This is a genomic window from Blautia acetica (assembly GCF_038739805.1).
Lineage (GTDB): Bacteria > Bacillota > Clostridia > Lachnospirales > Lachnospiraceae > Blautia.
The window spans coordinates 57503-115173 of the sequence record NZ_JBBEWO010000006.1 but is presented as its reverse complement, the minus strand read 5'-3'; the positions used below and the strand labels follow the sequence as shown (position 1 = coordinate 115173).

The 57671-nt window shown below is 44.8% G+C and carries 48 protein-coding genes (1 of these 48 cut by a window edge); 5 read left to right on the top strand and 43 right to left on the bottom strand.

The features are described 5' to 3' along the window. Positions 1-701, top strand: the 3' portion of a protein-coding gene (locus WBS51_RS06090) for an AraC family transcriptional regulator (protein ID WP_173749056.1). 163 nt of this gene lie to the left of the window's left edge; the window shows 701 of its 864 coding nt (coding positions 164-864); its start codon lies off the left edge, out of view; the stop codon is at positions 699-701. A gap of 53 nt (positions 702-754) precedes the next feature. Further along, positions 755-1804, top strand: coding sequence for a threonine aldolase family protein (locus tag WBS51_RS06085; RefSeq protein ID WP_173749055.1), 1050 nt, complete (start codon positions 755-757; stop codon positions 1802-1804). An 18-nt stretch (positions 1805-1822) separates the two neighbouring features. Here the strand turns inward: WBS51_RS06085 and WBS51_RS06080 are convergent, their stop codons facing one another. From WBS51_RS06080 to tig, 9 genes are all read right to left on the bottom strand, one after another. Next, positions 1823-8146: a carboxypeptidase-like regulatory domain-containing protein gene (locus WBS51_RS06080; protein ID WP_294459371.1), complete on the bottom strand. Its 6324-nt coding sequence runs from the start codon at positions 8144-8146 to the stop codon at positions 1823-1825. After that, on the bottom strand, positions 8143-8421 hold the full coding sequence (locus tag WBS51_RS06075; protein ID WP_294459373.1) for a hypothetical protein: 279 nt from the start codon (positions 8419-8421) through the stop codon (positions 8143-8145). The genes WBS51_RS06080 and WBS51_RS06075 overlap by 4 nt, the downstream gene beginning before the upstream one ends. A 121-nt stretch (positions 8422-8542) precedes the next feature. Beyond that, on the bottom strand, positions 8543-10339 hold the full coding sequence (locus WBS51_RS06070) for a serine/threonine protein kinase (RefSeq protein WP_173749052.1): 1797 nt from the start codon (positions 10337-10339) through the stop codon (positions 8543-8545). Positions 10340-10349: 10 nt separating this feature from the next. Next, positions 10350-11117, bottom strand: a complete 768-nt coding sequence (locus WBS51_RS06065) for a PP2C family protein-serine/threonine phosphatase (protein WP_173749051.1) — start codon at positions 11115-11117, stop codon at positions 10350-10352. 291 nt (positions 11118-11408) lie between these two features. Continuing rightward, positions 11409-13313, bottom strand: a complete 1905-nt coding sequence (gene glgB / locus WBS51_RS06060; protein ID WP_173749050.1) for a 1,4-alpha-glucan branching protein GlgB — start codon at positions 13311-13313, stop codon at positions 11409-11411. 28 nt (positions 13314-13341) lie between these two features. Next, positions 13342-14706, bottom strand: a complete 1365-nt coding sequence (locus tag WBS51_RS06055; RefSeq protein WP_173749085.1) for an alpha-amylase family glycosyl hydrolase — start codon at positions 14704-14706, stop codon at positions 13342-13344. A gap of 13 nt (positions 14707-14719) precedes the next feature. Beyond that, positions 14720-15301, bottom strand: coding sequence for a TetR/AcrR family transcriptional regulator (locus tag WBS51_RS06050; RefSeq protein WP_173749049.1), 582 nt, complete (start codon positions 15299-15301; stop codon positions 14720-14722). 142 nt (positions 15302-15443) lie between these two features. Continuing rightward, entirely contained in the window at positions 15444-17546 is a 2103-nt protein-coding gene (locus WBS51_RS06045) for a penicillin-binding transpeptidase domain-containing protein (protein ID WP_173749048.1), read from the bottom strand. Positions 17547-17549: 3 nt separating this feature from the next. Continuing rightward, entirely contained in the window at positions 17550-18695 is a 1146-nt protein-coding gene (gene tig / locus WBS51_RS06040; protein WP_294459381.1) for a trigger factor, read from the bottom strand. 159 nt (positions 18696-18854) lie between these two features. Here tig and WBS51_RS06035 point away from each other — a divergent pair, with 159 nt between their 5' ends. Beyond that, positions 18855-19313 (top strand): hypothetical protein, encoded by a 459-nt coding sequence (locus WBS51_RS06035; protein WP_173749046.1) that lies wholly within the window; start codon positions 18855-18857, stop codon positions 19311-19313. Positions 19314-19369: 56 nt separating this feature from the next. On the opposite strand, the gene WBS51_RS06030 is transcribed toward WBS51_RS06035, so the two are convergent. The 10 genes from WBS51_RS06030 to WBS51_RS05985 all read right to left on the bottom strand — a co-directional run bounded on the left by WBS51_RS06030 (position 19370) and on the right by WBS51_RS05985 (position 29366). Continuing rightward, on the bottom strand, positions 19370-19822 hold the full coding sequence (locus WBS51_RS06030) for a YwiB family protein (protein WP_173749045.1): 453 nt from the start codon (positions 19820-19822) through the stop codon (positions 19370-19372). Positions 19823-19824: 2 nt separating this feature from the next. Beyond that, entirely contained in the window at positions 19825-20646 is an 822-nt protein-coding gene (murI, locus tag WBS51_RS06025) for a glutamate racemase (protein WP_173749044.1), read from the bottom strand. Between the two features lie 63 nt (positions 20647-20709). Beyond that, positions 20710-21408, bottom strand: coding sequence for a stage II sporulation protein R (gene spoIIR / locus WBS51_RS06020; protein WP_173749043.1), 699 nt, complete (start codon positions 21406-21408; stop codon positions 20710-20712). 26 nt (positions 21409-21434) lie between these two features. Beyond that, positions 21435-23093: a GerAB/ArcD/ProY family transporter gene (locus WBS51_RS06015; RefSeq protein WP_173749042.1), complete on the bottom strand. Its 1659-nt coding sequence runs from the start codon at positions 23091-23093 to the stop codon at positions 21435-21437. A gap of 1 nt (position 23094) precedes the next feature. Continuing rightward, positions 23095-24588, bottom strand: a complete 1494-nt coding sequence (locus tag WBS51_RS06010; RefSeq protein ID WP_173749041.1) for a spore germination protein — start codon at positions 24586-24588, stop codon at positions 23095-23097. Between the two features lie 122 nt (positions 24589-24710). Then, the gene (locus tag WBS51_RS06005; RefSeq protein ID WP_173749040.1) at positions 24711-25370 is read right to left on the bottom strand and encodes a GntR family transcriptional regulator; all 660 of its coding nucleotides are present in this window, start codon (positions 25368-25370) and stop codon (positions 24711-24713) included. Position 25371: 1 nt separating this feature from the next. Continuing rightward, positions 25372-26244: a 4-(cytidine 5'-diphospho)-2-C-methyl-D-erythritol kinase gene (gene ispE, locus WBS51_RS06000; protein WP_173749039.1), complete on the bottom strand. Its 873-nt coding sequence runs from the start codon at positions 26242-26244 to the stop codon at positions 25372-25374. Positions 26245-26475: 231 nt separating this feature from the next. Continuing rightward, a complete protein-coding gene (locus tag WBS51_RS05995) occupies positions 26476-27396 on the bottom strand; it encodes an RpnC/YadD family protein (RefSeq protein ID WP_173749038.1) in 921 nt (306 codons plus the stop codon). Positions 27397-27672: 276 nt separating this feature from the next. Further along, complete coding sequence (locus tag WBS51_RS05990) at positions 27673-28407, bottom strand: LytR/AlgR family response regulator transcription factor (RefSeq protein ID WP_173749037.1); 735 nt, start codon at positions 28405-28407, stop codon at positions 27673-27675. After that, on the bottom strand, positions 28404-29366 hold the full coding sequence (locus tag WBS51_RS05985; protein WP_302702767.1) for a sensor histidine kinase: 963 nt from the start codon (positions 29364-29366) through the stop codon (positions 28404-28406). The genes WBS51_RS05990 and WBS51_RS05985 overlap by 4 nt, the downstream gene beginning before the upstream one ends. Before the next feature lie 549 nt (positions 29367-29915). Between WBS51_RS05985 and WBS51_RS05980 the strand changes: the two genes are divergently transcribed. Then, positions 29916-30410, top strand: a complete 495-nt coding sequence (locus tag WBS51_RS05980) for a hypothetical protein (protein WP_294459388.1) — start codon at positions 29916-29918, stop codon at positions 30408-30410. A gap of 52 nt (positions 30411-30462) precedes the next feature. Here the strand turns inward: WBS51_RS05980 and WBS51_RS05975 are convergent, their stop codons facing one another. Beyond that, the gene (locus WBS51_RS05975) at positions 30463-31995 is read right to left on the bottom strand and encodes a DUF3794 and LysM peptidoglycan-binding domain-containing protein (protein WP_294459390.1); all 1533 of its coding nucleotides are present in this window, start codon (positions 31993-31995) and stop codon (positions 30463-30465) included. A gap of 42 nt (positions 31996-32037) precedes the next feature. After that, positions 32038-32448 carry a protease complex subunit PrcB family protein gene (locus WBS51_RS05970; RefSeq protein ID WP_173749033.1) on the bottom strand — a complete coding sequence of 137 codons (411 nt, stop codon included), beginning with the start codon at positions 32446-32448 and terminating at the stop codon, positions 32038-32040. Between the two features lie 192 nt (positions 32449-32640). Between WBS51_RS05970 and WBS51_RS05965 the strand changes: the two genes are divergently transcribed. Further along, positions 32641-33384 (top strand): lysophospholipid acyltransferase family protein, encoded by a 744-nt coding sequence (locus WBS51_RS05965; protein WP_291682402.1) that lies wholly within the window; start codon positions 32641-32643, stop codon positions 33382-33384. A gap of 93 nt (positions 33385-33477) precedes the next feature. On the opposite strand, the gene WBS51_RS05960 is transcribed toward WBS51_RS05965, so the two are convergent. The 22 genes from WBS51_RS05960 to WBS51_RS05855 form a co-directional block, all read right to left on the bottom strand. After that, the gene (locus WBS51_RS05960; protein WP_291682400.1) at positions 33478-34878 is read right to left on the bottom strand and encodes an alanine/glycine:cation symporter family protein; all 1401 of its coding nucleotides are present in this window, start codon (positions 34876-34878) and stop codon (positions 33478-33480) included. Positions 34879-35107: 229 nt separating this feature from the next. Then, the gene (locus WBS51_RS05955) at positions 35108-36484 is read right to left on the bottom strand and encodes a UDP-N-acetylmuramoyl-tripeptide--D-alanyl-D-alanine ligase (RefSeq protein WP_294459400.1); all 1377 of its coding nucleotides are present in this window, start codon (positions 36482-36484) and stop codon (positions 35108-35110) included. A 13-nt stretch (positions 36485-36497) separates the two neighbouring features. Beyond that, the gene (locus tag WBS51_RS05950; protein WP_294459402.1) at positions 36498-37526 is read right to left on the bottom strand and encodes a D-alanine--D-alanine ligase family protein; all 1029 of its coding nucleotides are present in this window, start codon (positions 37524-37526) and stop codon (positions 36498-36500) included. A 46-nt stretch (positions 37527-37572) separates the two neighbouring features. Beyond that, entirely contained in the window at positions 37573-38976 is a 1404-nt protein-coding gene (locus WBS51_RS05945; protein WP_173749028.1) for a L,D-transpeptidase family protein, read from the bottom strand. A 199-nt stretch (positions 38977-39175) separates the two neighbouring features. Next, complete coding sequence (locus WBS51_RS05940; RefSeq protein WP_173749027.1) at positions 39176-40468, bottom strand: aminotransferase class I/II-fold pyridoxal phosphate-dependent enzyme; 1293 nt, start codon at positions 40466-40468, stop codon at positions 39176-39178. Between the two features lie 190 nt (positions 40469-40658). Further along, positions 40659-43250: a cation-translocating P-type ATPase gene (locus tag WBS51_RS05935; protein WP_294459404.1), complete on the bottom strand. Its 2592-nt coding sequence runs from the start codon at positions 43248-43250 to the stop codon at positions 40659-40661. Positions 43251-43328: 78 nt separating this feature from the next. Next, positions 43329-44060, bottom strand: a complete 732-nt coding sequence (locus WBS51_RS05930) for an aminotransferase class IV (RefSeq protein WP_173749025.1) — start codon at positions 44058-44060, stop codon at positions 43329-43331. Further along, positions 44061-45419 carry an aminodeoxychorismate synthase component I gene (gene pabB / locus WBS51_RS05925; protein ID WP_294459406.1) on the bottom strand — a complete coding sequence of 453 codons (1359 nt, stop codon included), beginning with the start codon at positions 45417-45419 and terminating at the stop codon, positions 44061-44063. Beyond that, positions 45400-46014 (bottom strand): anthranilate synthase component II, encoded by a 615-nt coding sequence (locus WBS51_RS05920; protein ID WP_294459407.1) that lies wholly within the window; start codon positions 46012-46014, stop codon positions 45400-45402. The genes pabB and WBS51_RS05920 overlap by 20 nt, the downstream gene beginning before the upstream one ends. Positions 46015-46168: 154 nt before the next feature. Beyond that, a complete protein-coding gene (locus WBS51_RS05915) occupies positions 46169-46924 on the bottom strand; it encodes a hypothetical protein (RefSeq protein ID WP_294459409.1) in 756 nt (251 codons plus the stop codon). After that, positions 46908-47858, bottom strand: coding sequence for a hypothetical protein (locus WBS51_RS05910; RefSeq protein WP_294459410.1), 951 nt, complete (start codon positions 47856-47858; stop codon positions 46908-46910). The genes WBS51_RS05915 and WBS51_RS05910 overlap by 17 nt, the downstream gene beginning before the upstream one ends. Before the next feature lie 63 nt (positions 47859-47921). Next, the gene (locus WBS51_RS05905) at positions 47922-48407 is read right to left on the bottom strand and encodes a hypothetical protein (protein ID WP_294459412.1); all 486 of its coding nucleotides are present in this window, start codon (positions 48405-48407) and stop codon (positions 47922-47924) included. 18 nt (positions 48408-48425) lie between these two features. Beyond that, entirely contained in the window at positions 48426-49214 is a 789-nt protein-coding gene (locus WBS51_RS05900) for an ABC transporter ATP-binding protein (protein WP_294459414.1), read from the bottom strand. Beyond that, complete coding sequence (locus WBS51_RS05895; protein ID WP_294459416.1) at positions 49204-50229, bottom strand: FecCD family ABC transporter permease; 1026 nt, start codon at positions 50227-50229, stop codon at positions 49204-49206. The genes WBS51_RS05900 and WBS51_RS05895 overlap by 11 nt, the downstream gene beginning before the upstream one ends. Position 50230: 1 nt before the next feature. Beyond that, the gene (gene isdE, locus WBS51_RS05890; protein ID WP_294459418.1) at positions 50231-51319 is read right to left on the bottom strand and encodes a heme ABC transporter substrate-binding protein IsdE; all 1089 of its coding nucleotides are present in this window, start codon (positions 51317-51319) and stop codon (positions 50231-50233) included. After that, positions 51303-52379 carry a heme-binding Shp domain-containing protein gene (locus WBS51_RS05885; protein WP_294459420.1) on the bottom strand — a complete coding sequence of 359 codons (1077 nt, stop codon included), beginning with the start codon at positions 52377-52379 and terminating at the stop codon, positions 51303-51305. Before WBS51_RS05885 ends, isdE begins: the two co-directional genes overlap by 17 nt. Positions 52380-52612: 233 nt before the next feature. Then, a complete protein-coding gene (locus tag WBS51_RS05880) occupies positions 52613-53443 on the bottom strand; it encodes a helix-turn-helix domain-containing protein (protein WP_294459422.1) in 831 nt (276 codons plus the stop codon). Positions 53444-53447: 4 nt separating this feature from the next. Further along, entirely contained in the window at positions 53448-54044 is a 597-nt protein-coding gene (locus WBS51_RS05875; RefSeq protein ID WP_294459424.1) for an iron dependent repressor, metal binding and dimerization domain protein, read from the bottom strand. Between the two features lie 61 nt (positions 54045-54105). After that, positions 54106-54999: a carbohydrate ABC transporter permease gene (locus tag WBS51_RS05870; protein WP_294459427.1), complete on the bottom strand. Its 894-nt coding sequence runs from the start codon at positions 54997-54999 to the stop codon at positions 54106-54108. 71 nt (positions 55000-55070) lie between these two features. Next, positions 55071-56315 carry an ABC transporter substrate-binding protein gene (locus WBS51_RS05865; RefSeq protein WP_294459430.1) on the bottom strand — a complete coding sequence of 415 codons (1245 nt, stop codon included), beginning with the start codon at positions 56313-56315 and terminating at the stop codon, positions 55071-55073. A 206-nt stretch (positions 56316-56521) separates the two neighbouring features. Next, complete coding sequence (locus WBS51_RS05860) at positions 56522-56767, bottom strand: hypothetical protein (protein ID WP_294459432.1); 246 nt, start codon at positions 56765-56767, stop codon at positions 56522-56524. Between the two features lie 65 nt (positions 56768-56832). Continuing rightward, entirely contained in the window at positions 56833-57168 is a 336-nt protein-coding gene (locus tag WBS51_RS05855) for a PDDEXK nuclease domain-containing protein (RefSeq protein ID WP_294459434.1), read from the bottom strand. Between the last annotated feature and the right edge of the window lie 503 nt (positions 57169-57671).

Genomic DNA, 57671 nt, shown 5'->3' with positions numbered 1-57671 from the left:
GGCTGCTTCCTGGTGATGTAGTGCTGATACCCGCAGGGGAAATTCATAAGCCCGTGCTGAACAGCGCACAGATTTATGAACGCATTATTTTATACCTTTCGCCGGAATTTCTCACCTCTGCCGGCAAAGGGGAGGCGGACTTAAACCGCTGTTTTCATCAGGTAAACGGACATCCCGCAAACGTCATGCGGATTCTTCCCGCCTGGCAAAATGACCTGACCTCTGTGTGCGCCCGACTGGAAGAGGAACTGGCGGCTCCCCCTCTATTCGCCGGACAACTCCGCAGAGAATATCTGGCTGCAGAGCTTCTGATTCTGCTGAACAGAGCCTCCCTGAATCACTGTAGCATTTATCCTGAAAACACCTGCAAAAATGAAAAAATCACATGGATTCTGGATTATATTAACAGCCATCTGGCCTCTCCTTTATCCATTGATGACCTTGCTTCCCGTTTCTTTATCAGCCGCTATCATCTCATGCATTTGTTTAAAGCCTCTACGGGGTACACCATAGGAAATTATATCAGCACCAAACGGCTGCTTTATGCCCGCTCTCTGATTCGCAGCGGCATCTCGGTCACAGACGCCTGCTATGCCAGCGGATTTCAAAACTACTCTACTTTTGCCCGGGCTTACAAGAAGCAGTTTCAGGTAAGTGCGAAAAAGTATCTTTCCGACTGTACTTTTTCTGTCCATAAGTGATTTTCTGTGTTAGAATAAGGATAAAGTTTCACGCAGGAAGAGAGGATTTTATTATGTATAGTTTTCAGAATGATTACAGTGAAGGCGCACACCCAAATATTCTCCGGGCCTTAGAGACGATTAATTATCACCAGAACCATTCCTACGGTCTGGACGCACACTCCGATGCTGCCCGTGACCTAATTCAGGAAGCGTTGGAAGATTACAGCACCGATATTCACTTTATTGCCGGAGGAACTTTGACTAACCTGACCTTTATTTCCCACATTCTGCGCCCTTATGAAGCCGTTATCAGTGCAGAAACCGGTCACATCAATACCCATGAGACAGGCGCCATCGAGGCAACAGGACATAAGGTTTATCCCGTTCTCACAAAAGACGGAAAGCTGACCCCTGATTTAATCCGTCCGGTTCTGGATTTACATGAAAACGAGCACTGGGTAGAACCGCGTCTGGTTTATGTGTCCAACCCCACCGAAGTAGGGACTGTGTATACCAAAGACGAACTGGAAGAATTATACGCTTTCTGCAAACGCCATCAGCTTTATTTCTATATTGACGGCGCACGTCTTGCTGCGGCCCTGGCTGCAGAAGAAATCACTCATCTGACTTTCCCTGACATGCCCAAACTCTGCGATGCCTTCTATATAGGCGGGACAAAAGTCGGAGCCATGTTCGGAGAAGCTCTTGTATTGGTAAACGAAGATTTTAAAGAACATTTCCGGTTTAATATGAAACAGCACGGCGCCATTCTTGCAAAGGGCTGGATGATTGGCGTACAGTTTGAGGAATTATTCAAAGACAGTCTTTATATCCGCCTTGGACAGAGAAGCATTGCGCAAATGCATCCAATAAAAGCCGCTTTTGAAAAAGCGGGGATTCCTCTTCTGTGCGAAGCGCCTACAAACCAGATTTTTCCTGTCTTCCCTGACGAACTGGCAGAACAAATCAGCAAAAAATATCTGACGACCTTCCAGTGCAAACCGGATAAGTCACACACCTGCCTGCGCTTCTGCACTTCCTGGGCCACCAGCGAAGAGGCCGTCAAGGATTTTGTGAAGGATTTTGAAGAAATGGTAAAGATGTATCGTCCAAATAAATGAGAAGATAAGGAGACTGCTTCATGCGGTCTCTTTTTTCTTTCTCCTTGCAAGAAATCCAATGACACCTGCTATCATTACTACAGTTGCAATAGAACCGTAGAACAGCGGTTTGTTCATATAATACTGAATCAGCAGGTTTGGAGTCACCAAAATTTTCATAACTACCGACTGTGCCTTGTCCTTTTCTTTGGTTTCTCCCAGCTGGTTGCCCGCTTCGTCTTCCGAGGTAATTTCAATCTCCTGCCAGCTGTTTGCGCTGGGAACAGTGGTTTTGATAATACCGTTTACCTCTCTTAATTCATCTGCGCTATATACAGTTCTCTCGCCGTCAATGCAGACATTAACTCTGGCAAGAGCCAGATTATCTTTGACATCTGCTGTCATATGCTTCTCTGCCTGGCGGTACTGCCCGCCATCTTCCACGCCGGATACCACAACCGTAGGTGCCGTCTTATCTACCGTAAATTCGATTGGAAGATTTTTATTGCTCTTCTTCACACTGGTATTGTTCATAGTATTGTTGGCCCGGTCACGGGTATTGAAGATAACGTTGTAATTACCTTCCTGTGAAAAATTGGCTGCTGAAAGGATATAATGGTTTTCTTTCCATTGTGTATCGCTTCCGGTACTTTTTACGGTATAATCCTGATTTTCCTTCAAAATTGTCAGTTTCCCGTCCCTATCAACGGTAATCTTGCCGGACTCAATGGTGTCTATATTGTATTCCATTACACCAAGTTCCTGTTCTTTCCTAATGTAAGTGTGATTTTTTGTGCTGAGCCAGCCGCCTTTGTCTTCCCGGGTCGCATCATCTAAGACATAAACAGAGCCGTAGCGGTTGACAGAGAACAGCACTGATTTTTCGGTTTCATTTCCCGCCTTATCCACAGATTTCGCAGTGAGTGTATAGAGGTCATCCATCTTTTCTTCTCTTGCAAAATCGTTCATTTTAATACTCTGTCCGTTTTCAACGGCACTGACAACCTTTCCAATATCTACCTTGCCGTTATTAGCTCCTGTTACGGTGATTGTTACATTCCCGGCATCGTAGTTTGCATCTGTAGCCTTCACTCCCGGCGCAACTACATCGTTATTGGCCGATTTATCTTTGATATCTGTAATCTCAACCTCCGGTTTTGTTAAATCCACTGTAAAACAGTCCGGTGTGTAATCTGCTGCCTGATTTCCTGCCATATCCGTATAATCTATGTCAAAGGTATAATCGCCGTCGGCTGCATAGCGTACAGTTGCCGTATGTATATCTCCGCTGTCTGAAAAGCCGCTGATGGACGGCGGGGAAATTCCACATCCCTGTAATGCGGCTGTTACTGCTGTGCGGACATCTGCAGGATTAAAATTATGTTCTCGAACCGTCACAGTCGCAGTGCGGGTTTCCTTAAAGTATCTGCCATTTCTTGCACTGCTATTGTCATAGGAAACCGTAAGCACCGGATTGGTCTTATCAATGGTAAACGCATCTGTCTTTCCGTATTCTCCGCCGTTTCCTGCCAAATCCGTACAGCCAAGAGTAAAGGTATAATCACCATCGGCAGGGAAAGATACCTGGCAGGTGCTTGCAGCGCTGTCGGAAATCCCCATATCACTGCTGCTGCTCCAGCCGCTGATGTTTGCCTCTGTTCCATCTGTATTGGTAATATTGAATCTTACATTGTTTGCATCAAAGTTTCTGTCCGTGACCGTAACAGTCGCAGTTCTGGTATCTTTATAATATTTGCCGTTGGAGGGATTATTCAAATCCCATGCAACAGAAACCGTTGGATTCGTTACGTCAATTTTCAGTTCTGTAATATCACTGTTTCCCTTGTTGCCGGAGAAATCCTGTGCAAAAGCCTGTACCTTTACATCATTGCTGTTATACTCACTTGCAGGAACTGTAATCACCTGACTAAAGGTTTTGTTGCCCTGTATCCTGTTTCTGCTGTTGTCCAGAAGCTCAATTGTTTCACTGGTATTTACATTGCCTGCAGCGCTGACGGTATACCAGACTTTTTCCAGACCAGAATAAGTATCTCCCACTGTTGGGTCTTCTACGTCAATCTGAAGGGTCACGTCTTCATGAAAGATACCATTCTGCGACTGGCTCAGATTCGTAATGGCAACGACCGGACCCGGTTTAGTGCCGTCCGCAATCATACCATCGGAACTAAAGAACTGGTAGTTGCCTGCATAGTCCGTTACCTTAGTGTACACAATAAACTGCTCATCCGGATTTACGGAAAATCCTGCATAATCCGGTCTGTCTTCCGATGCAGAAGACCAGCCATTGTAAGCTTCCAGTTCGTCTCTGGTCATCTGGTCCTGTACCCTTGTGTACTGTACAGGAGCAACCGGGGACGTATGGTCTGCACCAGTTACCTCTGTATCTACCGCAGACGGACTGAAGAGACCAAAAGTAATTTTCTCCAGTAAGCTTTCCCAGAATCCCAAGCCTTTGATTTTCACAGTACCGGTCGGATTCGTCTTGTCTACGGTAAAGCAGCCCGGCCCATAGGAAACAGCATTTCCGGCAAGGTCTGTATAGACGATGCTGTGGATATAGTTGGCATCAGAACGAAAAACATACATACTGGTGTAAGTATCTACATTCTTGTTCCATACATCCAGGCTGTTCGTTTTCTCCAATGCTGTATAATCCGGTATTTCTTCGCCCTCACCTACTTTATCTGCCGTAACCTTTACCTCAATAGGCACGTCTTTATCTGCATAGGCAAAGTTATGTTCTTTGATTTCTACCTTGGCTGTCATTGGTTTTCCACTGTAGAAACGGCTTTGTTCACTTTCTGCCACGCCTGCTGTGCCATCCGCATTGCCATATGCAACACTAAGTTCCGGCGCAGTTTTATCAATAACAAAATACGTACTGTTGTCCTGTTCTTCCTCCCAATCACCCTTGTCTGCGCAGTGAACGTCAAAATCGTATTTGTTATCCCCATGAAAACGGATTCTCATTTCAATGATTCTGTCATCTGTATATTGGGCTGCATTCTGTCCTTCCTGAGAGTCTTTTACAGACTCAACGGTAATGCCCTCAATTGCCCCCATCGAAGAAAGCGTATACTGTGCAGACTTCTGTTCCCCTTCTCTTTGCAGGTCAAACCAAAGTTCTTTGATGCTATTTACATCTACATTTCTTTCTCTTACTGCTACAAGGACTGTCCTGTCCCGGTTATAATACGGAGCATAATCCTCTGTAGCTTTTGTTTCATATTTCACGGATACTTCCGGTTTCGTCATGTCAATTTTCAGATGCTGAAAGGCCTGATATTCATTCCCCGAGTTGTCCACGGCTGTTACACCCACCCATATGTCATTAGAGTTCCATTTTTTACTAATGGTGATATTTCTCTGAAGCACTTCATTTTGAAGTTCTTCCAGCGTATATTTCTTTCCTTTCTCTGCATTGTACAAAGAAACTCTTTCTGCTTTTTCCAGATTTTCTCTGCCTACAGCCACCTGATAGTAAATTTCCCTCAGACCTGAAACAGTTTTATCGGCCGGATGGTTATTATCCGTAACAGATACATGCAGTTTTACATCATCATTGTAAACTTCTCTGTAAACCTGTCCTCCCTCGTAATCTAACCCTAAGTCTACATAAGGCTCATTATTATCCAGAATAATTCCCAATGATGTATAAATTTTGCTGTTTTTTACATTATCATATGGTTTTACCAATACTACATAATGATTGGCAGCAAAGTCTTCTCCTGTGTCTTTTCTGTCAATGATAATCTCTGTAAGGTCGCCGGACGGATTCGCAGGCTGCCATACATATTCCCCACTGTCCTTTAAAGTTTCAATATACTGCAAAAGCCGGCTTTTCGTTATCTCCTCTTCCGTTAGATTGTCTGCATCGGAAACCTTGTCTGTACCATTTACCATGTCTTTTTTCAGAGGCAGCACCATGTAAGTCCACTCTTTTAATCCGGAAGTATCCGTTTCTGTTACCTTTACCTTCACCTTGTATTCTGTCTTTCCAAACAAACCAAAAGATATCTTATTTACAAAATCTCCCAACGGAGTTTCAGAACCTTCCGCCTCACTGATAAACACCTCTGGAATGGTATTATCCAGATATATGTGATAAGAAAACTCCTTTGAGTATACACCCTGCTGATTTTTAAGCCGCAAGGTCAGAGAAATTTCCTCTGATTCCTCAACATCTGCTCTGTCAAATACATATCCTTCTCCAGTCAGTGACACAGACGGGCTGAGTGCTGTCTCTCCGACTTTCGTTAAAAGAACCTCGTCATACAATTTTTCTGTGCAAGTGTTCAGCTCTAATTTTCCTTTATCTGCCTTTACCCAGAGTTCTTTTTTGTCATTCATGTATATGGTCGGATTTTCCTTAAAATTTTCAAAATTGATGTAAGAAAAAATATCATTAATTTCTTCCTCTTTCACTGTCAAGGTACCTTTTTCAATACGAAAATCATAATTTTCAGCCTGAATCCCATCCATCTTCGCTGTATCTATAGACAATACTTTCTCATAAGTATCCGGCTTCGCTGTATTCCCATCGGCCTGTTCCTCGGTCAGTGCCGTCTCGCTGGAAGGATCCCGATATCCTTTTTCGATGATACCTTCTATCCCTTCCCCTGTTCCGGTCTGCACATCCACCCAATCATCGGAATGAAAGATATAATCCGGTCCGTTGCCGATTCCGTTATGATATGCATGTCCGAAAGACCTTTCCGCATCGCTGACCTTCACAGTAACAGGTCTTTTCAGTATAACAGCCTTTGCAGATATTTGAATTTCTTTATCTGCCAAAACATAGTTTCCATTATCATTCTGAAGTTTCAACTGATTTTGATTGAATGTTATTTGTGTTTCCCTTCCATCCGTCACATTTCCGTCAAATTCACCTGACAGGATCCCCTTAATATCCGCTGCAGCGGCTAAGTCTACGCTTACCGTATCTCCGCCAATTACTCCTAAGTCAAAATTCATGCGTTCTAATGTAATTATATCCTTGGTGTCTGCATTTACAAATACATCCTTATTATCATCGTAGATTTTAGAATAAACCATATAGGACTTTTCTTTATCCGTGTCAATATTCAATTCTTTCGGCTTAACTTCTACATATAAATACGGATATATTTTTTCTCCATCTGCAGTTCTTTTAAAGACAATATCACACTTCCCGGTATTCTTTGCTGTAATAGTGAATTCTGTATATCCGGCTTTGCCGGACTGCTCCTGTTTTACAATATTAACCTTATCAGAAACATTAGAAAAAACTTCATTTGCTGCGCTATTTTCTTCCGAAACCCAGATAGTCTTTTGCTCTCCATAGGTAAGTGTCAATGGCCTTTCTTTATGAGAAGTAATCTTGCCGGTTTCATCTTCGTACTCTAAGCCGCTGATTTCGTAATTGTAGCTTTCGGTTTTAGCTCCACTTTCTGCATAATATCCTGCATGTCCTTTATAAGCAGCTGTTATCAGGTATTCTCCTGAAAAATCAAAGTTCTTTTTTGCTAATTGCAACTGCGCTTTACCGTTTTCAAGAGGTTTTGTATAGGCCTCTTCAGCGATGTCATCCTTTACGCCCATTTGCTTAATTTTAAATTCCACATCTCCGCCTGTAGGTGTTGACTCCCCGGCAAGTGCTTTAACAGTCACATCAATATTTAATTTATTTTTAAAAATCCCTGCCTTATTGATTTCCATCTTTTCCATTTCTGTGCCGCATTCCCCGACTGTAATCTCTGTTTCCGTCATTGGTACGTCACCATAAACAGATGTGATTGTTGGTGTAATCGTTGTTTTTCCGGCTTTTACACCTGTTACAATTCCATTTTCAACCGTAGCCGTTGCCGCATCACCGGATTGCCATAAAACAGACTGAATTTCACCTTCTGACAAGTCACATCTATAAGATACCTCTGTCCTCTCTCCTACTACGATATCGCTATTTGCAATACCGACACTTCCGGCAGTTAAGCACAATACTGCGTCAGCGTTTGTGACTTCCGTACCACTTACCGTTACAGAACTCTCATATCTTTCAAAGCCATTTCTGCTTACAGTCAAATTGTATGTACCATTTGGCACCTCACGCACAGAATATGCACCGCTTTTATCTGTAACCTGGGGTGCAAAATCTCCCAACTGCACGGCTGCACCAGAAACAGCAGTGCCACCGGACAGAATCTGTCCGCTTACAGTATACGCCTCTGTCACTCCATTTTGTTCAGAAACCTTGCTACTGTACTCCTGTGCGGCGCTAATCCGCACCGGTTCTGCTATCATCCCGGCTGTCATTGCAAAAATCAGCGCCAAAGCCATCAGCCTTTCTCTTCGTTTTCCTTTCATGCTCTCTTAACTCCTTTTCCTTTATTCACTACGTCACTGCCTTCATCTGTATGAATAAGCAAAATACACTTTTGAATCCTGAACATACCAAAACGCTCATCCGTTTCCTGTATCTGCATTCCTGCCAGCGGCTCGGTAGGACAACCGGGCGGCTCTACGATTTCCTCTATCCTGGCCTTTCGCACACTTCCCGGTTTCCTGCTTTTTCCCAGATAACCGGAACAGCTTATGGTTTGGGCATTTCTTTCATGTACTTCCTGCACCGTTTTTTTCACCGAACGCCCAGTCCGGACATTGAAAATGTTTCTAATATCAAATTGAAAGAAAAATATGATACTCAGCGCAAAACAGAAAATACAGATAGCCAAACACACAGAAAACAAACCGTGAAACAGATTAATCTGCTGCTGTATCTTCTCCACCTCCCTGTTCTGCTGTGGCAATATTAGATGTGTTAAATGTAGCTTCCACGATTTCTCCGGCTGCCGCAATATGGTTCAGCAGTTCCTCTTTCATTTCCTGTTCATAATCCGCATTGGCCGCGCCCTTTACAATTTCCATATCCTTTAAAATTGCAACTGCTTTATTCAATTGGATTTCCATTTGTTTTCGGGTAACCCCTGCTTTCTCAAAATCTGTGGCTTTGGAAACAAGGCAGGCAGCCAGTTCTTTATAAGACAACAAAATATTCACATGGTTATCCCCGGAAGCGGTATCTGTTTCCAAAATTTTCACCAAATCCTTCCAGTAGTCAGCGTATGATACCATAGAATCTCCTGCCTGATTCTGCACACCCAGGCTGTCGTAATACTCTGCAATCTTGTAGAGATTCTGCGCTCTGGTAATATTCTTTTCATTTAATTTCTCCGTAGGTTCTGCTTCTGCAGCAATGCCCAGCCATTTCCGCGATGCCGCCTTATTTCCTGTGCCGTCATAGGAATAAAAATAGGCAATTCCCAAATCATAGGCAAGCTTACTATACGCAGCGCCGTTTTCCTTCAGATATTCCTCATTGCTCCGTCTTCTGTCTCCGGTAATACCCAGAGCTTTCCGAATCATCTGTTCTTCCGTATCAGAAAACACACAAACTGCCCGGCCGGAACTGCTGCCGCTCTCTTCATTCTTCTGCCAAAGGAAGAAATGCAAAAGTTCTTCATACGCCTTTCCTTCCATAGGGTTCAACGCAATAGCCCTCTGATAATATCCGATACATTCTTCCGGATTTGTAGTGGCCAGCGTTTCGGCTTCCTTTAAATATGCATCATAGGTATTTGCTGTCACATTCTTTTCTGCCAGATAAAATCCCATGGCTCCTGCTCCTGCCAGAACAGCCAGCGCAAACACACACCAAAAACTCCTCCATTTTAAAGTCTGTTTTCTTTTATATGCAGCATCCAGTTCCTTATAATGTTCCAGGGCATAAAGCAATTCCCCACAGGACTGATATCGGTCTTCCGGATTCTTCTGGGTACATTTCAAAATAATTTCTTCCAGGCCAGAGGACAAATCCTGATTCCAGTACCGTATGGGATACATTTCATATGGCGGCTCACCGGGATTGTGCCCGGTAAGCAGATGATAAAGCGTAGCGCCCAGACAGTATATGTCTGTGCGGGCATCTGTCTGCCCCTGTCCGCCGTACTGTTCCGGCGCCGCATAACCCTGCGTTCCCAGACAGGTGGTATCCGCCACACTGGTTTCCTTAAATTCCCTGGCTGTTCCGAAATCAATGAGCATAACCTTCCCATCCGGCTTCAACATAATATTCGAGGGCTTCATATCTCTGTAGATAACAGGCTGTATTCTGGAATGCAGGTAAGCCAGCACATCACAAAGCTGTTTTGCCCATTCAATAACGTCTTCCTGATTCTGAGCTCCGTATTCCTGAATCACACTTTCCAGATGGCGCCCTTCAATATAGTCCATAACAATCAGAAAGGTTCCGTCCCCGTCAATGACATCAATAATACTGGGGAGGTTTGGGTGATGCAGCTTTTTCAGCAGGTCTGTCTCTACCGTCAGCCCCTGCTTAACCACATCAAAGTTTTTCACCCCATCCTTACGAACCTCTTTAATGGCCCACTGCTTATTTGCCCGTTCATTCATGGCCAGATAAACGACACTCATGCCGCCCTGACCGATTTTATTCAGTATTTTGTATTTTCCATCTACTAATGAACCTATTTCAAGCATGGTCATCCCCCTAATATGCCCGAATCAAAACCACAGAAATGTTGTCATCTTCTCTTCTTGCTTTGTTTAATTCTGTGAAGTACACCGCTTTTTCTTTCATCTTCTCTTCTGTGGCCATGGACGCCGGATTTAGCCTTTCATAGAATTCCTCCGGATGAATCACACGGCGAAATCCATCTGAACACATCATGAACACGGAATTCCGCTCAAACTCACCCACATAAAAATCAGGCTCTATGACACTGCTCGCTCCCACACACTGCAGCAGCACATTTCTCTTCGGATGATTTCTGGCCTCTTCCAAAGTCATCCTCCCCAAATCCATTTCCCTCTGTACAAAAGTCTGGTCAACGGTCATCTGGGTAATTCCCTCCTTCAGATAATAGACTCTGGAATCTCCCACATTCATAATGTAATAAATGTTGTCCACAAGCAGCATGACTGCCACGGTTGTTCCCAAACTCACATTACAATTCAATCCATATTCGCTTATCTTCTGATTCTGTTCTAAAATCAGGCTTGTCCAACTGTTTCTTATGGCATCAGCTTCCATTCCCTTATAAAGAATCTCCGGAAATTCTTTGTGAAACCAACCGGAAAATGCCTTTACCAGGATAGCGCTGGCGACCTCCCCTTTTGCCAGGCCCCCCATACCGTCACAGACTGCGCCTAACAAGACCTGTCCATACTCTGTATCCGCTGTTTCCATTAACACAGAGTCCTGATTTGTACACTTTCCCACTCCCGCATCTGTGTGAACCGCTGTTAAATACTTCATTTTCACTCTCTTTTCTCTGTAGCACAAATCCATGTTTTCATAAAATAAATAAGGAATTTTTCAGACAGACCGTCTGATAAGAATCAATGCAAACTTGCAATAGAACTTGTTCTTTGTAATATCTAACGTAGCACACTCACAGATTTTTTTCAACTGGTAATTTTATCCAATTTATCTGGATTGCTAATTTTTTATAGGCTGTCGCACTAAGTGCATATCAAGAATCTTTATACATTCCTGATTGCTGTTTCGTGCGACAGCCTGTATTTTTCTCCAATTTTCCAAGGAAAATCAGAACTGGAATACAGCCACTCCATAAGCCGGCAGGGAATACGCAAAGGAAAATTCTCTTCCGTCACATTCCTTTTTCACAGCCCGATACACCACCTGTTCTTTATGGATATCTCCGCCAAACTCCGGTTCCTTGCTGTTTAGAATCAGCTTATACTGCTTTTTCTTCGGCACACCTACCCGGTAATCATCCCTTGCCACAGGGGTATAATTCAGCACGAACAACAGGTTATTTCTTCCTGTAGGAGACCAGCGGATAAAGCTGTAAATACTTCTTGAAGCGTCATCGGCATTTACCCATTCCAGTCCCTGTGGATTGTGGTCATTGGCATACAGCGCCGGATATTTTTTATACATGGTAAGAAGAGCCTTCACATAATTCTGAAGTTTCCGGTGACTTTCTTCCCCCAGCAGATACCAGTCTAACTCCCTGGCCTCACTCCATTCCTGATACTGGCCGAAGTCCTGTCCCATAAACAGCAGTTTTTTTCCCGGGTGGCCAATCATATAAGAATAGCCTGCTTTCAGGTTTTCAAACTTGTCCTGTCCCAGTCCCGGCATCTTGCTAATCATAGAGCATTTCAGATGTACCACCTCATCATGAGACAACACCAGCACATAATTTTCGCTGTAAGCATAGGACGTAGAAAAGGTCATCTTGTGATGATTATATTTGCGGAAATACGGGTCCAATTTCATGTATTCCAGGAAATCGTGCATCCAGCCCATGTTCCATTTCAGGCTGAATCCCAGGCCGCCGTCCTCCGGCTTTCCTGTCACCATAGGCCATGCCGTAGATTCCTCTGCAATCATGACGGTTCCCTTGTGTTTTCCCAGAACCACTGAATTTAAGTGCCGGAAAAATTCAATGGCCTCCAGATTCTTATTTTCCCCATACTGATTTGGCACCCACTGTCCGTTTTCTCTTCCATAGTCCAGATACAGCATAGAAGCCACTGCGTCTACCCGGAGTCCGTCAATATGGAATTCCTGAATCCAGAACAAGGCATTGGCAATGAGGAAATTCTTCACCTCATTTTTCCCATAGTCGAACACCTTGGTTCCCCAATCCGGGTGCTCTCCCTTTCTGGGGTCTGCGTATTCATAAGTCGGCATTCCGTCAAATTCTGCCAGTCCATGGGCATCTTTTGGGAAATGTGCCGGCACCCAGTCCAGAATGACACCGATTTTATGTTTATGCATATAATTCACGAAATAGCGGAAATCTTCCGGCGTTCCGTAACGGGAGGTAGGCGCATAATATCCAGTAACCTGGTATCCCCAGGAACCGTCAAAGGGGTGCTCTGCAATTCCCATAAGTTCTACATGGGTGTAGCCCATATCTTTCACATAATCGGCCAGTGCGTGAGCCAGTTCCCGGTAATTGTAAAAGCCCGGGTCCTCTTCCTGTCTGCCCGGGTGCTTTTTCCAGGAACCAGGATGCACTTCATAGATGGACATGGCGTCTTTTTGGGGGTCAAACTGCTGCCGTTTTTTCATCCATGCAGTGTCTCCCCATTTGAATCCCTCCAGATTCACAACTTTAGAGGCATTGCCCGGACGCATTTCCGAAAAATTACCGTAAGGGTCGGATTTGTATAAGAATTCACCTTTCTGCGTAGTAATGCAGTATTTATACATATCGCCTTCCCGCACCTTAGGAATAAACAGCTGATAAATTCCCATATCATTATCGCATTTCATCACATTTACTTCCGGATTCCAGCCGTTAAAATCTCCTACAACAGAGACAGTCTTTGCATGAGGCGCCCATACAGCAAAGAAAACACCCTCTTTCTTCCTCTGCGTACCCGGATGTGCCCCCAGCAGCTTATAAATTTCATAATGTGTTCCCTGACCGAACAAGTAGCGGTCCAGCTCTGTAATCTTCATGTTGTTTCCCATAAACGCTTCCCCTTTTCATACCTTTTCTCTAAATATTGATTCCCAACAGGATACTTCCCGCTGGCTTTATCCTAAGCTGTACTCTTCCGTTCTCCACTGGAACCTTCTCTTTTGTCTCTAAATTTATGTAAACCTTATCCGCAAATGGAACCGGAATACTGACTTCTGTTTCCTGCTCATCATTATTCACAGCAACCAGAAGTGCCTGGTTGTCTGTAAACCTGGCAAACGCATACTGCCGGTTGGTCAGCAGCAATTCTCGGTATCTGCCGTAGGCCAGACACTCCCGATACGTTTTGTGCATCTCACCCAGCCATTTGAACCAATGCATAATAGGGGAATCTTTCTGCCCCTCCAGAACTTTTTCAATCTCTGCCGCAGGCCGCAAGGGATTGTCATTGCCGCCCTCTTTACGCCCCTCAATCCCCCACTCCGAGCCGTAATAAACAGACGGAATTCCCGGAAGGGTAAACAGCAGGGTATAAATGGGATAAATATGTTCTTTTACGTTTATCTTACTGATGATTCGGTCTACATCGTGGTTATCCACAAAAGAATACAATTTCATCCCCTTATAAATGCCCCCGTTTTCGTCAAATTCCCGCCGGATGGTGTGGGCAATTTCAAAGTAATTGTGGTCATTGTGTCCGGAATAAAGGCCCTTGTGCAATTCGTAATTGGTAACACTGTGGAGCATACTCTGTCCGTCCCGGATATAACGGCTGTAATCTCCGTGAATCACCTCGCCCATAAGCCAGAAATCCCCTTTCTTTGCCTGCGTTCTTCTCCGCATTTCTTCCATAAAAGAGAACTCCAGACAGTCTGCACAATCCAGACGAATACCGTCAATGTCAAACGTATCGATCCAGAAATCAATGACTCCCAACAGGTATTCCCGCACAGCCGGTTCCCATAGATTCAAGTTCACCAGTTCAAAACAGTTTCTCCAGGCTTCATAGCCAAAACCGTCATTATAAGGGCTGTTCCATCCAAAGTTTACACCCTTATACCAGCTGCAGTAAGGGGAATTTTCTCTGTTTTTCTGTATATCCTGAAAAGCAAAGAATTCTCTTCCCGTGTGATTGAACACGCCGTCTACAACAACCTTGATTCCGGCCTCATGGGCTTTCTTTACAAAGCGTTTGAAATCCTCATTGTCCCCCAGTCTGCGGTCCACTGTTTTGTAATCTCTGGTATCATAGCCATGGGTACTGGACTCAAACAGCGGTCCTATATAAATAGCTGTACATCCCATATCTGCCACATGGGGAATCCATTTGTCCAGTTCTTCAAACCGGTGCACCACCCCTTCTTCTCTGTTTTCTCTCGGTGCACCTGTCATCCCGATTGGATACATATGATAAAACACCGCATCTTCATACCATGCCATAATAACTCCCTCCTGCCTATGAATAAATTCCGTATAAGAACTGGCGCACAATCTCATAAGTGGTTTCGTTGGATATTTCAAACTTTTCCTCTTCTGAAAGTCCATAACTTACAGTCATAATATGGTGATTCAAAATTCCTGTAAAGCCCACCGCAAACAGCCGCTGCCTTCCCCGCATATTTCCCAGCTGGGAAGATGCATTTTCAAAAATGCCGACAATAATTTTATAATAGCTTTCAATAAAAGGAGAAACAGCCTGAAAGGCCTCGTTCTCTCTTCCCGAATAAAACAGCGACAGCATAAACAGGTAAAATTTCTCATGTGCAGCCGCAAAGTCAAAAAAGACTCTCGCCACCTGATATAAGACCTCCGGCAGTCCCGCCTTTGTCCTGGACGCTTCCAGCACACCGGCCTCTAATATCTGGTAGCCGGTTTCCAACAGACTTTTCAACAGTCCCAGCTTACTTCCGAAATAATAGTAGAGGGTCGGTTTGGTAACGCCTGCCCGCTCTACAATCTCCTGTACTCCCACAGCGTCATAGCCCCTGGCATGAAATAAATCCAGAGCTGCATTCAGGATTTCCGCCCTGTTGTCCATAATGGTCACCACCTTTGTACTCCGTATTCTTAAAGCCTCTGCCTTTATTATACCAATCGGTATAATAGAAATCAACTGTTCATTTTAAAAGGCCGGGATTTCTCCCGGCCTCATATAACTGCTTCTTTCATTTACTTGCTTTCTATTCTGCCAGAACCTGGTTCCAGACCTCCACGTCTTTGTTTACCACATAGCCGCTGCCGCCTCTGCCTTTCACGTCTTCTACCATGTTCAGCATCAGCACAGTTTGACCGTCCAGACCTTCTGTGTTATACACAGCGAACCAGCCCAGTTCTGTTCCGTCTTTATCCTCCTGGGATTCCTTGATTTCTGCAGTTCCTGTTTTTCCTGCAAGAGCCACGCCTGCCACCTGTGCAGCGCTGTGTCCGGTTCCCTCCGGATTGCTTACCACTTCTTTTAAGTCCTCATAAATAGTAGCCGCCGCTTCCGGTGTAAACGCATTTTCCACCCAGTAAGAAGGGTTCTTGCCTTCCTGGTATTCCAGATAAGGCGAAATCATATTTCCCTCATTAAAAAATGCCGAATAGATACAAGCCAGATGAAGGGGATTTACCAGCACCTGACCCTGTCCATAGCCGCTGTCCGCCAGCTGCACCTCTGTCTCAAAAGTATCCCCGTTGGAATACTGAGAGGATGTCATGCCGATATCGAAAGGAATATCCTGTCCGAATCCCAGTTTATCCAGCTGTTTTGCAAAGGTATCTGCCCCGATTTTCAGAGCCGCCTTGGCAAAATAAATATTATCCGAATAAATCAGTGCATTTTTCAGCACCGCGCCATTGTATTCGTGCAGGGTTGTCACCTTATAATTTCCCCAGCTTTCATCTTTCTGCCAGGATAATCCGCTGGCGCCGAAATCTTCCTCTGCCGTAAACGCCCCGGTGGTAAGTCCCACGGCTCCTGTCACCGGTTTAAAAGAGGAACCCGGCGCCCAGGTTTCCCTGACCCTGTTGTACATAGGTTTGTCCGGATTGTTGTTCAGTTCATCCCATTTCGTCTGAGAAATGCCCAGCACAAAATCCATGCTGTTAAAAGATGGCGTGGAAACCAATGCCAGCACCTCGCCGGACTTGGGATTCATAACCACGGAACAGCTTTTGTCCTCTTTGTATGCGTCATACAGCTTCTGCTGCCACTGAATGTCAATGGTCAGATGGATTTCCTCGCCATCTTCGGCCGGTTTCATAGCCAGAGCCGTCTTCTCATTCCCCTGAGAATCCAGAATGGAAATTTTGTACCCCTCTTTTGCTCTCAAACGGTCCTCATAGAGTTTTTCCAGACCGCTCTTGCCAACGACACTCTGTTCATCATAGCCTTTGTCTTTCATCTCTTCCAGTTCTTCTGCATTAATCTGCTGCACATACCCCAACAGATGGGACGTGCTTTCCCCGTAAGGATACACTCTGCTTTCCGCCTCTGTAATCAATACGCCCGGATACTCCAGCAGCTTATCCTGTATACTGGCGCCTGTGGCAATTCCTTCCGGACTGGTGTAAGGCTCGTCAAGCTGGGTTTGTGTCATTTCCTTTAACGGCACAAAGCTGTCTTCTTTCACCCAGGAAGCTGCAAGCTGCGTTTCTATATTTTCCTGCGTCGTGCCCAAAATAGCGGCAATTCCCTGGATATCTTCCTCTGCCTGCACATTCATTTTCCCCGGCACCAGACCAACTGACTGCACCGTTCCCTGTCCGGCCAGAAGTACGCCATTGCGGTCATAAATACTGCCCCGCTTTGCTTCCAGGGAAGTCACACTGACTTTATCCTCTTTTCCCAAATCCGGGAAAATCATGGAATCGTCCCATACAATACGCCATGTTCCCTTTTCTTTTTCAAAAAAGGTATTTCCGTCATAAGTCACTTCCCCAGCCAGGGTTTCCATAGTAACGCGATAGGATAAAGGCTGGCTGGTGTCCTGTTCTTCTGCAATGTCCAGCGTAATATCTTTTGCCTCAATACCTTCGTAAATATTCTTGTTTCTGGTGATAAAATCCTCTTTGTGCACACTTTCCTGTGAAGCCGTATCCAGAAGGTCATACATTTTTTCGTATTCCTTCTTTTCAATCAGCCCCATATACTCTTCCAAAACTGCATCTCTTGTATCCGAAAAAACGTTTCTGTACAGAACAAGACCCGCCACAAGAGCCGCCAGTACGGCAACTCCCCCGATTTCCAGTATCAGCAGGTGTCTTTTCTTTCTGACCTTTGAACCCTTTTTCTTTGCCATAGATTACTCATCTCCTGTTTCTGCTTCCTTTACATTTACAGTAGCCGTTTCCATCAGAACATCACACGCACGATTCCAAAGTACACTTTCCTTAATTACACTCTGGTCAGAATAATAACTCTGCATGGTTTTGGCATCCGGAAAACCGCTGAGTTGTGCAAATTTTTCCACTTCTTCCTCATAGTCTTTTTCCGTCATTTCAATGCCTTCTGCATTGAGGATCCCCTGCACCACCAGATTCTGTTTCAGATAATTCTGTGCCTGCTCAGTCAGGGCTTTGTCCTCATCTTCCTCAGAAATACCCTGCTGTTTGATGTAATCGTCCAGACTGATGCCAACCTGGGCCTGATACATGGAATCCAACTGCTCTCTCACTTTCTCTTTTGTGTCCTTCAACAAATCTTCCGGATAGTCTTTAAACTCTGTGTCGTCCACAACAAGGGAGAACAAGTCGGATTTCACCTGACTTTCATAATCTGCATCTGCACTCTTCTGCATCAGTTCCTTCTGGGCTGCCTTATATTCTTCCACAGTCTTATAATCCGTGTTTGCCGCCACCCATTCGTCGATCAGTTCCGGGGCCTGGGAAATTTTATTGATTTTTACCTTAAACTGTACGGCTTTTCCCTGCATTTCCTCGTTTTGATAATCCTCTGGGAAAGTCAAATCCAGAGTAACTTCTTCGCCCTTTTTGTGTCCGATAAGCCCGTCCTCAAAACCGCTGATAAAAGAGCCGGAACCAATCAGCAAGTCGTCTCCGGTTGCAGAACCGCCTTCAAACTCTTCGCCGTCCATATAGCCGGTATAGTCGATATTTACCGTGTCTTCCTTCTGTACAGCTCTGTCCTCCGTAACTTCCACCTGTTCATACTGGTTCAGCAGCATATAATGAATGCTGGAATCCACATCTTCGTCCGAGATTTCTGTCTTGGGACTCTCCTCCACGGTCAGATTCTTGTATTCTCCTAATGTGATATAGTCTTCCAGATTTTCCACATCTACAGCCACTACTTTTCCGTCGTCATTTGTCAGAACAAATTCTTCTGCTGTCTCTTCTTTCTTGTCTGTATCGGCTTTTTTGTCTCCACAACCGGCTGCCATTCCCAGAATACCAAGGGTAAGCAGAAGGATTACCATTTTTTTCTTCATATTTATATTTTCCTCTCTGTTCTGTTTCTCTCTACAAAAGCAATTATGCCACAAAGTCCCTGCGTGCGTCAACTTTTCAGTTGCCTTTTCCCTGAAAGAATGATAGAATAACTAAAGTGTGAATTTATTGAAATAGAAACAGTAGGAGGGTCAACGCAAATGGCTGGAACAATATTGCTGATTATTTTAATCATTTTAGTCATTGGGCTTGTTGTTCTATATTTTCTGGGAAAGAAAGCACAGAAGAAACAGGAAGCACAGCAGGAACAGATGGAGGCGGCAAAGCAGACAATCTCTATGCTGATTATCGACAAAAAGCGGCTGCCTATTAAACAATCCGGTCTTCCGCAGATGGTCATTGACCAGACGCCGAAGCTGATGAGACGTTCCAAATTGCCGATTGTAAAGGCGAAAATCGGACCAAAGATTATGACTTTAGTTGCAGACGAGTCTATTTATGATTTAATTCCTGTAAAGAAAGAAGTCAAGGCAGATGTAAGCGGTATTTACATCATTGGCGTCAGAGGTCTGCGCGGCGCACTGACACCGCCGGCTAAGAAAAAAGGCTGGTTCGCCCGCATGAAGGACAAAGCTGTGAATATGAGCAAAGGCAAATAATAAAAAATATCCCACCAAACCGGAGCAAACTTTCATCTGGTTTGGTGGGATATTTTTTAATTCCCGCAAAGCGAAAACTCTCCCGCGTCCTTTTGTCTCACATTCACACAAATCCGGCAGTCCGCCGCATGCTCTGCATTAATTTCCAATGCATAATCAATAGAAATATCCAGACTTTTTTCCTGTTCTTTCACATCAATCTTTGTGGCAGCAATGCCCATCTGCAGATTTCCGAAAGGTGTGGCATAATAGGTAAGGTTCTTCTTGTTTTCTTCAAAAATCATCTGCACATTGGTCAGTCCCTTTTTCTTAACCTCTACACTGTTGTCTGATACTTTTATACTGTTTCGCGTACTTTCCGTAAAGCCTTCTACTACTTCATCAAAGAAAATATAATGATGTCCGTTCTTGTAGTAATAATCTCCTCTGGATATCATTTCTACTTCTTCCGGTTCTCCTGCCTCTATGCTCTGCAGTCCCTTTACCGTAACCAACACATCTTTTGTCATGATTAATACTCCTCAATATTTATCTGCTTTGTCATTTTTACATCATAAGGCAGAATGGAATTGGCAAATTCCTGAAAATACGCTTCTTCATCGCTTACAAAGAAACGATAAGGAAATTCTTCCTCTGCCCGTCCTTCATTTTCCAGTCCCTTTTCCTCTAGAAGCCGTCCCAGTTCTCTGGCTGTTTCATATGCAGGATTTACCAGTGTTACCTTATCTCCTACCAGACCCCTTAACATGGAACGCAGAAGGGGATAATGGGTACAGCCCAAAATCAGGGTATCAATATCCTGCTCCAGCAAAGGCTTCAAATACCGTCTGGCTACCTCTATGGTCACGGAATCTTTCAGCCACCCCTCCTCTACCAGAGGCACAAACAGGGGACATGCCTGACCAATAACCTGAATCTGCGGATCTGTCTTCTGAATCATGGTACGATATAAATCGGACTTCACTGTTGCCCGGGTGCCGATAAGTCCGATTTTCTTATTTCTTGTGGTTTTCGCTGCTACTCTGGCTCCCGGCTCTACCACCCCCAGCATGGGAATATCTGTTTCCTGCTGAATAGTTTCCAGTGCCAATGCACTTGCGGTATTACACGCCACTACAATGGCTTTTACTTCCTGTGTCTTTAAAAAACGGACAATCTGTCTGGAATAGCGGATAACCGTCTCCCTGGACTTGCTGCCGTAAGGTACTCTTGCCGTATCTCCGAAATATACAATTCTTTCGTGGGGAAGATTTCGCATAATCTCCCTTGCCACTGTTAATCCGCCCACACCGGAGTCGAAAACACCAATGGGCGCATCTTTTCTCTGATTCATAGGATACCTCTTACCTGTCATTTTCTCGTTTAGTTTCCATTGTACCCTTTACAGAGACAGATTTCAAGATGAAAACCACCGAAATCCAATGCGCACCTTTTCTTTTTTCTCCGGGTCTTTTAAAATTTCCAGGAATTCTTCCTCTGTCAGCACGTCCTTCAGCTCTTCCTTCTTATCTTCTGTTACCACACCGTAAGTCTCATCAATAAAGCAAAGAGACGGATACAGAATACACCACCAGTTATGCCCCTGAGCCTTTCCAAGCCGCAGATTCAAAGCTTCATATTCTCCGGCAGGAAAAGTACAGTCCCCATAAGTTTTCTCCGGAAACCAGGTTTTCTCCACCACAGCCTGGGCCTCATAATCAAAGCCCTCACGGTTCATCACCTTCTCTGCTCTGTCTTCTATTTCCGGCAAATGGGTCAGAACTGCTTCTTTTGTCTTTTCCAGATTCGTCTCCTCCGGAAGCAATTCCTCCAGATATTCCGTAATTTCTGTTTTTACCTTTAATTTTACTTCCTGGTCTTCCTCCCGGTCGCTGTTGGCCACCACATGAAAGCGGAACACCTCTCCTGCAATGCCCTGCTGAATTTCCCGCTCCAACCGCTGGCGTATTTCTCTGTTTTCCCGTTTTAAGTGCACCAGGTAAATTCCCGTCAGAAACAACACACCCGCCAGACTAACCAACACTGCATTCAGCACGGCTTTCCGGTTTGCCAGTCTGTCTGTCCATCTATCTTTCCAGTCTTTTTTCCCGTCCATGTTCTATGTACCTCCCGGTTTTGATTTCACCAGGAGTATTGACGGATTTGCGGCCTTTTATTCACCACCTCTGCAATGGGGAGCCGGGGGAATTCCTCTTCTCTGTGCCATGCATTATACAAATCCTGTAAAGTAACTGCATCCTTTGGTTTTCCCTCCAGATTGTTTTCCAGAATTCCTGTAAGATATTCACCCACGGAATCTGTGTTCTGACTGTCCAGACTCATCAGCTCTTCCGGCTTGTCACAGGCAAAGACGTAAAGATTTCCCGCCACAGCCGGTTTTTCTTCCAAATACTGCAAAAATTCCTCCAACGCTTCCTTCTCCTGCAGAATCCCTTTCCCCAGAATCAGCACTTTCAAATGTCCCATGTCCAGATAGTTTTCCTGATTTTTATTAAAATTTTTCTCTGCTTCTTTTGGCTCTTTTCCCTTATAGGCAACTGCCTGTGCCTGACTGTCCTCTGTGGATTTCTTATCCTGCCCGGTTATCTGGGTAAGACCGGGAATTCCGTAAATAAGTTCATACTGTCCCTTTTGATAATCTGCACTTATGGCAAGGGGAAACACCCTGCTTTCCAGAGAGACACCACAGGCAGTCAGGGGCAAAAAGATAAGGGCCAGCAAGGCAGCCAGCGCTTTCTTCTTCCGGGCGGAACCTGCACCGAACAAAAGCAGGAGCAGAAACAGAGGGCCGTAAATTCCGGCTGTCACATTCCAAAAAAAGTCCGGAGAAACTTCTTCTTTCTGACATACCAGAGCGGCAAAAACAATGCCTCCTGCTGCAATCCATGCCGTCTTTTCCATTTTTACCCGTACCAGCAGTTCATGATTATAGAAAAATACACTGCCCAAAGCGAAAAGTACGCTGAACAGTACAGCTGCCAGCCAGAAAATATCCACTCTCTCCAGAAAGTCACCAGGTATACGGATACCGGACATAAAATCAATCACCGGATATTCCTTATGCTCATATCCCCCCAGTCCAAAACTGCCCTGCAAAAGCAGAAGTCCCAGTATCTGCAGGCCTGTAATTATCATGACTGCACTGCCCATAACCCGTCCGGTCTCCCCCGGTTTTTTCACATTTCCCAAAGCCACCGGCAAAAAAACAAAAGGCAGAAACAGACAGCACACCTCATACGTTCCTTTCAGCCAGCCTTTCAGACTCAAAGGTCCCATTTCTCTTAAATACTCCGGTTTCATGCGGAGAATTCCCAAAAGCAGCATCCCCACTAAAATGACCATAACAACGGGAAAACACACTTCTGCCATTCTCCCCCGCCTCTCCAGCCCCTGATGACTTCCCAGATACGCTGCAGCCCCGGCCAGTCCAATCACAACCCAGGGTACGCTCCCTTCTATAAGAAAACGATCCGTAATCCGGGCAATCAGAAGCAGAAGATACACCCCTGCAAACCACATCCAGGACAAATACAGAAGAATAAAAATACGACCTGCTGTTTTCCCCATATACTGCAGAGGGCTGCGAAAGACGGTCTTAAGACGGATAAAATAAATGCATAAAAACAAATACAGAACCATACCCCCAAGAAGGGAGAGCATTCCCTGTCTTCCCCTTAATTCCCCGCAAACCGGAACTGTCAGAAAATAAATTCCCGAAAGTCCTAAAAGAATCTGTCTGAAAAGCTGTCTGTGGGAAATCTGCGCATTGTCTGCAAACATCTCATTTTCCCCCTTTCTCCATGCGAAGCCGTACCTTCTGATTTCTCTGTGCGTAAAGGGGCCTTCTGGTCAAAAAGCGGAAAGGCGCACGAATCACGCTGTCTCCTTCTCCTCTGTATCCTGCCTTTGTCTGTGCTGCAAAAGGCGTCAGATACGGAATTCCAAAGCTTTTTAACCCGGCCAGATGACTGGCAGTAAGATACAGCCCCAGAAGGATTCCAAACACTCCCAGCATTCCTCCCAGCAAAATAAAGCCAAACTTCAAAAGTCTGAATGGCGCAGAAAATTCCTCGTTGGGAATAGCCAGAGAACAAAGCGCCGTCACAGCCACCACGACCACTACAATGGGGCTGACCAGATTAGCCTCCACTGCCGCCTGCCCCACAATCAGACCGCCGACAATGCCAATGGTTCCTCCCAGAGGACCCGGCATACGCACCCCCGCCTCACGAATGGTCTCAAAAGCAATTTCCATAAACAAAATTTCCAGTACACCGGGAAAGGGAACTCCCTGCCGCGCCTCTGAAAAAGACAGAATCAGGCTGGCTGGCAGCACCTGAGTATGAAAATTCGTCACAGCCAGATAAGTGCCGGAAAACAGCAGGGTAAAAAACACTGCCGCATACCGGATAAGCCGCTGCAGAGATACGATTTCAAAGCGGTTATAATGGTCTTCGCTGACCTGCAGGAAATCGCCAAACGCCGCCGGAAGCAGCATACCAATAGGGGAATGGTCGCACAAGAGCAGAATCCTTCCGTTTAAAATTTCAGCTGCACACTTATCCGGCCGCTCTGTGGTTTGAAACTGAGGAAAAGGCGAAATCCAGCTTTCCTCAGTAAGCTGCTCAATCACTCCGGAATCCAGCACACCGTCAATGACAAAAGAGTCCAGCCTGTCTTCTATATCCTGCAGAAGTTCCGGCCGCACCAAGTCCTCCATGTACAAAAGCTGCACCAAAGTCTGACTTCTTTCCCCAAGTGTTTTCTGTTTCACCTTTAACCTGGTATCCCGAATCCGTTTCCTTACCAGGGCGGAATTCGTCTTCACCGCATCTGTAAACCCTTCCTTAGAGCCCCTTAAAACTTTTTCTCTGGAAGCCTCTGCCACAGACAGGTTGGGATACCCCTTGCTGGATACCTTGATGGCTCTGGCATACCCGTCCAGAAAGAAAACCGCATTACCTGCCAGCATAGAAGCAAACGCCGCGTCCATGGTATCCAATGGCTGTACGTCAGAAATTCCCATTCCATTATCCTTCACAAACTGCAGAATCTCCTCCGCGGGCATTTCCCACATATGGTTCACCAGTTTTCCAATGACGGAATCTTCCAGCATCATGTTGCTGACAGCCACTTCTATATAAACCACCAGACACCTGATTTTTTTCTCCTCTCCCAAAATCATGGGACGTATAATACAGTCGTCACAATTGTACAGCCTGCTTCTGACGTAGGTTTCATTTTCTTCTATATGAGTCGAAATCTTGCAGTCCATGCCCTTCCTCCTGAATATTATATTCTGTCGAATTTTTAAGCAACAAAAAAGAGAGGCTTTCACCTCCCTTTTAGTATCCCGCAATCTTTCTATTCTATTCCTGCCTGTCTCTCTGTCTATTCCTAATTCAGGCTGCGGATAATGGCTTTCTGCTGGTTGTCGATATGCACTTTGATGTAGTCCAGAGCCTTTTTCTCGTCCCGTGCTCTTAAAGCCTCACAGATAGAACGGTGCTCCTCTGCCAGGGTTCTTCTTACTGCAATATCCTTCAGGTATTCCATGCGGTAACGATACATCTGTTCCCGCAGGTTATTCAAAAGCTGCACCAGTCTTTTATTATTTGTGGCATTGTAAATAGTGTCGTGAAATTCCACATCCACTTCCGCCAGTTCTGTCAGATTTCCTTCCTCAATCAGATTCTGAAACCGGCTCTCAATTTCTTCCAGTTTCTCCATCTCTTCTCTGGTAATCCGCTCGCAGGCAAGAGAGATAGCAAGCACCTCCATGCCTTTACGCACCTCCAGCACATCATTTAAATCCCGTTCTGTAATGGACGCCACTTTCGCCCCTTTTCTGGGTGCCATAACCACCAGCCCCTCCAGTTCCAGCTTACGAATGGCCTCCCGAATTGGGGTGCGGCTGACACCCAACTGGTCTGCCAGGGTAATTTCCATCAGCCTTTCCCCCGGCTTTAATTCGCCTTTTAAAATCGCTCTTCGCAGTGTATTAAAGACAACATCCCGCAAAGGGAGATATTCGTCCATATGCATTTCCAATTCCATTTTATTTCCTCCTTCCGCCGTTATTAAACACTGTTGTCAGAAAAACAGTTCGTGCAAGATGGCTTTCTCTTAATGCCTCGCAGGCATGCTCCGCCAGTTTCTTATCATCAAACAGACCAAACACCGTAGGACCGCTTCCGCTCATCATGGCATTTAAAGCTCCATGGTCTTTCATATGGTTTTTAATTTCCTCTATAACAGGATAATGGGGAATGGTAACCGTTTCCAGTACATTTCCCATGAGGTCAGCGATTTTATTCAGATTGTGCCACTGAATTGCTTCCAGCATTTCGTCAATAGGCGGATGATATTCCAGCTGGTTTGCATGAAGATTTTCATAGACAAATTTAGTTGATACGCTAATGCCCGGCTTTCCGATTAAAACGTAGCAGTCCGGACAGGCCGGAAGCGCCCTTAATTTATCTCCGATTCCTTCTGCCAGTGCAGTTCCTCTTAACAGACAATACGGTACGTCTGCCCCGATTTTTACGCCTCGCTCCATTAATTCCTTTACAGACAGCCCCAGATGAAACAGACGGTTGACCCCAATCATAGCCGCCGCTGCATCGGAACTTCCTCCTGCCATACCTGCCGCTACAGGAATAAACTTCTGCAAATCTACGGTAAGTCCCTCTTGAATGTCAAACTCATCCATCAAAAGCTTTGCCGCCTTGTGCACCAGATTGTTTTCGTTTACCGGCACAAAAGGCAGGTTTGTGGTAATCTTGATGCCAGGTTTCCGGCTGATTTCCATATCTAACTGGTCATACATATTAATAGTCTGCATAATCATGCGCAGTTCGTGGTATCCGTCTTCTCTTCTGCGCAGAACGTCCAGACCAAGATTAATCTTTGCAAGTGCTCTCAGTCTCATGTGTGTTCCTCCCGCAATCTTGTATTTCGTATACAATATGCTGAAGCAAAATAACGATATTGTATATTGTATCCGTTTTAGTACACTCTATTCTATCTGAAAAAGTGGAAATTTTCAACTGGTAATGGGGAAATAATGCAGAGAGTACGGAAGATAGCATAAAAAATCTCACCACCATTTGTTTCCGTAGTGGCGAGATTTCATTTTTAACTCGTTATGTTATGGCAGTTTCTATTCAGGATTGTTCATTTCTTCCTGAATCTTACACACCCGCTCTTTTGGCAATTCCAGCAGCTTTGCTGTTTCTTCTACAGACAGCCCATTTTTCAGCAGTTTCCATACGCTGCTCTTTATACCTTGTTCCAACCCCTGCGTACGGCCTTGCTCAAGCCCTTTTTGAATCAGCTTATCTGACTCTAATTCCAACACTTTTCCGCCCATCACTTTACCAAATCCTTTCCTGGCTTTTTCCCTGTCCTTCAGGATATATTCTGCTATCCTTATGATTAACTCTATCAGGTCACGATATTCTTTCTCTTTTCCTTCTTCCAGAAATTCTTTTTCCAAGCGCGCTTCTATCTCTGCGTACGCTTCCAGCATTTTTTTCAGTTCCTGATGCTCTCCGTCGAGGTCTTTTTTCTCATAACGCATGATATAAAAAGGCAGGAGAAAGAAAAGTCGTTTCCCTAAGATTTCTTCTTTTGTATAATGCCCCGCATACACTGCGGGGACTTTGTACTCCCAGGTGCTTTTGTCCGGCATCACAACCTCTATGGTCAAAAACCTTGTCTCTTCATTGCCACGGAGATGCAGGATACAGGAATGAGGAAAATACATCCGGTATCTCCCTTCCTCTTTTTCCATGGATTCCAGGCTGATAGAAAAATCGTATTCTATCATACGCACCACCATACCGCTGTCCTGCGTGCTCTGGCACTCTAAATGGTACATTTTCTCTGCTATCAGAAGGTGGGAGTCTGTGATGATTTCCCCCTGTTTCGTCTGATGCTCATTTCTCCTCTGTATGATTTCGATGTCTTCCGGATAAGCGGTACCAAAGATTTCATTAATCAGGGGTATCGTCAGTTCCGGCATCTTTTCTATTAAGGTACGGAAGACATCATCAAAGATTGTATTATTCGTACTGGCCATGAAACATTCCTCACTTATGCTTGCTTATGTAGTGTTGTCTCATGTACTTTGATTGATTTTATCTTCTGTGAAATGACATCCGTTTTGCGTTACCACCATCCTTGTATGCATTCGAAATTGTTTGTGTTTGCTTGTTAATTATATTATAAATCACGAGGAAGTGGGAAACAAGCTATTTCAGGCAGGAACAATGCACCAATCTATATCCATTTATTTAAAATTACTTGAAGAAGTTTCGCAGTTAACAGGATCACTTTCTGCAAATTGGATAGCTGCTCATTTGTAAGTTCTAAGATATCTCACCGACACCGGACAAATACTTCCGTTTGTAAGAATAATCTGCTTTCGCCCCCGGTCTATCCTTTGAACATAATTTTTATTTACCAGCACAGACTGATGGCATCTGAAAAAATTAGGATATTTCTCAAAACTTGCTGCAAATTCCTTAATTGTCCCATATGTATGATAAACCTTTGTCTGTGTATAAATTGCTATCTTGTGCGAAGCGTCGCCGGAAGTTTCCATGTACAAAATTTCATCTGGGTTAAGGAAAATACGTTCTCCTCCCTGCTTAATAGAAAAACTTTTAGCCGATTTATTCAAAATTTGGCGATACACTTTTTCAGCGCTTTTCATACATTTCAAAATTTTCTCCGGCAGCAATTCCATATCATCTTTCACAATAAAATCCAAGGCTCTGACTTGATACTGAAAAGTCAACATACATAGTTCACTCTTAGAAGTAACAAATACAATTTCACCTAACGGGTCTTTTTCTCTTATTTTCTTAGCCGACTGCAGCCCATTCATATCATTTTCCAGACAAATATCCAAAAAATATAATCCGAATTCCGGAATTTTTTTCTCCAACTCTTCTAACAAGTCCTTCGGATTTAACGCTCCGAAAACAAATTTCTGACTGAAATCATGCATAAGCAGATACTTCTGAATGATTTCCGTAAAATACCGTAACTGCTGCGGATTATCCTCGCATACATAAATCTGAATCATTTTTCTCCCCCTTTATACAGTACCAATTCCACTAAAAAGTATGGCATTTCACAAGAAAAATTCCAATGAACATTTTCATATGAATTCAAAATATTTTCTGCCGTATACAATCCGATTCCACTATGATTTTTCTTCGACGAAATGTCGCGTTCACAAAGTCTGCTCAAAGGCAAGGAAATTAGATTTGTAGAATTACGAAGCAAAATTGTAATTTTTTCAGAATCTGAAATAACCGCTATAGTAATCTCTTTTTTATCCGTTTCCTGTGCAGCTTCTATTGCATTATTCAAAAAAATCCCTAAAACCCGAAGTAAATCCATCTCTTTTACCGGAAATTCCTCTACCATTTCTCTTATTTCAACTTCCACATGAATTCCCTTTTGGGAAGCTAAAAGTATCTTTGAAAATATCAAACTTTTTACTGTATCATTCTTTAAAAAAGCCAATCTTCCCAGCTGTTGGTCATGCCCGGTCATTTCTTTTCCCATTGGCAAAATATTCGTATAAAAATACTGAGAAAGCTGTTCTGTATTTTTTTCGTCAATATAAAACTTCATGGAAGAAAGCATATCAATATAATCATGCTTAAAGGAACGCATATTCTGGTATAACTGTTCTATCTCATGAGTATAGGATGAAAGATTTTCATACTGTGTAAGCTGCATATTTAACTCACGTTCTCTTTTTTCTATCCGCAGAATTCCGGTCAGAAGTGCACTGCTCAATAAAAATACTGCCAGAAACAGAATACCGTTAAACGTAATGATTTCCGGAGAATACCCCACCTGCTCTCCAAAAATAATCAGTACAGCAAAAATCAACACATTTACTGCCAGGTTTCCCAATATCCCCCATAACAAAGGTTGGAAACCGGAAATACGCTGAATCTGAAATTTCGTGTGCAGCAGCCATTGCACTCCTTTTTCTGTCAAAAACAGACTTGGTAAAAATATGAGCATATGCACAAACAGGTATCTATCCCTGACCATTTGTAATGTAACTCCCAAAAACAGATGCCAGCCCCACGCGGCTAAATAATCCATGCAGACAAATACCAAGTATCCGGTAAAAAAACTAATAAGGTTGGATAACTTCTGGGGTGTTCTATAAATCATAAAAAAAATAGCACCGATTAATCCAAAAACGGTTGTAATCTGATTCAAAAACGGGGCAGTAAAAAACACCAAAATCAAAATAAAACAGAAAAAACAGACCTTACGTCTCTTGGAAAATGTTCTGTCTTGAGTCACTGTACCGGCAATATAAAAGTTTAACGTACTAAAAAGATAATAAAAAAGCATCTGCACATAATTCATATTTTTCTCCCCTCTTACGAATAAGAATACGAAACTGTACGATTCATACCCTGTGCAAAACAATTACGATGAAAACTCAGCAAAATATTCCTAAAATATTTCCTTTATAAATTTCATGATACAATTATAACAACAGATAAAAGAATCGCAATGAAATCCGGCAAACGTAATTTCTATCAAGGGGGATTGAAAATGAATAAATCAAAACTATGTTTTCTCGCTTCCTTCTGCCTTACGTCCTCTGTTCTGTTTGGCTGCAGCAAGGAAAAAGAAGAACTTTCTACGAAACATCTGACTGCTGTCATAGAAAATACTTTTAAAAATATCGATGATTCACAGTACGAACAAACAGAAATTCCATCAACCGTTCCCGACTGGGTATATGAACGCTTTGAAACACATATGACCTCAGAAGAACTGGAAAATTTCTTGTCCACAGGTACCTATCAAATTGCTGTATTGGCCTATTTGAATGACAAAACTATTCAGATAAAAGATTTGTCCATAGACCATAAGAACGATTACTATGAGCTCTGTTGGACAACACAGGTAAAAGACATCCATGCAAATGTAGAAATACTGCAAGTGGAGGCAAGTGCACAACTGGACACCAATGGACTGGTAACCTATTTAAACATAAACGACATGTTTGAACTTCAAAAAATTCTCGAAAACCAGTCTCCTTAAAGATGACGCAGGAAGCCGCCGGCTACTTCAATAGCCGACGGCTTCCTGCACTCTATCTCTCCACCTTTTTCATCAATAACAGACCGTCCCCCGGTTTCACTTCCTCACTCTCCAGCCCGTTTAGTTCCATAATATTCTCAATGGTAGTATAAAATTTCTTGGCAATATCCCACAGGGTATCGCCCTGCTGCACCTGATACCCCACGATTCCGGGCATGCTTTTCAGCTTTTCCCGGTCCAGCTCCCGCTCTTCAATTTCCCGGATAATCCCCATTTCCATCTGATTCATCACCAGCGCATTGAGATTCATTACAATCTTCACTTCGATTTCGTCGCTGTCAATCATGGTGGTGGAAAGCTGTTCCAAATCTGTCCGCAAATGGTAAACACACTGCTCATTGATGCCTTTCGCCTCAATGACATGAGTAAAGGGTATCATGGTTTCCATGGCATAAAAAGGCATTTCATCATCGCTGACAATGTACAGAATCCGCACCCGTACTACACCTTCCGTCTCTATGCCGTTTTCCACAATCCGGGTACTGTCTACCTTTACATTGCCGTCACTGTGACAGATTTGCAGAATTTTCCCCTGGCTGTTCTCCGTCTTTATCCGGTCATTAACTTTACATTTGGAAAAATTCTTCACCAGCAGGTTTTCCAGCTTCTGCTTTTCCCGTATGGCCTGGCAGTCCCGTACCGGGGTGTATACGTCCATAAGCAGAGACAGTTCTTCTTCCTCATAAATCTTCATTTCCAGCTCCAGCACTGTATCCACGCTGATAATCCGTTCTTCTCCGTCCTCGTCCTGTTTCACCTTTAAATCACTTTGTGGCACTGCAATTTCCACGTTGGGAATCATGTCACTGCTGCAGCCCGGACATTCCACCTCTTCATAAAAGGGCACCGAATGTTCCAGCCACTGAAGGGAATTGTTGTCATCATTTCCGCTGTAAAGGGCAAAAACAAAAAGTTCACCCTTCACTCCGATTTTGTCATTTTCTGCCCGAATATCCAGCCCGCGAATTTCTACCGTATTCCACAGCAGTTCATAAATATCCGGCTTGTTGGAACTTAAAGCTATGTCTTCTTTTACCCGCATGGTGTCTTTTTTATGTACAGCCGCCCCCATAACGGAAATCTCCTGTTTTTTCTTAGAAATTTCCTCATCTTCCACGCTGACGGGCAGGGCGGTCTCCAGCATTTCTTCCACATAGGCGGTAAATGTCACCAGCGCCTTAATATTCAGTTTTCGGGAATGAATCAGCTGCACGCTCAAATCTTCAATATCCCATTTCAGCTGTACCTTGTCTCCATTTTCCAGCCCTTCCAGATTCAACGTCTCTCCTATGCGCAGAGTCCCCATAAGGCTTTGTATTTTCCGTTCCTGGCTGTCACTGACATACAAAAGGCAGACCGCCAAAGCGCCGGTAATATATGCTCTTCCCTCTGAAATCTGAATATCCTCGATTTGAATATCACCCTTTTTTTGAATCATTCTGCCGATGTCCGGTTTCACGTCCGGCACATTCAAATCTTCATCAAACGTAATCTGACTGACTGCTTCACATTTTCTTTTCAACATTCTTACCTTTTTCTTTATCAGTTCCACACCTTAACCCCTTTTCTATTCAAATATGACCGGTTCTTCCCGGTATTTCATCTTCACCACCAGACAAGGATACGAAGGCTCTTCTTTCAGTTCTTCCCCGTCCTTGGGGCCTATAAGCACCGTCTGCAGGTGAATGGCATTTTCCCAGAGAGACAAATCCTCAATCTGTATACTGTATCCACCGGTTTCCTGCTTTCCGTATCCCTTCAGCAGATAGAGATAGCCCGCGTCCTGATAGGTCATCTGAAATTCTGTTTCCTGATTCTTGGCAATCAGTTCCTTCACCTTTTCCGGAAAATCCGCCTCTTTCATCACCGTATATTCCGGCTTTATTCCGTCCCCTGCCCTTACTTTTTCAATACTGCAGCCATACAAAAAGCAGGAAAACAGCACCAGTAACAAAAGCCCTGCTGTCCTTTTTCCCATGATTTGCCGCCTTCACTTTGCTAGCCTTATCCTAAATGTATGCGGGGCAGAGAGAAAATATAACAGAAAAAACAAATACAGGCTGCCACATATGGTGTTTTCCCTTGCATATCCCTTGCGCATTCATTATAATAAAAGTATTTCACAAAATATTCTTAACATTACATTATCAAAAAGGAAAAGGTACTTATCATGTTGCGATTTATTCTTGTATGTATCTGTGTCATCGGATACCTGGTTTTATCCATTCCTATCCTTCTGGTGGAATGGGTCATCGGAAAATTTAACAAACGTGCCAAGGACATCAGTTCCCTGCGCATCATCCAGGCGGTATTTCGCTTTATCTTAAAGGTAACCGGCGCTGACATCACCGTTATCGGACACGAAAATATCCCGAAAGACCAGGCGGTACTCTATATCGGAAACCACAGAAGTTTCTTTGATATTCTGCTGACCTATGTGCTCTGCCCGGATTTGACCGGCTATGTGGCCAAAAAAGAAATGGAGCCTATCCCTCTGCTTTCTATCTGGATGCGTTATCTGCACTGCCTGTTTCTGGACAGACAGGACATTAAAGCCGGAATGAAAACGATTCTTACCGCTATTGAGAAAGTAAAAAGCGGGATTTCCATCTGCATTTTCCCGGAAGGAACCCGCAACAAAGGAAAGGATGAACTGGAACTGCTGCCTTTTCATGACGGAAGTTTCAAAATTGCCACCAAAGCAGGTTGTCCTATTGTGCCCATTGCCATTAGCAATTCTGCAGAAATTTTCGAGTCCCATTTCCCGAAAATCAAGCCTTGCAAGGTCGTCGTGGAATACTGCAAGCCTGTGTATCCGGACCAGTTGGACAAAGAAGACAAAAAACATCTGGGTGCATATACTCAGAATATCATTCTGGAAACACTGAAAAAGAACCGTGGTTTGACAGAATAAAAAACTGCCCTGCAGCAGCACATTTCAGAACAAAGCTTTTCCTGAAAATATGCCGCTGCAGGGCAGTTGCTCATTCTTTATAAAATAGGGTTTTTACCAGCAGTCCGTATGCTCAATCCCTACATCTTTTGCCTTAAATACAGGCTCTTTTCCTTCTTTTCTCTGTTTCTCGTAGTCCTTTAATACCTTCACAGCCGTATTTCCCAGAATCAGTATTACCAGAATATTCACAGTAGCCATGCAGCCCATAGTAATATCCGCAATATTCCACATCATGGAGAAATCTGCCTGGGCTCCCAGAAATACTGCCACCAGACAGCTAATTCTGAAAATCAGAAGCAAAGTCTTATTGTTCTTAATAAACAGAATATTGGACTCTGCATAGTAATAATTTCCAATCAAACTGCTGAAGGCAAAGGCAAAAATAGAAAGTGTAATAAAATGAATGCCCCAGGTTCCCACATTTGCAGAAATGGCTTTCTGTACAAAAGGAATGCCATCCAATACACCAGGTTCTCCCTGCACACCTGAAAGAAGCACCATCATAGCCGTAGCAGAGCAAATCAGCAGCGTGTCAATGAAAACAGACAGAACCTGCACCATTCCCTGTTTCGCCGGATGGCTGACAGACGCGCTCGCAGAAGCATTGGGCGCACTTCCCATACCCGCTTCATTAGAAAAAAGACCTCTCTTAATACCGATAACCACTGCGCTTCCGGCCATTCCTCCTGCAAAAGCCTGCAAATCAAAGGCCTGAGACAGAATCATGGAAAACACATGAGGCAGTTCCGTAAGATTCATTAAAATCGTAACAAGTCCGATAAGCAGATAAGTACCTGCCATAATAGGCACAAGCACAGATGTAATAAAGCCGATTCTGTGTACGCCTCCGAAAATAACAAAAGCTGTACCTGCTGCAAGAACGAGTCCTACTATCATTGGATAAATGGTATCGCTGTATCCCGGAATGTAATATTCCAGAGAGGATGACATGTTAAAGGACTGCAGCCCATTAAATCCATAGGCAAAACAGATAATCAACAAGATGGAAAACAGAATGCCAACCCACCGTTTTCCCAGAGCCTTTTCCATGTAGTAAGAAGGACCCCCTCGAAATTCATCCTTATCCTTCACCTTATAAACCTGTGCCAGGGTACTTTCAACAAATGCAGACGCGCCTCCGATTACAGCCATAAGCCACATCCAGAACACTGCACCTGCGCCTCCCGCTGCTATAGCAGTAGCAATTCCGGCAATATTTCCCGTTCCCACCCGGGAAGCTGTGGAAATCATCAGAGCCTGAAAAGAAGAAACCTGTTTCTTCCCATTTTCTTCTCCTGCCTTTTCCTTCAATACACGAAAGGACTCCTTCAGAAGCCTTACCTGTACAAAACGTGTACGAACCGTAAAGTAAATGCCCGTTCCTACCAACAGAAACAATAACAGATAGGTATACATAAAGTCATTTACTGCACTTAAAATATCATTCAGCATATATCATGTCCTCCTTATATTATAGTATCTTCCATAGCCATACAGCCATGCACGCTCCTGAAATTATAACAGAAAACAAAGCATTTCGCAAGAATTACAAAGTATTTATCATAACGCAATGTATTTTTATAAAAAAAGAATATCTATGCCTCCAACATACCACTGCATGGAAAAGACATAAATATTCTTCTTGTAAATTCTTCTATCCAACTTTGTATCAGGGAGATTTTCAAACCGTTTTCTCTGACAGCGCTTCCACCAGCTTACCGAATTCCATAAAATGAGATGCCTTTACCAGAATGGTATCTCCCTTTTTGAGAATCTGGAAAAGCTGCGCCAGCAAGGCTTCTTTATCTGCAAAGTGCAGCACTTCTTTATCCGGCGCTTTCGCCTTCGCCGCATTGGCCATATGGGCAGACAAATCACCTACGCAAAGCAGCACATCAATGTCTTTGGACACCGCGTATTCGCCTACCTCCCGGTGCATTTCCACTTCATCAGCCCCCAGTTCTCCCATGTCGCCCAGCAGCGCCACTTTCCTGCCCAAAGCGTCTGCCAGTACATCCAGAGACGCCCGCATGGAAACCGGATTTGCATTATAACAGTCGTCTATCACTGTATAACGGTCGGTTTCCATAATGTGAAATCTTCCGCTGACCGGCTGCAGACTTTCAATTCCTGCCTTGATTTCCTCCAAGGTTAAACCATAGGTCAGACCCACGGCTGTTCCTGCAAGGGCATTGTAAACCATATGATGACCGGGAATCGGAATGAGCACGGCAAAACTGTCCTCACCTGCATGAATCCGGCAGGAAATGCCCTTCAAACCTTCCGGCTTGATTTCATCTGCCCAGATACCCTGGTGGTTCTCAATCCCGAAAAATACCGGCTGAATCCCTTTTACTTCCTGTACGGTTACCAGTTTATCGTCATCTCCGTTTAAAAGAATGTGACCGTCTTCCCGCAGATAATCAAAAATTTCCGTCTTGGCCTTTAAAATACCGTCTCTGGATTTGAGAAATTCCAGATGACACAGACCAATGTTGGTAATCACGCAAGTATCCGGTCTGGCAATCTTCGCCAGCCGGTGCATTTCTCCAAAATCGCTGATACCCATTTCCAGCACTGCCATTTCATGCTCATCCCGCAGTCGGAATACCGTCAGTGGAAGTCCCAGCTCATTGTTAAAATTCCCCTGGGTCTTCAGTGTATTGTATTTCTGAGAAAGAACGGCTGCAATCATTTCCTTTGTGCTGGTCTTTCCCACGCTTCCCGTAATTCCCACAACGGGGATGGAAAGCTGTTTCAGATAATATTCTGCAATGTCTTTCACTGCGGTAAGGGAAGACTTCACCTGAATATAGGGATAGGGCTGCTCTCCCAAATCCTTTTCTGACAATGTGGCCAGGGCTCCCTGCTTCATGACCTGCTCAATGAAAGCGTGTCCGTCCGCTCTGGCTCCTTTAATGGGTACGAAAAGACCGCCCTTTTCTGCTTTTCTGCTGTCCGTAAAGATACAGGTAACTTCCTCTTTTTTCTGCTCCTCTGTTCCCCGGTAAATGCCGCCGCAGGCTTCTGCGATGTGCTCTAACGTGAGATTTTTCATGGCTTATGCCCCCTTACTGATATTTTTTCAGAGAAACCTCAATGAGTTTTTCGCACAACTGAGGATAATTCATTCCAATGACTTTCGCTTCCTGAGGAATCAGGCTGGTAGGTGTCATCCCCGGCAGAGTATTCGCTTCCAGACAGTACATATTTCCCTCTTCGTCCATAATAAAGTCCAGTCTGGCGTAGGCCTGCAGTTTCAGTGCTTCATAGCCCTGTTCCGCATAACGCTGCATTTCCTTTGTCAGTGACGCAGAAATTTCCGCCGGACAGGTTTCCACGCAGGAGCCTGCCTGATATTTATTTTTATAATCGTAAAAGCCCTGCAGAGGTGCGATTTCGATAACCGGATAGGCCTTGCCGTCCACAACGGCCACAGAAAATTCTCTTCCTGTAATATACTGCTCTACAACCACCTTATCCTCATAGGAAAAAGCTTCTAAAAGAGCCTGGGCATACTCTGATTCATTCTTTACAATAAATACGCCTACACTGGAACCACCGCAGCACGGTTTCACAACCACCGGAAACTCCATGCCGTAGTCAGTAAGACGGCTGTTGTCTCCCTTTTCCAGAGTGATTCCCTTTGGTGTAGGAACACCTTTGGCTTCAAATACCATTTTCGTAATGCCTTTGTCCATGGCCATGCCGCTGCTTAAAGGATTCGAGCCTGTGTATTTAATACCCATTAAGTCCAACACAGACTGCACCTTTCCATCCTCTCCGTTGGAACCATGAAGAGCCAGAAATACAATGTCTGCTTTTTCACATACCGACAGTACATTGGGGCCAAAAAAGCCTCTGCGGGATTTCATGGTTGCTTCCAGTCCGGCGCTGTTTCTGCGCATTTGCTCTGCTTCTTTTTCTATGTCATATTCTGCCGGAAATAAATCTTCCTCCAGCGTCTCTCTGCCGAAATACGGGTCAATCATAATGGCACGGTGATTTCTCTCTCTCAAGGCTTTGCAGATTCCCTGTCCCGATGCAATGGAAACCTCTCTCTCTGTACTGTTTCCTCCTGCTAAAACTACTATCTTCATATCTCAAACTCCTTTGATTGGATTTTTCTTATGCTTGCATACTATCTCAATATACCACTACGGGAACCCCTTTTTCAATGTTATTGAAAATCTTTTCTGCATTGGCAGGCGGTGTATTCACACAACCGTGGGAACCATTGTTCAGATACTCCGAACCGCCGAAGCTGCTTCTCCAGCTTGCGTCATGAATACCCGTATTGGCATAGAACGGCATCCAGTATTTTACCGGAGAACTGTAGTCTTCTCCTACCAGAGTTGCGTCACGCTCTTTGTACATAATGGCGTATACACCGGTATGGGTATCCCATCCCTTGTTGTGATTTCCGGTTACCACATCGGTATCTACCAGAAGCTGTCCGTCCTTAAAGAACCACATATGCTGCTTGGAGAGACTGATTTCTACATAGGTATTGCCGATTTCATCTGTCTCTCTGTGGTAGCCGGTATAAGTGTATTCCGGCTCAATGGTCTGGGACTGTCCGCTTTTGATTGCTTCGATAATTTTCGCAGTAGTGTCATTAGGTGCAATAAGCCAGCCGTAATCCCCTCCCGATACGGTAATGGTCTCTCCCGTAGCTGTCTTAAACTGACGGGAACTTCCGAAGGTATCGTACTTATATTTCAACTGCTGCACATATTCCTTCACCTTGGCTTCATCTAATGTTACATTTCCGCTGTCATCTGTTGTGAGCCAGTCTTTCATTACATCTTTATTGATAACTTCCTGACGGTCTGCAAAATCCACAGTCACCGTTACATTCAGGAATGCATTTCCCTGGTTTCTCTCTTTTGCCAGGTTTTCATCTGTACTTAGAACAGAAGGGCTTGTATAGCAGCCTGCTTCGTCCAGATTAACCTCCTGTGCGCCGCTTTCAATGGCATTTTTGACAGCTTCCTTCACCTTATCCTTGTCAAGTTCTGTACCCTGGGTTTCCGGAATGATTTCATAGCCGTTTTCCGTAACTTCCAGATGTGCGTCCACAGGCTTCACCATATTGGCGTCCTGCATGCAATCCAGAGCTTCTACAGCCTGGTTCAGCGCCTCTTCACTGTAAGAAGTTGCTGCTGACATGGTATAATCCTTTTGATGTGCAAAGGACAAAAACCAGGTAAATGGATTCTGCTGCTTTTTCAATTTTTTCACAGTGCCGTCATTTTCGTATTTCATCCGGATTTGGGATGCTGTAATACTTTCCGTCTTGTCCTCCCGCTCCTGAATTACCAATTCATAGGAGGCAATCTGGCCTTCTATATCACGTTCCACCTCTTCTACAGTCTTTCCGGCGCTGTCTAGCCCGTTAATCTTAGAGCCGGGATAAAAGTGCCCGGAATAATAGAACACTCCGCCTGCGTAAACAACTGCCAGCACTACAATATAGGCAATCAGAATACCCAGCACGATTTTCTTGGCTTTTTTATAGTTGCGTTTCTTTGTTTTCTTTTTTGCCATATTTATCTACCCCTTATTTCTTTCTGTGCGTTTCAGTATAACACATTTTTCCGGATATACCAATATGAAGAGTGCTGAAATTCCTGATTGGTCTTATTATTACTTATCATCTGGTGGACTGTGCAATACATTGGAGTTAAGGAAAAGCCCCCATGAGGTACAAACTCACGGGGGGTTCTTCTCTGCTGCTCTCTTCTCTTTATGCCGCCATCTCTTCTAAAATCTTCTCAATGCTCACCAGTTTCACGCTGAGCACAAAAATTTCTGTAGCCAGCTTCAACTCTTCCACAGTCGGGAAACTTGGCGCAATACGAATATTGCTGTCATGAGGGTCGTTTCCGTACGGATACGTAGCTCCTGCGTCTGTCATCTTCACGCCTGCTTCCGCTGCCTTTGCAATAATCTTCTTCGCACAGCCGTCCATGGACTCAAAGGAGATAAAATATCCGCCTCTCGGAGCGGTCCAGGTACCGATTTCTGCTCCCTGCAGTTCTTTCTCCAGTGTATGCTCTACGATTTCAAATTTAGGACGGAGAATTTCCGCATGTTTTTTCATGTGCTTGTGCATACCTACAATGCCGCCGAAAAAGCGCACATGACGAAGCTGGTTAATCTTGTCGTGTCCAATGGTCTGCACAGACATATGTTTCCGGAAATCATCCAGGTTTCTCTGAGAAGCAGCTACCGCCGCAATACCGGAACCCGGGAAGCTGACTTTGGATGTGGAAACAAATTTGTAAACCATATCCGGATTTCCTGCTTTTTCACATTCATACAGAAGTTCCAGAAGGAAGTCCTGTTTGTCGTCATATAAATGGTGAATACAGTATGCATTATCCCAGAAGATACGGAAGTCTTCTGCTGCCGGTTTCAGCCTTGCAAACCGCTTCACTGTGTCTGTGGAATAGGTATATCCCTGCGGATTGGAATATTTCGGCACACACCAGATTCCCTTAATAGCCGGGTCTGTGCTTACCAGTTCTTCTACCATATCCATATCCGGACCTTCCGGTGTCATAGGCACGTTAATCATTTCAATTCCAAAGTATTCCGTAATACGGAAGTGACGGTCATATCCAGGGACCGGACAGAGAAATTTCACCTTATCCAGCTTGCACCAAGGAGTGCTTCCGCATACACCATGAGTCATGGAGCGGGAAATGGTGTCAAACATCACGTTCAGACTGGAATTTCCGAAAATAATAATGTTTTCGGGGGGTACTTCTGTCATTTCACCTAACAGGCGTCTTGCTTCCGGTATTCCGTCCAAAAGTCCGTAGTTACGGCAGTCAATTCCTGCTTCGCATTTCAGCTTATCGGTGCTTTTCAGTTCTTCCAGCATATCCATGGCAAGCTCTAACTGCTGCTTGGACGGTTTTCCTCTGGACATATCAAGGTTTAATCCTTTTGCTTTCACTTCTTCAAACTGCATTTCTAAATCGGCTTTCATGGCCTGCAACTGTTCCTGACTAAGTTCTCTGTAAGATGTCATGGCTCTCCTCCCGGCATTTTATTTTCATTCGTTGCTTCCTATTGTATGCCAATATATGACTTTGTGTCAAGCACTTCCTGCATTTTTGTCGTATTCCACCCAATAAATGCCTTGCCAACTTTTTATATATGCAATTTTTTGTACTTACGCCTGCATTTTATTTAGGATAATAAAGTATTAGCAACGTTTTTCAGTCCTTGCCCGCTTTTCGCCCCGAAAGGCATTTCCCGGGAATCAGCAGAAGTTCATGCATCAGAAGCGGTACTGCGGAGAGTCCCAGAAGAAATTGCCACTGCCCCCAGGACAGGCGCACGGTTCCAAAGGCCTGCACGAAGCAGGGAATTTCCGTCACCATAAGCTGGAGCGCCAGCCCCAGGCAGAATGCAAGAATCATAAAGGGATTTTCCAGATGATTCATGGAAAAAATGGATTTATTCTTATCTCTCATGCCAATGGCATGGAAAAGCTGGGAAACTCCAAGCACAGTAAAGGCATAGGTCTGCCCTCCTTTGTAAAAGGCATACAGGGTAATGCCCGCTATGAGAAATCCGTAAAACACAGTAAACAGCCAGCCGCCATGAGCAAAAAGCCCTTCCTGGGGATTTCGGGGACTTTCTTCCATCAGGGCTTTGGCATCGTTTTTGTCCACGCCAAGAGCCAGGGCCGGGAGCGAATCTGTAATCAGATTGACCCAGAGAATGTGGCAGGCTTTCAGGGGCGTAGGCAGTCCCAGGCAAACTGCGGCAAACATGGTAATAATTTCCCCAAAATTGGAGGACAGCAGAAAGAGAATGGATTTTTTAATGTTTACATAAATGCTCCGTCCCTCTTCCATGGCCTTTTCTATGGTAGAAAAATTGTCGTCCGTCAGTATCATGTCTGCGGCGTTTTTTGCCACGTCCGTGCCGCTTTTTCCCATGGCAATCCCGATATCCGCCGCCTGGAGAGAAGGCGCATCATTGACGCCATCCCCGGTCATGGCTACGATTTCTCCTCCTCTTCGGAATCTCTGTACAATTTTTACCTTATGGGCAGGGGTTACTCTGGCAAAGACACGGATATTTTTCATTTTTGCGGCAAATTCCTCTTCGGTCATTTCATCCAGTTCCTGTCCCGTAATGCACTGGTCCATAGATTGGGCGATTCCCGTCTTCCGGGCTATGGCAAAGGCTGTGTCCTTGTAATCTCCGGTAATCATGGCGACCTGTACTCCTGCCTGCTTCAACGTCTTCACGGACTGGGCCGTTTCCTTTCTGGGCGGGTCAATCATACCTGCCATTCCTGCAAAAATCAGATTTCCGGTAAGTCCTTTTTCTGTCTTTTCCAAAACCCGTTCACGATAGGCCAGAGCCAGCACCCGAAGTCCGTCTCTTGCCATACTTTCCATTGCCATACGGATTTTCATTCTTCTTGCCTGGGTCATTGGCTCTGTCCCATCTCGCAGTTCCACAAAGGCGCATTTCTCCAGAATATAGTCGCAGGCGCCTTTGACATAAACCGTTTCATAGCCGCCCGTTCTGTGTACGCTTGCCATATATTTTTTTTCGGAATCAAAAGGGATTTCAAAAGTTCGGGGATATTGCTGCAAAAGGCGTTCCCGGTCATAGCCCAGTTCTTTCCCCATATGCAGAAGCGCCAGTTCTGTGGCATCACCGATTTCCTGTTCTCCCAGCATACTGTTATTACATAGAAGAAAGCCTTCCAACAGTCTGGGAAATTCCCGTTTCCGCACTCTGGACAAAGGCAGAATGATATCATTGGCATAAAGAGCCGTAACTTTCATCTTATTTTCCGTCAGGGTTCCTGTTTTATCTGAACACACCACACCTACGGAACCCAATGTTTCCACTGCGGGCAGCTTGCGGATAATGGTATTCACCTTTACCATGCGGGCCACTCCCAGCGCCAGAACAATGGTAACCACCGCAGGCAGACCTTCAGGAATGGCCGCCACAGCAAGGGAAATGGCAAGGAGAAGCATTTGCAGGAGATTTCTGTGCTGCACCAGCCCCAAAAGAAACAGCGCCGCACACAGAACCACTGCCACAATGCTCAGCAGTTTCCCCAGGTCACCCAGTCGTTTCTGCAGCGGCGTCAGTTCTCCGGTAACCTCGTTAATCATACCCGCAATTTTGCCCAGTTCCGTGTCCATGCCCGTGGCCGTCACAATGCCTTCTCCACTGCCTTTCATAATTTCACAGGACATATAAACCATGTTTCGCTTCTCTGCAGCCGGAAGGTCCGGTCTCATGGCTGCCGCTGTCTTTGCAACCGGCAGGGATTCTCCTGTAAGGGCAGATTCATTCACGGAGAGCCCTTGTACCTGCAAAAGGCGAAGGTCTGCGGGCACCTGATTTCCGGCTTTTAGCTGTACCACGTCTCCTTTTACCAGCCGGGCGGCAGGAATTTTCTGATACACGCCGTCTCTTTTGACAATGGCAGAGGGCGCTGTCATCTTTTTCAGCGCCTCCATGGCTTTCCTGGCTTTCCCTTCCTGTATGACTCCTACCGTGGTATTTAAGGCAATGACTGCCAGGATAATTCCCGTATCGCTGAATTCCCGCAGCAGTATGGAAATGGAAGCAGCAATGAAGAGAATGAAAATCATGGGGTCGTTTATCTGTTCCTGTATCATATCCCATACGGTCTGCTCTTTGGCTTTTTTCAGCACATTTTGGCCATCCCGCTGGAGGCGCTTCTCTGCTTCCGCTCCGGACAAACCGTTTTTTTCATCTGTGTGCAGGGCTTTGCACAGTTCTTTGGGCGTTAAAGTTTCGTACATGCCGTACCTCCTGCAAGGACAAAATCTCTAACTCAATGTATGCAGGGGGTATGTGGGATATACATGGTTTCCCAGTTCCTAGAGAACATAGCGGCTGCGGTACTCTTCCCTCAACCTCCGCCCCGTCTCCATACTTGGAAATACAAAATCCTCCATCTGTCTCACGGGCATAATTCCAAGCAAAGAGTTCGTCACAAACATTTCCTGAAACTCCGGCACCTGCCCGGGCAAAATTATCCGCTCATGGATTTCGTAGTTCTGATACAAATACTGCCGCAGAATCCCCGGCAGCATACCACAGGACAGGGGCGGCGCCATGATTTGTCCGTCTTTGACGAAAAACACATTGGAGACAGCCCCCTCTGCGATTTCGCCTCTGGTATTCAAAAAGACAGGTTCCTGAATTCCCTGGGCTTTTGCCCTGCGTTTTTCCAGAATACAGTCTCCGTAATTTAGCGTTTTGTGATACGTCAGCGGGGAGGTTTCATTTCTGCGGATTTTTGCGTATGCTGCGGTAAATCCCTGCCTGTAGTCCTCCTCCCTATAAGTATTTTCCCTTGTGCTCACTACTATATTTTTCTGGGAAACCGTGATTTTCAGCACCTTTCTCCCGATTTTCACCGGCTCTTCCCCAAGGGCTTCCTGCACCTTTTGCTGAATTTTTTCAAAATCCACCTGCAATTCAAAAAACTGCAAAGCCTGCAAAAGACGCTGGTAATGCTCTTCCAGAAAAACAGGTTTTCCCTCTTCTACGGCTATGGTTTCAAATGCCCCCAGGCCAAAATAATATCCCTCATCTGCTGTAAACATCTATGCTTCCTCCCAAAGTGCTTCCAATACTGCCCTTGCTTTCTGCAAAGTTTCTTCGTATTCAAATTCCAAATCCGATTCGCAGGTAATACCGCCTCCCACTCCCAGATAATATCGGTTGTCCTTATGAATAGCTGTGCGGATGACAATATTCAAATCGCAGTTTCCGTCAAAAGAAAAATATCCCATAGAACCGGTGTAAAGGTTGCGTCGGTCATGCTCCAGTTCGTCAATAATTTCCATGGCTCGGATTTTGGGCGCTCCGGTAATGGAACCGCCGGGAAAGGCTGCGGGAATAGAATCTGCCGCACCGAGTCCCTCCTTTAATTTTCCCACAATGGTTGTAACCAGATGAAAGACTGTGGCATAAGTTTCCACTGCAAAGTGTTCCGTCACCTGCACACTGCCCGACTGGCACACATGGTTCAAATCATTTCTCTCCAAGTCCACAATCATCAGCAGTTCGCTGCGGTCCTTAGCAGAATTTTTCAGTTCTTCTTTCAGACTGGCATCTTCCCGGGGCGTCTCTCCCCGCTTTCTGGTTCCCTTAATGGGACGTGTTTCGATTTGTCCGTCTTTCACCTGCATGAACCGCTCCGGCGAAGCGCTGACCACCTGGAAATCCCCGCATTGAAAAAATCCCCCAAAGGGTGCGGGATTGTGCGTCCGCAGATAGCGGTACACTTCGTAAGGCTCTTTTTGACTGTCCACCGTCAGCTGCTGGGTCATATTGGCAATGTAAATGTCTCCCTCTATGATATAGGAAATCATTCGGTCAATGGCCTGCTTATAGTCTTCTTTTGTAAAGTTCGGAGAAAAGGCAGCAAGCTGACTGTGTTTTGCCGGTTTCACGGCGGGAGTACAACTTCGTATTTCCGCCTCCAGACGGCAAATGCCCTGATCTGCATCTTCTGTCTCGCCTCTGGCCGTGAGATACAAAGTTTTCTCCTGCTTGTCCTCTATAATAAGGAAGTCATAGAACACAAACAAAGCCTCCGGGATATCCAGCTTCTTTTCGTGGCGGCTTTCTATCTGCTCAAATTTCCTGCCGTAATCATAGGAAAAATACCCCAATGCCCCGGAAATCAGCGGCAGATGTGTGGAATTTTCCTCCCGGTATTTTTCCAGATATCCCTTTAAAGCAGTCTCCAGTGTACCCTTCTGAGGCTTCCCGTTTTCATAAAAAATGCCGTCTTCTTCTTTTAAAATCAGATACGGATTCAGACCGATAACGGAATACTGCCCCAGTTGGTTTTCCAGGGAAGAATCCAGAAAAATCGCCATATTTTCTTCCTTGTAACACTCAAAAATATCCTCTGCCTTCCGGTAAAAATTCAGCTTATAAACCTTTGTTTTCATGCGCTCCCCACCACTCCTTACTTATTTTTACAAAATTCTCCAACAATTCATGACCGTATTGGGTTAATACGGCTTCCGGATGAAACTGCACGCCGTAGATTGGAAATTCCCGGTGATGCAGTCCCATAATCACCCCGTCCTCTGTGTGGGCATCCACCTCTAAAGCAGCCGGAAAGTTTTCACTGCTGACTACCAGAGAATGATACCGGGTGACTTCATAGGTCTTTGGAAGCCCCCCAAACAAGCCTTTCTGGTTCGTCTCAATCGTGCTGACTTTTCCATGCATGGGCCTTTCCCCTTTCTCCACTTCTGCCCCAAATACATGACCGATAATCTGGTGCCCCAGACATATCCCCAGAATGGGGACTTTTCCAGCCAGCTTTTCCACAATTTCCTTACAGTTTCCACAATCCTTTGGACTTTTGGGACCGGGAGAAATTACCACCCCTTCCAAAGCCCCGGTTTTCAGCATACCTTCTATCTCTTTTGCTGAAATCTTATCATTTCGCACCAATTCTACCCGTTCTCCACATTCTTCCAGATAACAGGCAAGGTTATACACAAAAGAATCGTAATTATCAACCATTAAATACATACTGTGCTCCATTTCCCTGGCAGCCCCTTCTTAAAAACAGAAAAAGACTGCCGAGAAGGCTCTTTCTTCAAGAACCTTTTCCGGCAGTCTTCCGATCATCGGGCACACCTGATATTTTCGTTGTCTCATTGTATCACAGGTTTGCCCGGGCTGTCTATTTCTTTTTCTGAATTGCTCGTTTTGTCATACAGTACCACGTAAATCCTCCGCTCAGCGTCAGGGCTGCTGCCCAGAGAAACAGATACTGCTCATCACCGGTTTTTACTTTACCTGCAGTTTTCGTACCAGTCGTTCCACTTTTTAAAGAAGAGGCATTTTTTAAAGAGGAGTTTCCGCTTAAGGCATTGTTCTTCTTCAGAGAATTCTGCTTATTAAGAATATCGTTCTTATTCAGGGAAGAACCTCCGTTTGCAGAATAGGTAATCTGAAAAGTGGTACTGCCTGTATAATTTCCCGGTTTTGCCTGTGCAACGTCTTTGGCTGTAATGCAGATAGTTCCGTAGAAAGCGGTTTCTTCAGACTGCTTTTCTTCCCCGCTGGCAGACAGGTCTACGCTCTGCACGCCAAAGTCGTTGGAAAAGGCCAGGTTCTCCGACTGATTCTGCAGGACCCCCAGGGCAGGGGCCTCTACCGAAAGTTTTCCCTTTACCCCGGAGGAACGAACCAGGATTTCATATTTTTGCAGATTATCCTGCTGCTGGCTCAGCGCCCCCAGATTTATGGAAGAAGGCACCACCACCGTATAAGACGGCCCGGTACTCTCCCCGGCTACATTAGCCGAAACCTGCATTTGCTGCCCTGCAGCTGCGGAAACTTCCAGAGGCGGCAGCACCATACTCACTGTTAAAATACCAATCAGGAGAAGCGCCGCCTGCCAAAGTTCCTTTTTCTTCTTATTTCTGTGCCGCATATGTAATCGAGAATGTAGTGGTTCCTGTATAATTTCCGGCTTCTGCTGCCTCTACCGCACTGCCGGCTACACTGAGTTCACCTTTTAAAGTGGTTGCGTCTGTATCCTGTGTTACAGTCTGTGTTGCAAAACTGTTTTTAAATTCCAATGTATTTTTTCCGCTGTTTAAAGTTCCGCTTTCCGGTGCTTTTACAGAAAGTGTACCGTTTAAATCTGCTGCTTTTACTGTTACATCATATGCCTGTTTGTTCTCTGCTTCTGAGCTTAATGTTCCCATAGAAACTGCGGAAGGAACCGTTACCGTATAAGTTGGTTCTGATGGTTTTTCTGCTACTTCTGCTGTGATTTCCATGCTCTGCTCTGTAGTCTCTTCAGAAGAATTATCGTTGTCTGCTGCCTTTAAGTCTGTTACCTGCACATAGAAACTCTGTGTCATATTCATAAATACATTGACATACGCACTGGTCTCTACACCCTGCTCCAGATTGTCCACAGCAGAACGGGGAAGGTCTACGGTCAGTACCTGTGTTGGAAGCGTATCACCTTCGTTGATACCAAAGAGAGCCCCTGCTGTATCAAAAGTTTTTTCCGGTTTGCTGTCAATGTCGGAAACTGCGTTATACGTCTGTCCGTCGATTGTCATGGTCACATCCTTTACCGTTCCGTCTGCACCCTGTCCTGCAAAAGCCGGAATCGGATACGCTACATAAAAAGTCAGTTCTGCACCGTCATCTGTAAGTTCCACATCTGCTTCATGTACAAAAATCGGGTCACACATGCTCTTGTTGCCTGAACCATTTCCGTTGAGGAAATGAATTGTACCTGTGTAATCTCCGTTAGCCAAATCTGCCTCTGCTGCAAATGCAGGCGTGTACATTGTTGTTGCCATCAGGGCCGCTGCAAGCGCGCCGGATACCATTTTTGTAAGTTTCATGTCTTTTCTCTCCTTTTTGTTTTCTTTTTATGTTCAGCGCTGTCTGCGCAGTAACATCATAAATCATTCTTTTGCAATCAATGTGCAGTTTACCTCTGCTCCGTTCTTGGGCGTCCGGTTTTCATCTGCACTGTAGGTCTTGTACTGAATGGTCAGAGGATATTCCCCCGCTTCCAGTTCTCTTTCCAGTGTAATGTCATACAAATGCTGTCCCGGGCTGATGAGCTTGGAGGTATAAATCGTCTCATCTGTTTCGGGCAGGTAAAAAGAGATTTCGAAATACACCTGATTTTCTTCCGGATTCATCAGTTCTACGGATACGTCTTTTGTGCCTGCCTGCACCTCCACGGACGTGTAGCCCGGAATCTGAATACCTGTATCTGTCCCCCCGGAACTTCCTTCCTCCTGAGGTTTCTCCTGGGCTTCTTCAAACTCAGGTTCCAGATTCGTGACCTCTTTGGGTCTTGTTTTATAGTAAATCCCCACTGCCGCCACAAGGATGATTACGGCAAGCAGAAGGAAAACGCCTGCTTTCTTTTTGTTTTTCAATTCTACCCTTCCTTTCTCCTACACCGTCAGCACGAATTTCTGTCCTTGGACTTCTGCCACCTCCAGGTGTATTCCATACAGGGATTCCATGCTGTCTGCAGTAATGACTTGCTCCGGCGGTCCCTGGACTTCCACACAGCCGTCTTTCAGTCCAATGATTCTGTCTGAAAAAGCAATGGCCTGGTTTATATCGTGAAGCACCATAATAATCGTTATGCCATATTCCCGGTTCAGTTTCCGCACCAGTTCCAGAATTTCTATCTGATAACGAATATCCAGATAAGTAGTGGGCTCATCCAGAAACAGGATTTTTGTATTCTGCGCCAGCGCCATAGCCAGCCATACTCTCTGCCTCTGCCCTCCGGACAATCTGCCCACTTCCCGGTTCTGATACTGAGAAACACCCGTAACGTCCATAGCCCATGCAATGATTTTCTCGTCTTCCTCTTTGACACCTGCAAAGGCTTTTCGGTAAGGCGTCCTTCCGTAAGAAACCAGTTCCTCTACTGTAATATCCTCACTGGCGGTATTATACTGGTGCACAATGGAAACCTTTTTTGCAAAATCTTTAAGACTCAGATTCTGCAGATTTTTTCCCCGAAGGAAAATATTTCCCTTTCTGGGGTACAGATTTTTCGTCATCAGCCCAAACAAGGTAGACTTTCCGCAGCCATTAGCGCCTAAAATGGTGGTAATTTTCCCTTCCTGTATTTCAAAGGAAATATCCTTTAACACCGGATTTTTCCCATAGGAAAAGGAAAGATTCTGTACCTTCATTGCCGGCTTTTCCATATCTTTAACCTGCATATTTCTTTGACCTCCTAAGCAGAATAATGAAAAACGGCCCGCCTGCAATACTCATAATCACCGAAGCGGAAATCTCATAAGGCGCCGCCACGGTTCTTCCCAGCGTATCCGCCAGCAGGAAGAGAAAAGCTCCCAGAATGGCGGAAAACGGTATCAGTACCTTGTGGTTGCTTCCTATGAGAATTCTGCCGATATGAGGCACAATCAGTCCCAGAAAACTTACCGCCCCTGCCACTGCTGTAGAAATAGAAGCCAAAAGCACTGCTGCCAGAGAAATCACCAGGCGCATAGCATTGACATTCACCCCCAGCCCTCTTGCGGTTTTATCTTCCAAAGCCAGCAAGTTGCACATAGAAGCCAGAAGGACGGCCAGAACCAAACCAATCAGCACATAGGGCGCCAGAGTTTTCACATCATCCCATGTCTTCATGGTTATATTGCCGTTTACAATCGAGGCAACTCCTGACAGATTTCCTCCGCTCATAGAGTTAAATCCGGAAGAAAGTCCGGTAAACATGGCATTTACTGCAGCACCTACCAGAATAATCCTGAGAGGACTTAATCCCCCTTTCCAGGAAAGGCTGTACACCAGAAGAAAGGCAAACAATCCGCCCAGGAAAGCAAACAGCGGCGTAAAGAAAAATAAAGTGGGCGCTGCAGCCGTAATCACAACAGCCGCAAATCCTGCGCCGCTGGAAATTCCCATAATACCAGGGTCTGCCAGAGGATTTCTCAGCACAGCCTGAAACAGCACACCTGACACAGCAACCGCCGCCCCCGCCAGCATAGAGATAAAAATGCGGGGAAAGCGCAGGTCATAAACCGTAGCCACATCCTGGTCATAAGCAATAAACAATCCGCGGAAAAGTTTGTTGAAACTAACCTTCAGGCTGCCGATATTGACAGACAGCAGGAACAACAACACCAGCAGCACCAAAAATACCGTGAAGGAAACCAGGATTCTGGCTGTCTTTTTTCTGTGATAGCTCTTTTCTTTCTTCTCTTGATCTTCCATCTCACTTCTCCTTCTCCGATGTTTCTTCTGCTGTTTTCTCGGTATCTGTCTGGCCGTTTTCCCCGTTCTCATCCGGATAAAGCAGCGTCTGCAGTTCTTCCAGAGCCTGGGGATAATCAAAGGTAGCACTCATGCCAAACAGCCCGTAGGTCAGGTCATACACTCTGCCTTCCTCTACTGCCTGAAAATGCTTCCATATATCATTGGTTTCAAAATCTTTCTGAAACATTTCCTTTACCTGATCCGGCAGCGCATGGGAAGTACGAAGGATAAGGTCCGGCTCCTTCGTCTTCATGTCCTCGGTATTGACGTTTAAAAATTCCTGATCTGTGCCGGCATAGACGTTTTCCCCGCCTGCCAGTTCCACCAGACTTCCCACATAGGAATTTTCCGTGGCAATGATATAAGAACCGGGAAGTCCCATGAGAATCAGTACCTTGGGCTTATCTTTGTCCTCATGTTCTTTCTGATATTTTTCATAAAAATCGGTAAATTCTTTTGTCTGTTTCTGCGCTTCCTCTTCCTTGCCGAAAATTTCTCCCAGTTCCTGCATAGAACGGTACAGCCCCGGTACACTTCTCAGATTGAGAAACGCCCAGTCCGTACCAACAGCCTCATACTTTGGCTGCAAATCGCTCTGGAGACTGGCAGGACTTAACACCCAGTCCAGGGAAAGGGAGGAGACCACTTCCATATCCGGGCTCATAGCTGTCCCCACAGAAGGCAAATCCTGATACTCTTCCGGCAGGGTGGTCACACTGGTTTCACAGATTCCCACCAAATCCAGCCCCAGTCTGCTGCAGACCTCTGCCACAGCCGGAGAAGTTGCAATAATTCTGGGTTCTGTTTTCATGGCAGATACTTTCTGCTTTGCCGCCTCCACAGCTGCCTTTTCCTGCGGGTCACTGATTTCCAGAAGCGTTTCCGCACTTTTGCTCTGCCCTGAAACTGTCTGGATATCCTTTGTATTTTCTGCTGTTTTCCCCTGACTCTGGTCCACACAACCGGCCAATGCAGCCAACAGCAAAACCGTGCCTGCCAGCAGCGCTGCTCTTCTTTTCTTCCTGCACTTTTCAGTAATTTTCATCATCTTCACCTGAACCCCATCTTTTCCAGTTTCTGCGGAACAGATACACAATTCCCGCAGCAGCAGCCATCAGCACCAGTCCGGAAAACGTGACACATACCGCTGTAGTAATAATACTAACCGTTTTGTTATTCCCACTGTTGGCCGTTGTTTCTGTTTCCTCGCCTTGTGTGGAAAGGCTCAGTCCCTGTGCCTGGCTAAGCGTTGCCTCTTCCGTATCGGAAGAAGGCGAAGCTGCTTCCTGAATACTGCTCTGCAAAGGTTCCGTCTGTGCGGTGTTTCCGGTGGTATTCTTTGTATCTTCCTGCGTATTCTGCTGTGTATCCGTCTTTGCGGAATCTGTACCGGAAGATGTGCCGGAAGACGACTTCAGAGACGCCGAAGGTGTTACGCTGCTTCCAGATGATGTACTGCCGGAAGAGGCGCTAGCTGAAGAAGTGCTGCTTCCGCTGTTTTCACTCTGACTGTCGGTCTGAGTCTCACTTTCCGTTCCTGTGCCGGAGGCCTCTGTCACTATGGTTGCTGTCATATCTGTACTGTTGCCCTCTGCATAATCTCCGGTATAGAAATAATAAATTACCTCCCTCCCCATGGGGTCCACATACATGGAACCTCTTACCACACAATTTTCACTGGGTACCTGAATACAAATATCACTGTTGGAGCCATTGGTATCTGTACCGTTGCCGGTAATCGCTGCAGAAACGGAAGACCACTGGCTGTCCCCTACATTCTGCACCCAGAAGCTATGATTAGAGGTGTAGTCCATCATGCTCAGACGAATGGTGAGATAATATTCTCCGCTGTCAGTCACTTCCATAATTCCATTTCCATATAGAATTCCTTCCAGCATCCCCTGCCCGGTGGCATATCCTGCCTCACCCCCGGAATCCTCGATTTCTCCGGTAACCGGATGTGCGTAACAAGGATAAATGGTACAGGTATAAACAGTTCCCGACGCCCCGTACACCAACGCGGCCCCTGTCCCAAACCTCATAAAAAATACCAGAGCCATACTGCAAACCACTGCCAGAAATTTCTTTTTCCTCTTCCGTTCCTTCATGTCTGTTTCCTTTCCCACTGTTTCCGCTTTTGAGTTAGTCGCAACTACCTCTCATGTAACCACTTATACCACGGGGATTTTTATCTGTCAACACTCTTTTTTTCACTTTGACGCACGGGTGCAACAAACGCTTTTTTCACTTTTCCTCAAAATCCGCTGTTTTTTCCTTGGGCATTTTCAAAATCTGCTGTTTCAGCGCTGAATAAAAATTACAAAAAGCAGGCGAAACACTTCTAAAACCAGAAAATCAACAACGCTGTACTTTCCGGCATATGGGTTCTTCCCACGCTGGCGCTTACCGTCACCGGCAGGATTCCTTTCATGGTTCCGTCCTGTTTTTTCCGAAAGGCAAAGACCCTGAGAGGAATTTTAAGACGCCCGGCCCGGATATCCGCCTGACATAAAATCCCCCTGTCCCGATACTTCAGTGATTCCAAATGTCCTCTCATAGTAATTCCGCTGACTCTGGATTTTCCCTGAGTCTCACAGATTTCAAGCTGGAGATAACTGCCTCTGCGGTTGTGCCGCAAAAGAGCAGGCTTTTGAAAGCCCCGGTCTGCCATAGAGCGTTCTCCCTGCTTTTTCCCGTCCTGCCGGTACAGGGCAAAATCCACCGGATAGGTGCCATAGTGAATCATTCCTCCCACCATCTGCTTTGCCTCCTGTTCCCGCAATGACCCCTGTTCTGTCTGCTTTTGTATCATACAAAGTATGGTCTTCGGCTCCATATGTTCTATCATGACCCGGACGTTACCCTCTGTTTCTGCTTCGTCCATGCCCATTTCCTGAAAATACACCCTGAGTCTTCGGATAAGCTGCCTGTATTCTCCCAGCCATTTTTTTCCCTTTTCTGTCAAATCCAGTCCTTCCGTCAGATACCCCTCTTCCAGACACTTTTTAAAATAACGGTTCACAGAACTTCTGTGTACTCCGCAGGTTTTTGCAATCCGGGTCACACTTCCCCTTTTCTTTCCGTTTTTCCCCAGCCGTTCCAGTTCCATAAGATAATAAACCTGCTGCAAAGCCGGCAAGCCTTCCCTTTTAAAATTTTCTCCCTGTTCCATGCTTTCATCCTCTGTATAAATGAATATTCAGTTCCCGGCAGTTCTCTTCCTTGGGGCTTTCTCCATTTTCCGTAAGCGCCACTAGACCTTCCGCTTCTATCACCGGGTCATCCGGGCTCAGAAAAAAATCAAAAATTTCCGAGGGAAGGCGAAATCCCTTTCCGTCTCTCTTTGCCGCTTTCCACTTCCCGGTATCCTGATACCAAAGCTGCTTTTTGTATCTCTGTTCTCTGGGCAAAAGATAGAAAACACATTCCTGCTCTCTGACGTGCAGGCAGCTTTCCGGGCAGAAATCTTCATAATCCCCGGATAAGGACCTGGGATAGCGGCTATCTGGGCAATACAGTCCCATCCCATGCACAGAAGTTCCTGTACAGTACAAATTCCGCAGCCTGCTGCTCTCCATTCGTTTCTCATATACTTCCCCATATTTCAGAAAATCATAAATACTCTGCATAGCTTCACTTCCCAACATTCCTTCCAGTGCACAGGCCTCTTTCTCTGCCTGCGCTTCCTCTGTCCCGCATATCAGCTGCAGAAATTCTGCCACCTCTGCACTCCGGCTGCTGACAACACCCGGCTGCTTTCTATTCTTTTCCATAGCGTTCTCCTTTCTTTTCCTGTTGTCTCCGCAATAGTTAGTTATATCTAACTATTTGTTATTATAATTTTCTCTTTTCATTTGTCAATATAAATTGCGGGAGTTTGACAGTCGTATACTGCCGAATCCGTCCTGCATCACTACTGTCTGCTGCCGCATATCCGAAGTTTGGCTGATACTTAAACAGCAGGTTGTAAATATACTGTGAAATCGTAATGGTAGTATTGGCCGGTCCGCCCTGGGTAATGTTCATGGTCTCGTCGAAGAGCTGAAGCGTACCAATGGTAGAGTTAATGGTTGTAAACAAAATAATTGGTTTTAACAGGGGCAGTGTCATATAGCGAAACTTCTGAAAGCCTGTTGCGCCGTCAATAGCAGCTGCCTCATAAATAGAATCATCAATACTCTGAAGTCCTGACAGATAGAAAATCATGTTGTACCCTGTCCATCTCCAGGTAATGGCAATAATAATCAGAATTCTGGCAAAAGTCGGATTCGTCAGCCAGTTAATAGGCTCTGCAATCATATGTAAATTCATGAGCATACCATTGATAAATCCGTCATTTGCAAAAAGACTCTTGAAAATAATGGAATACGCAACCAGAGAAGTTACACACGGCAGAAAGATAGCCGTCCTGAATAACCCTCTGCATTTTAATTTCTTGTTGTTGAGCATGGAAGAAATTGCCAATGCCAGCAGAATCATAATGGGAACCTGCACAATCAAGAACAACACGGTGTTAAACAGCGCCTTCTGAAAGGTGGTATCTGTCAACATTCTCTTGTAATTGGCAAGGCCTCCGAACTCTGTATTATTGGCAATACCTGTCTGGAAAGAGGCCAGAAATGCCTGTACCATAGGGTAAAATACAAAGCTGACAATCAACACCAGACTGGGAATGATAAACAGCCATGCACGTCTGTCCAGTTTTTTGCTAACGCTGTGTTTTTTCATAATTTTCTACTCCTCAAGAAGGGCCGCCGCATTTATGATTCCCTCATGCAAGCGGCCCCTTATTTCTTTCCTTACTGTGCTGTAGCAGCTTCTGCCTGTGCCTGATAGTCCTCTAATGTGGTATCTTTATCTGCACCGTTTAAGATGGCCTGAAGGGCTTCTGTCATTAAGTCTTCTAATACATATGTATTCATACCATAGTTTACAGAAGGTACTTCAGATGTCCATTTTGCAAAATCCGCGAAAACTTCCTGTCCGCCAAAGTATTCGCTGCCTTTTTTGTAGTTTTCAGCTTCTGCTGCTGCGTTCATGGTGCTGACAAGTGTAATGTCCGTTGCTAACTGGTTCATTAAATCTACGCTGCTTGCAAAGGTATTTCCAAGGAAGTCTTTTGCAAGTTCTTCGTGACCTACATTTTTCAGTACATACCAGCCACCGCCGCCGATGGAAGAAGCGTTTACAGAATCAGCATTTGCGTCCATTTTAGGGAATGGCGCTACTGCCCATTTGCCGCTCTGGTCTTCTGCTTTCTGGATAGATGGTGCAATCCAGCAGCCTGTTACTACAGATGCAACTTCACCGTTGTTAAATGCGCCTACGAAAGAATCCCAGCCGGATACCTGTTTTGTACATCCGGATTCTACTAATTTCTGATATACATCAATAGCGTCTTTTAAGGCCTGGTTGTCCGCAAAGGTAACTTCTCCGTCTTCTCCTGTATACCATGCGCCTGCGCTCTGCATCATCATACGAATCTGTCCGATGTCACTTGGGTCTAAGGTACACATATCCACGCCGCATTTTTCTTTTACAGCCTGACCGATTTCAATGTATTTATCCCAGGTAAGGTTTGCCATATCCGCTTCTGTGTAACCTGCCTGTTCTACTAAATCCTTGCGGTAGAAGGTAGCTGCTACACCACTGTCAAAAGGTACGCCGTATGTTTTTCCGTCAACCTGGTTTGCTGCCATCTTGTACTCTGCAAAAGCGCCGTCTTTTACAATGTCGGACAAATCTGCAAATTCATCCTGATAAGAAGTCAGATAACCCTGTGCTTTGTAATCTTCAATCAGCACAATGTCCGGGAGTCCGTCATAAGATGCGGAAGAAAGGCTTGTGTTCAACTTTGTCACGATGTCATCCTGTGCCATGGTTACAATATCAATTTCCACATCCGGATTTTTCTCTGCATACATTTCTTTGGCAACTTCTGCTGCTTTAATATTGAAGGCCTCATCCCATGCCCAGATGGTCAGTTTGTCGTCTCCGCCTATATTTCGTTTTTGCTCTTGTTGTTTATGTATGTATTTTAGCATACCGCCTAAAAATTCTTTAGGAATAAATTCATTCCTTTTTTTACTATTTCTGGTTCTTTCTATTTTTTTTGTATTATTTTTGTATATTGGAACTTTTTTTAGGTCATTGCTCACGCTCTAATATCAGACAGTGCATCGTTTGGCAGTTCTTCTATCGCAAAAAAGAAGAAGCTGCATATCAACACAAACTTCTTCTTTTCTCTGTTTTATTTAGATGAGGAGCCGTTTAAATCTTGCAAAATTTTTTCTATCACCTCTTGTGGTTCTTCTAATTCTTCTGCGATTTCTTCCGTAGTTTTTCCTTTTTGTACTTTCTTCTGTATCAATTCGCAAAGCAACTCTCGCTTTCCTTGTGCAAGCCCCACGATAACTCCAGCCTTTTTGCCCTCCTCCCAGGCTTCTTCCCTCTCCTGTCTCATATGTTTCTCCTGGTCATATTCAAATATACTCATGTTCTTTGCCTCCGCTTTATTCTTCTCCAGAAATTCCTTCAAAATTCCTTTCCTTATGCACTCTTCTATGGCTCATTTTCGACAAGGTATTCCGTACTTGTGTGGTACGTTATAGTTCCCATTTTCAAATCAACTAACACATAACATTTCAATTCGATATTATAAAAAACCAAATCTATATAATAATCTTGTGTATCCGTAATGATATGTTGCTGTCTACCTACAAAAGCAAATCCTTTTCCCATCTCCATGAGGAAATCTCGAATGTGCGATAAAATCGCCGATTCCAAATCACTTTCAAGATAAGTATTCTCATTCTTAAATCCTAAAAATTCAGCAACAATCGGGCTTTTCAAGAGTTCAAATCTACTTTTGGAAAATTTATTTGTTTTAGCTTTCATCTCTTCGATTATATTTTCCTTCTTTGGAGACTGCAAAAGTCTATAGTAATATTGGGTCTATATTCTCCTTGCTGCTCCTCTTCCTGCTGAAATAATCTCTTTGACCTCTGCAATAATAGACTGATAAATAGCTATATTATTTTCCATATTAATATCACCCCTTTTAACACTTGCTCGATAAATTAACAAATTCTGCTAACATCTTTGTTCCACCTCTCTGCATTTGTTCCTGTTTTCTATGAATAAAAGCATTGAGATTTTCCTTTGATATGTTGTCAGATTTTCAGACACGGCAGAATACCGCAATAGACATATTAGATTATTGGAAATATAATGCTTTGAAAATATTGTAACATAGGCATTCCCGCATTTCCACTGTTTTTCGAGAAAAACAAGAAGCCCTATGCCATACGCAACGACCTCTTCTTTTCTGCCGAAATTTGTTTTCCAGATTCCATCTTTCTGTTTCCCTGCTCCGCTCTCCAAAATACCGCTCTAAAATA

Excerpts from the sequence above, each read along its gene's own strand:
- WBS51_RS05865 (WP_294459430.1), bottom strand. The coding sequence starts at position 56,315 with ATGCTAAAATACATACATAAACAACAAGAGCAAAAACGAAATATAGGC.
- WBS51_RS05970 (WP_173749033.1), bottom strand. The coding sequence starts at position 32,448 with ATGGGAAAAAGGACAGCAGGGCTTTTGTTACTGGTGCTGTTTTCCTGC.
- WBS51_RS06080 (WP_294459371.1), bottom strand. The coding sequence starts at position 8,146 with ATGAAAGGAAAACGAAGAGAAAGGCTGATGGCTTTGGCGCTGATTTTT.
- WBS51_RS06050 (WP_173749049.1), bottom strand. The coding sequence starts at position 15,301 with ATGGACAACAGGGCGGAAATCCTGAATGCAGCTCTGGATTTATTTCAT.
- WBS51_RS05895 (WP_294459416.1), bottom strand. The coding sequence starts at position 50,229 with ATGGAAGATCAAGAGAAGAAAGAAAAGAGCTATCACAGAAAAAAGACA.
- WBS51_RS05920 (WP_294459407.1), bottom strand. The coding sequence starts at position 46,014 with ATGTATTTAATGGTTGATAATTACGATTCTTTTGTGTATAACCTTGCC.
- WBS51_RS05875 (WP_294459424.1), bottom strand. The coding sequence starts at position 54,044 with ATGGAAAAGAATAGAAAGCAGCCGGGTGTTGTCAGCAGCCGGAGTGCA.
- WBS51_RS05900 (WP_294459414.1), bottom strand. The coding sequence starts at position 49,214 with ATGCAGGTTAAAGATATGGAAAAGCCGGCAATGAAGGTACAGAATCTT.
- WBS51_RS06065 (WP_173749051.1), bottom strand. The coding sequence starts at position 11,117 with ATGAAGTATTTAACAGCGGTTCACACAGATGCGGGAGTGGGAAAGTGT.
- WBS51_RS05930 (WP_173749025.1), bottom strand. The coding sequence starts at position 44,060 with ATGTTTACAGCAGATGAGGGATATTATTTTGGCCTGGGGGCATTTGAA.
- WBS51_RS05990 (WP_173749037.1), bottom strand. The coding sequence starts at position 28,407 with ATGATTCAGATTTATGTATGCGAGGATAATCCGCAGCAGTTACGGTAT.
- WBS51_RS05860 (WP_294459432.1), bottom strand. The coding sequence starts at position 56,767 with ATGAGTATATTTGAATATGACCAGGAGAAACATATGAGACAGGAGAGG.
- WBS51_RS05885 (WP_294459420.1), bottom strand. The coding sequence starts at position 52,379 with ATGAAGGAACGGAAGAGGAAAAAGAAATTTCTGGCAGTGGTTTGCAGT.
- WBS51_RS05945 (WP_173749028.1), bottom strand. The coding sequence starts at position 38,976 with ATGGCAAAAAAGAAAACAAAGAAACGCAACTATAAAAAAGCCAAGAAA.
- WBS51_RS05950 (WP_294459402.1), bottom strand. The coding sequence starts at position 37,526 with ATGAAGATAGTAGTTTTAGCAGGAGGAAACAGTACAGAGAGAGAGGTT.
- WBS51_RS06085 (WP_173749055.1), top strand. The coding sequence starts at position 755 with ATGTATAGTTTTCAGAATGATTACAGTGAAGGCGCACACCCAAATATT.
- pabB (WP_294459406.1), bottom strand. The coding sequence starts at position 45,419 with ATGAAAACAAAGGTTTATAAGCTGAATTTTTACCGGAAGGCAGAGGAT.
- WBS51_RS05985 (WP_302702767.1), bottom strand. The coding sequence starts at position 29,366 with ATGCTCATATTTTTACCAAGTCTGTTTTTGACAGAAAAAGGAGTGCAA.
- murI (WP_173749044.1), bottom strand. The coding sequence starts at position 20,646 with ATGAATCAGAGAAAAGATGCGCCCATTGGTGTTTTCGACTCCGGTGTG.
- WBS51_RS05870 (WP_294459427.1), bottom strand. The coding sequence starts at position 54,999 with ATGAAAAAACACAGCGTTAGCAAAAAACTGGACAGACGTGCATGGCTG.
- WBS51_RS05960 (WP_291682400.1), bottom strand. The coding sequence starts at position 34,878 with ATGCTGAATGATATTTTAAGTGCAGTAAATGACTTTATGTATACCTAT.
- spoIIR (WP_173749043.1), bottom strand. The coding sequence starts at position 21,408 with ATGGACGGGAAAAAAGACTGGAAAGATAGATGGACAGACAGACTGGCA.
- WBS51_RS05855 (WP_294459434.1), bottom strand. The coding sequence starts at position 57,168 with ATGAAAGCTAAAACAAATAAATTTTCCAAAAGTAGATTTGAACTCTTG.
- WBS51_RS05935 (WP_294459404.1), bottom strand. The coding sequence starts at position 43,250 with ATGTACGAAACTTTAACGCCCAAAGAACTGTGCAAAGCCCTGCACACA.
- WBS51_RS05915 (WP_294459409.1), bottom strand. The coding sequence starts at position 46,924 with ATGCGGCACAGAAATAAGAAGAAAAAGGAACTTTGGCAGGCGGCGCTT.
- WBS51_RS06045 (WP_173749048.1), bottom strand. The coding sequence starts at position 17,546 with ATGGCAAAGAAAAAGGGTTCAAAGGTCAGAAAGAAAAGACACCTGCTG.
- isdE (WP_294459418.1), bottom strand. The coding sequence starts at position 51,319 with ATGATGAAAATTACTGAAAAGTGCAGGAAGAAAAGAAGAGCAGCGCTG.
- WBS51_RS05995 (WP_173749038.1), bottom strand. The coding sequence starts at position 27,396 with ATGGCCAGTACGAATAATACAATCTTTGATGATGTCTTCCGTACCTTA.
- WBS51_RS05910 (WP_294459410.1), bottom strand. The coding sequence starts at position 47,858 with ATGAAACTTACAAAAATGGTATCCGGCGCGCTTGCAGCGGCCCTGATG.
- WBS51_RS06015 (WP_173749042.1), bottom strand. The coding sequence starts at position 23,093 with ATGTTTGCAGACAATGCGCAGATTTCCCACAGACAGCTTTTCAGACAG.
- WBS51_RS05965 (WP_291682402.1), top strand. The coding sequence starts at position 32,641 with ATGTTGCGATTTATTCTTGTATGTATCTGTGTCATCGGATACCTGGTT.
- WBS51_RS06030 (WP_173749045.1), bottom strand. The coding sequence starts at position 19,822 with ATGACAAAAGATGTGTTGGTTACGGTAAAGGGACTGCAGAGCATAGAG.
- WBS51_RS05975 (WP_294459390.1), bottom strand. The coding sequence starts at position 31,995 with ATGTTGAAAAGAAAATGTGAAGCAGTCAGTCAGATTACGTTTGATGAA.
- ispE (WP_173749039.1), bottom strand. The coding sequence starts at position 26,244 with ATGAGACTGAGAGCACTTGCAAAGATTAATCTTGGTCTGGACGTTCTG.
- WBS51_RS05980 (WP_294459388.1), top strand. The coding sequence starts at position 29,916 with ATGAATAAATCAAAACTATGTTTTCTCGCTTCCTTCTGCCTTACGTCC.
- WBS51_RS06035 (WP_173749046.1), top strand. The coding sequence starts at position 18,855 with ATGGCTGGAACAATATTGCTGATTATTTTAATCATTTTAGTCATTGGG.
- WBS51_RS05955 (WP_294459400.1), bottom strand. The coding sequence starts at position 36,484 with ATGAAAAATCTCACGTTAGAGCACATCGCAGAAGCCTGCGGCGGCATT.
- tig (WP_294459381.1), bottom strand. The coding sequence starts at position 18,695 with ATGAAGAAAAAAATGGTAATCCTTCTGCTTACCCTTGGTATTCTGGGA.
- glgB (WP_173749050.1), bottom strand. The coding sequence starts at position 13,313 with ATGGGAAACAACATGAAGATTACAGAGCTGGACCGCTACTTGTTCGGT.
- WBS51_RS05880 (WP_294459422.1), bottom strand. The coding sequence starts at position 53,443 with ATGGAACAGGGAGAAAATTTTAAAAGGGAAGGCTTGCCGGCTTTGCAG.
- WBS51_RS05940 (WP_173749027.1), bottom strand. The coding sequence starts at position 40,468 with ATGACATCTTACAGAGAACTTAGTCAGGAACAGTTGCAGGCCATGAAA.
- WBS51_RS06005 (WP_173749040.1), bottom strand. The coding sequence starts at position 25,370 with ATGGAATTGGAAATGCATATGGACGAATATCTCCCTTTGCGGGATGTT.
- WBS51_RS06010 (WP_173749041.1), bottom strand. The coding sequence starts at position 24,588 with ATGGACTGCAAGATTTCGACTCATATAGAAGAAAATGAAACCTACGTC.
- WBS51_RS06070 (WP_173749052.1), bottom strand. The coding sequence starts at position 10,339 with ATGCTTGAAATAGGTTCATTAGTAGATGGAAAATACAAAATACTGAAT.